Here is a 56532-nt window from a genome sequence, read left to right as displayed (position 1 = left end):
ATATCGGGGATTTGAGTCTTTTGCTCATTGCTGCCTATACCGGCTTGTCCTAATTTAGGGAAAAATACACAAAATCAGGAAAAATAAGATGCAATCCTCTGCGATCCGACCGCTTGCTGGCATGTTACCACGCCAATTATTCACTGCCGAACATGAGGCTTTTCGTGAGACGGTACGCAAATTCTATACACAGGAAGTCATTCCTTATACAGAAAAATATGAGCAGCAACAGCATGTTGACCGTGAGCTTTGGCTCAAGGCAGGTGCATTAGGCCTACTCTGCTCGACCATGCCGGAAGAATATGGAGGTTCCGGTGTAGATCGTCTCTATAGCATGATCCTAATTGAAGAACAGGCCTATGCCGGTGATTCAGCCACCGGTTTTTCCCTACATTCCGATATCGTTGCCAACTATATTTTAAATTTTGGCAATGCCACCCAGAAACAACAATGGTTACCGAAAATGGCAACGGGTGAAACCATTACAGCCATTGCCATGACCGAACCCGGTACCGGCTCCGACTTGCAAGCAGTACGCACCACTGCTGTTCAGGATGGAGATGACTATATTATCAATGGCTCCAAAATCTTCATTACCAATGGCTATCTGTGTGATCTGGCAATTGTAGTGTGCAAAACGGGCAATAGCGACAAAGGCTCCGCCAATTTATCCCTTATTCTGGTAGAAGCAGAGCGTGCAGGATTTAGCAAAGGCCAACCTTTAAATAAAATCGGGATGAAAGGCCAGGATACCTGTGAGCTGTTCTTCGACGATGTGCGTGTGCCTAAAGAAAATCTGCTGGGCATGGAAGGTATGGGCTTCATTATGCTGATGAAAGAGCTGGCTTGGGAACGCCTGATTGTGGCGATTATCTGTCAGGCTGGTGCTGAAGCGGCTTTTGCTCATACACTGCAATACACCAAGGAACGCCAGGCTTTTGGCAAACCCGTGGCGGCCTTTCAGAATACCCGCTTTAAACTGGCAGAGCTGCGTACTGAAATCGAAGTATGCCGTGCCTATCTGGATCGCTGTATGGAGTTACAGTTGAAAAATGAGTTAGCAGTTGACGCAGCAGCGGCAGCCAAATACAAAATCTCAGAAATGTACAGTAAGGTCGTAGATGAATGCCTGCAATTGCATGGTGGTTATGGTTATATGCTGGAATATCCAATTGCTAGAGCTTATCTCGATAACCGGGCCAATCGCATCTATGCAGGCACCAATGAAATCATGAAAGAGCTGATTGCCCGTTCGCTTTAATGTTTCATAATCTAAAAAGGAGTACCTCAAGTACTCCTTTTTATTTTACAGAGATTTTCAGGATACCAGTCGTGGCTTGCTCTGAACAGCAGTTACTTTGGTTTTAAATTTCAGCACACCATCTTTAAAAGAAGCCTGCTTCAGATCCTTGCGATCGGCCAGATAATTATTACTGACATGCCAAGGGGCATGTTTCCCCTGTTTTGGCATGACATCCGCCGCGCGGGCGATATAGCCTGAACTCAAGCTGCCCATGACCGTATCGTCCATCAATTCGCTAATATCCCCTTGAGCGACCACCTCATCATACCCCTTATGATCCATATGGTTCAGCAAACGGCAAATATATTCTGCCGCAATATCTACCTTTAAGGTCCAGGAAGCATTGATATAACCAATAATTAAGGCCATATTCGGCACATCACTGACCATAATACCGCGATATAACATGTGCTGAGAGGTATTGAGAGGCTTGCCATCCAAAGTGGCCTGAATACCGCCTAAGATTTGAATATTTAAACCGGTGGCTGAAACAATGATATCTGCCTCCAAATGCTTGCCGGATTTCAGCAAAATACCCGTTTCGGTCAATTTTTCAATATGATCGGTTTCCACCGATGCATGACCTTCACGTAGAATTTTAAATAGATCCCCATCAGGCACTACACATAAACGCTGATCCCATGGCTCATAGTTGGGGGTAAAGTGTTTCATGTCCACTTTGCCTTTGAGCTGGAATTTCACAGAATTCAGCAGCAGTTTTTTCAATAGTTTTGGCTGTTTCTGTGCCAGTGCATAAATTCCACGCTGCATACCGATATTTCGGGCACGGGTCAGCTTATAAGCCATCTCTTCAGGCAGATACTTACGCATTTTGGCATAGACCACATCGATAGAGGGTACCGAAGCGATATAAGTAGGTGAGCGTTGTAACATCGTTACATGCCCTGCTCCACCTTTTACCATCGCTGGAACAAGCGTAATCGCAGTTGCCCCACTTCCAATAATCACCACTTTTTTACCGCGATAGTCCAGATTTTCCGGCCAGTGCTGAGGATGAATAAACTGTCCTTTAAAGGCCTGCTGATTCGGAAAATCCGGCTGGAAGCCTTGATCATAATTATAATAACCGGTACAGCCTAAAACAAAATTTGCAATCCAAGTCTGTGTTTTTCCTTCTGCATCTTCGATTTTTACTGACCATTTATGGCTGGCTGAATCATAATTGGCACTAATGACACGATGCTGATAATGAATTTTTGGTTCTAATTGAAATTCTGTCACCACTTCATTCAAATAGCCTTTAATAGAGGGTCCATCTGCCAATACACTGGTTTTTTGCCAGGGTTTAAAATTAAAACCAAAAGTCGACATATCCGAATCTGAACGGATACCCGGATATTTAAATAAGTCCCAGGTCCCACCAATACTTTCACGTCGTTCTATAATTTCAAATGAACGTTGCGGACAATGCTTGGACAAATGGGCGGCCAGACCAATCCCAGAAATGCCTGCCCCTACAATCAGAATATCAACCTGCTTTTCCATATTATTTTTTTACCTATACGAGTATCTATTTTTATTAAATCACAAAATTGACAATACACAATGTCAAGTTTGGTTAAAAGCAATTTAATTCTTATCTTTTCAGGACAATCCTTCACAGAGTCCAAACAACCAAAATTAGAAATTTCAGGCATTAAAAAAGGCCAGTTTATACAACCGACCTTTTTTGAATAACGTACGCTACTCTACACGAAATTATTCAACTTCGCGATCTACTAGCTCAACGTAAGCCATCGGTGCAGCATCACCTGCACGGAAGCCCGCTTTAAGAACACGTAGATAACCGCCGTTACGTTCTTTGTAACGAGGGCCCAGAACGGTAAATAATTTACCCACAGTTGCAGCTGAACGAGTACGAGCAAATGCCAAACGACGGTTTGCTACTGTATCGACTTTAGCTAAAGTGATTAAAGGCTCAGCAACACGACGTAATTCTTTCGCTTTAGGCACAGTTGTTTTGATCAACTCGTGTTCAAACAAAGAGTTAGCCATGTTTTGGAACATCGCTTTACGATGACTGCTTGTACGGCCTAATTTCACACCACTATTACGATGACGCATGGTGAATAGTCCTACTTAATTAACGGCTACGATAGGCGAAACGATCGTCCATACGGAGGCTGGCTGGTGGCCAGTTCTCTAAACGCATGCCGAGTTGTAAGCCTTTAGAAGCCAGAACATCTTTGATCTCAGTAAGCGATTTTTTACCCAAGTTAGGAGTTTTAAGCAACTCAACTTCAGTACGCTGTACAAGATCACCAATGTAGTAAATGTTTTCTGCTTTCAAACAGTTAGCAGAACGAACAGTTAGCTCTAGATCATCTACTGGACGAAGCAAGATTGGATCAACTTCTTCACGAGGTTCTTGAGCCACAGGCGCTTGATCTTTCTGAAGGTCAACAAAGATTGCAATTTGTTGTTGCAAAATTGTCGCCGCTTTACGGATTGCTTCTTCAGGATCAACTGTACCGTTGGTTTCAAGATCAATGATCAGTTTGTCAAGGTCAGTACGTTGTTCTACACGAGCGTTTTCCACTGTATAAGACACACGTTTGATCGGGCTATAAGAAGCATCCAACTGTAAACGACCCACTGGGCGAGTTTCACCTTCCGGGAAGCGTGAGTCAGACGTTTCATAGCCACGGCCTTGGGCCACTTTTAGGCGCATTTTTAATGAGCCTGTAGCACTTAATGTACCAATCAAGTGTTCAGGGTTAACCACTTCAACATTATGAGGTAAACGAAGGTCAGCCGCAGTAACGTCGCCTGGACCTTGTTTCTCTAATGTTAAATAAGCTTCATTTTGATCGAACAGCTTAATAGACAATCCTTTTAGGTTCAGCAAGAGCTCGACGATGTCCTGCTGCAAGCCTTCCAAAGTACTGTACTCGTGCTCAACACCCTCAATTTCTACTTCCACCACAGCTGCGCCAGGTAAAGAAGAAAGAAGGATGCGACGTAAAGCATTACCAAGAGTATGACCAAAGCCACGCTCTAACGGTTCTAGAATAACTTTTGCCGAGGTCCCGCTTGCCGCTTCGACCTTGATCGCTTGCGGAGTTAGAAACTCATTTGCAGTACGCGTCATATTGCTACCTCAAGGATTATTTAGAATACAATTCTACAATCAAGCTTTCGTTGATTTCAGCAGGTAAATCAGAACGATCTGGAGCAGTTTTGAACGTACCTTCTAGTTTAGAATGATCTACTTCCATCCAAGAAGGAATACCACGTTGAGCAGCCAATTCAATTGCGTTTTTAATACGTAATTGTTGTTTAGCGCCTTCGTGAACTGCAATTACATCACCCGCTTTAACCTGGATAGACGCGATGTTTACGCGACGACCATTTAAAGTGATTGAGCGGTGTGATACCAGCTGACGAGCTTCTGCACGTGTAGAACCAAAACCCATGCGATAAACCACGTTATCCAGGCGGCTTTCAAGCAATTTCAACAGGTTTTCACCAGTTGCACCTTTAACACGAGCAGCTTCTTTATAGTAATTACTAAATTGACGCTCTAAAACACCGTACATGCGACGTACTTTTTGTTTTTCACGTAATTGTAGTGAGTACTCAGATTGTTTTGCACGGCTTTGACCATGTTGGCCAGGAGCTTTAGCATGTTTTTTAGTCTTAACGTCAAATGGTTTAACGCCAGATTTTAGTTGCAGGTCTGTCCCTTCGCGACGAGAGAGTTTGCATTTTGGACCAATATAACGAGCCATGAATGTTTCTCCTTACACGCGACGTTTTTTAGGTGGACGGCAACCGTTGTGAGGAATTGGAGTCACATCGGTAATGCTGTTAATTTTATAACCCACTGCACCTAATGCACGAACCGCAGACTCACGACCTGGACCTGGACCTTTTACAAGGACGTCCAAATTTTTCAAACCGTAATCTAAAGCAGCTTTACCAGCAACTTCAGCAGCTACCTGAGCAGCGAACGGAGTTGATTTACGTGATCCACGGAAGCCTTGTCCACCTGAGGTGGCCCAAGCCAGTGCATTACCTTGACGATCGGTAATAGTCACAATGGTGTTATTAAAAGAAGCGTGAATGTGTGCAACACCTTCAGAGACGGTACGGGTGACCTTCTTGCGTGCGCGAGTATCTTTAGCCATCTTTTAGCTTCCAGAAATCTTATTTCTTAATCGGTTTGCGCGGACCTTTACGGGTACGTGCGTTATTTTTGGTGTTTTGTCCACGGACAGGCAAGCTGCGACGATGACGAAGACCGCGGTAGCAGCCTAAATCCATTAAACGTTTAATGTTCATGGAAATTTCGCGACGTAAATCACCTTCGGTCGGAACCTTGGCAACTTCTGCACGAATCGCATCAAGCTGAGTGTCATCTAACTCACGGATCTTAGTAGTAGTTGGGATACCTGCAGCAGCTAAGATAGTCTTAGCAGTGTGGCGACCAATACCAAAGATATACGTTAGAGAGATAACAGCATGCTTGTTATCCGGAATGTTTACACCGGCAATACGAGCCATTCAATTTTCTCCAAAAAGGCAGTTAAGATAATCAACCGCCCCACAAAAATCTTGAGGGGCGGATAATAACCCAATTCGCCTACTGAAATCAACAGGTCTTGATCAGATTAACCTTGACGCTGCTTATGACGAGGTTCTGCGCTACAAATTACGCGGATAACCCCATTACGACGGATAACTTTACAGCTACCACAAATTTTCTTTACAGAAGCTTGTACTTTCATGATGAAACCTCTAAGTGCGCTTATCCCTTAGGATGAGCAGTCGTTTTTCTCATTAACGTTTGATTATCGTACTGGTGCGAGGTGAGATGTGCTTGCAGCTGAGCCATAAAGTCCATCACCACCACTACCACGATCAGCAACGACGTTCCACCCAAGCTAAATGGAATCCCAAAAGAGCTTTGCAGGATCATCGGCATTAAACAGATGACAGTGATGTAAATCGCGCCAATAAAGGTCAAACGACTGAGAATATGATCTAAGTAACGAGCAGTTTGCTCACCTGGACGTATACCAGGCACATAAGCTCCGCTGCGCTTCAAGTTCTCTGATACTTCTTTAGGACTAAATACCAGTGCTGTATAGAAGTAACAGAAAAAGATAATTAACGCACCAAAGAGCACCAAATACAACGGCTGACCAGGCGATAAAACCAATGCCAGATCTTGCAGACCACGCTTGATAATTCCTGCACTCGGATCCGAACTACCGACCCACTGCCCCAAGCTCGCTGGGAACAGAAGCAATGAACTGGCAAAAATTGCCGGAATCACACCTGCCATATTAATTTTTAATGGCAAATGAGTTTGCTGTGCAGTAAATACACGACGACCCTGCTGCTTTTGGGCATAGTTCACCGGAATACGACGTTGCGCCTTCTCGATAAATACAATTGCTGCAAGCACGGCAATAGATAACAATCCAAATATGGCAAGGCCAATCAGACTTGTCTGACCATTATCTACAGAAGTCAGAGACTGCATAACCAGGTTCGGCAATCCTGCAACAATACCTGCGAAGATGATCATGGAAATACCATTTCCCACCCCACGCTCAGTAATCTGTTCACCCAGCCACATCAGGAACATGGTTCCCGCGACCAGAGAAGTTACTGCAGGAACATAAAAAGCCAGACCAGAAGTCAGGGTAATTCCCTGGCTGATCAGGCCTGCACACATACCGATCGCTTGCACCAGTGCAAGGAACAGTGTGCCCTGTCGTGTATATTGATTAATCTTACGTTTGCCCTGCTCACCTTCTTTTTTCAAAGCTTCGAGCTGAGGAACCACCGAGGACATTAACTGCACGATAATAGATGCAGAAATGTAAGGCATGATTCCGAGTGCAAGAATAGACATCCGCTCTAATGCACCACCCGAAAACATGTTAAACAAACCAAGGATCGTGCCCTGGTTTGCATTAAACAGATTTTCAAGTGCAGCATTATTAATGCCTGGTACTGGAATATGCGCTCCTAGTCGAAATACCAACAACGCACCAATGAGAAACATCATTCGACGAATAATTTCACGATATTTCACATGAAATGGTTGGCCTTTCATCATGTTGACATGACCTGAAGAACTAGGAGTCATAGACACTGGGGATTACTCCTCGACTTTACCGCCAGCAGCTTCAACAGCAGCTTTAGCGCCTTTAGTCACAGCAACACCTTGTAAAGTGAATGCGCGAGTAATTTCACCAGAAAGTACGATACGAGCACGAGTCATGTCTTTACGTACAACGTTCGCAGCTTTTAAAGTTTCAAGAGACACGATGTCACCTTCAACTTTAGTCAGCTCAGATAAACGTACTTCAGCAGTTTTCAAAGCCAATTGGCTAGTGAAACCGAATTTAGGTAAACGACGATAAAGTGCAGTTTGACCACCTTCGAAACCTGGACGGACGCCGCCGCTCTTACGTGAGTTTTGACCTTTGATACCACGACCACCAGTCTTGCCAACGCCAGAACCGATACCACGGCCTATGCGACGAGCTTCACGCTTCGCACCTTCTGCAGGTGCAAGTTCATTTAAACGCAGAGTCATGGCTTATTCCTCTACACTAACCATATAGTAGACTTGGTTGATCATACCACGGTTAGAAGGTGTATCTAACACTTCTACAGTATGACCAATACGACGCAGACCTAAACCTTTCAGGCTCAGCTTGTGATTTTTCAAGCGATGCGATGCAGATTTAGTCTGGGTAACTTTAATCGTTTTCATGATTGATTACCCTTGAATTTGTTCTACTGACAGACCACGTTTCGCAGCAACCTTCTCAGGAGTAGTCATATCACGCAAACCATTGAAAGTTGCGTTTACTACGTTAGCAGCGTTAGTAGAACCACGGCATTTAGTTAATACGTCGCGTACACCAACAGCTTCTAAAACTGCACGCATAGCGCCACCAGCAATTACACCAGTACCTTCAGAGGCAGGCTGCATGAATACACGACTAGCGCCATGACGAGCATGAATCGGGTGTTGTAACGTACCATCAACAAGATCAACGGTAATCATGTTACGACGTGCAGCTTCAAGTGCTTTAGAGATAGCAGCTGGAACTTCACGTGCCTTACCACGACCAAAACCTACGCGACCATTTCCATCACCCACTACAGTCAATGCGGTGAAAGAGAAGATACGGCCACCCTTAACAACTTTGGCTACACGATCAACGGCAACCAGCTTTTCAACAAGACCTTCGTTTTGTTCAACTTTAGCCATGATTAGAACTCCAAGCCGTTTTCACGGGCAGCATCAGCCAAGGCTTTGATACGACCATGATATTTGAAACCAGAACGGTCAAATGCAACTTTAGTAACACCAGCTGCTTTAGCGCGCTCTGCGATTAAAGCACCTACTTTCTGAGCTGCTTCAACGTTACCAGTTGTACCCGCACGTAAAGTAGCATCTAAAGTAGAAGCTTGCGCTAATACTTTGCCACCATCTGCCGAGATAACTTGAGCATAGATGTGACGCGGAGTGCGGTTTACACACAAACGAGTCGCACCCAATGCACGGATGTGCAAGCGTGTGCTTTTCGCACGACGCAAACGGGATTGTTTCTTTTCGTTCATAAGAACCTCGCGCCTTATTTCTTCTTAGCTTCTTTACGAAGTACAACTTCGTCAGAATAACGAACACCTTTACCTTTATATGGCTCTGGTGGACGGTAACCACGGATATCTGCAGCAACTTGGCCTAAAGCTGCTTTATCAGCAGATTTCAGAACAATTTCAGTTGCAGTTGGAGTTTCAGCAGTTACACCTTCAGGAAGCGTATAGTCGATCGGGTGTGAGAAACCAAGGTTAAGGTTAACAATGTTACCTTTAACCGCAGCTTTATAACCAACACCGATAAGTTGTAACTTACGTTCGAAACCTTCGCTCACACCTTTTACAAGGTTGTTAAGCACAGCGCGAGCAGTACCAGCTTGCATCCAAGCGTCTTTCGACTCAGCTTTAGGAGCAATTTGAAGTTGACCTTCTTCCTGTTTAAGCTCGACCAGCGCATGCAGGTTGAAAGACAATGTACCTTTGCTGCCTTTCACTTCGACCTGCCGGCCGTTCTGAGTAACTGTTACACCGTTAGGGACAGTTACTGGGGCTTTAGCCACACGAGACATGAGGAATCACCTATTAAGAAACAAAAGCAATAACTTCACCACCAACGCCCGCAGCACGTGCAGCGCGATCAGTCATGATGCCTTTGCTTGTAGAAACAATTGCAATACCTAAACCTTGCTTAACGCTTGGAAGTGCATCTTTACCGCGATACTGACGTAGACCAGGACGGCTTACGCGTTTCACAGTTTCGATAACTGGTTTGCCTTCAAAATATTTTAAAGTCAAAGTAAGAGTTGCTTTGCCTTCAACATCCGCAACTTCTACATTTGAAATATAACCTTCTTGTTGAAGTACGTTAGCAATCGCAACTTTCAACTTAGAATTAGGCATAGAAACTGTTTGTTTCTTTGCCATTTGTGCGTTACGAACACGTGTTAGCATGTCGGCAACGGTATCTTGCATACTCATTTATAGTGCTCCTTACCAGCTTGCCTTAACAACGCCCGGTACATCACCTTGCATTACTGTGTCACGTAACTTGTTACGGCTTAAGCCGAACTTACGGAAGTAACCATGAGGACGACCAGTTAAACCACAACGGTTACGTAGACGTACTGGAGACGCATTACGTGGTAATGCTTGTAACTTCATCATCGCATCGAAACGTTCTTCATCTGATGCATTTACGTTTGCAATTACAGCTTTTAATTCAGCACGTTTTGCAGCGTATTTAGCAACAGTAGCTTCGCGTTTCAACTCGCGATTAATCATACTTTTCTTAGCCATATCGACCTCTTATTTGAACGGGAAGCCGAATGCACGCATAAGCGCACGGCCTTCGTCATCGGTGCGAGCAGTCGTAGTAATGGTAATATCCATACCACGAATACGGTCAATCTTGTCAAAATCGACTTCAGGAAACATGATCTGTTCCTTAAGACCCATTGAGTAGTTACCACGACCATCAAATGATTTCGCAGAGAAACCACGGAAGTCACGGATACGAGGGATCGCAATCGAGATTAGACGGTCTAAGAATTCGTACATACGTTCGCCGCGTAAAGTAACTTTACAACCGATCGGCCAACCATCACGGATTTTAAAACCAGCAATTGATTTACGAGCTAACGTAAGTACTGGTTTTTGACCAGAGATAGCTTGCATATCAGAAAGAGCACCATCAAGGAGTTTTTTGTCAGCAGCTGCTGCACCAACACCCATGTTGATCGTGATTTTAGTGATGCGAGGAATCTCCATCACATTCTTAAGACCCAATGTTTCTTGTAACTGAGCTTTAAGTTCGTCGTTGTAACGTGTTTTAAGTCTGGCCATTGCCTATTTCAACCTATTACTTCGCTACCGCCACTGATTCACCATTTGATTTATAAACGCGAGTTTTCACGCCATCAATCACTTGGTAACCAACACGGTCAGCCTTTTGGGTTGTAGCATTAAAAATTGCCACATTTGAAATATGAAGCGAAGCTTCCTGAGTTACGATGCCGCCTTCAGCGCCAGTAACACGGTTCGGCTTTTGATGCTTCTTAACCAAGTTAAGGCCTTCAACCTTAACACGGTCATTAGAAACAGACAGAACAGTCCCCTGTTTGCCTTTCTCTTTACCTGCGATCACAATTACTTGATCGCCTTTTTTAATCTTCGCCATGATCGCCTCTTATAGAACTTCAGGAGCCAATGAAATAATTTTCATGAACTGTTCAGTACGAAGTTCACGAGTCACTGGTCCGAAAATACGAGTTGCAATCGGCGCTTTGTTGTTGTTCAAAATAACAGCAGCGTTATCGTCAAAACGAATCACTGAACCGTCTGGACGACGGATGCCGAATTTAGTACGAACAACCACTGCATTCATCACGTCACCTTTTTTAACACGTGCGCGTGGAATTGCTTCTTTTACAGTAACTTTAATAATGTCGCCAACAGAAGCATAACGACGATGTGAACCACCAAGTACTTTAATACATTGTACGCGGCGAGCACCACTGTTGTCTGCTACGTCGAGCATAGTTTCGGTCTGAATCATTGCCCTACTCCAAAACCGAGCATCACCGGTCACAATTTCGAAAGGCTCAAAGAGTACTCGAAATTAACCGATGATGCAACAAGAACGTTAATTACTCAGCAGCTGCTTCAACAACTTCAACTAAAGTCCAAGACTTAGTTTTAGACATTGGGCGGCTTTCTTTAATGGTTACAACATCACCAAGCTTGGCAGTATTGTTCTCATCATGAGCATGTAATTTTGTTGAACGGCGGATTAATTTGCCATACAACGGGTGTTGAACGCGGCGTTCGATCAGTACAACGATAGACTTGTCCATCTTGTCGCTCACAACCTTGCCGGTTAACGTGCGGACTGTATTTTCACTCATTGTCCGTTCCCCTGTTTTTCGGTAAGTAGGGTCTTGATACGAGCAACAGTCTTGCGAGTCAATGCAACTTCGTGCGATTTACCCAATTGACCAGTTGCTTTCGCCATACGAAGACGGAATTGGTTAAGCTGTTGCTCATCAAGCAAAGCTGTCAACTCTTCTACCGACTTTTCACGTAGATCTTTAGTTTTCATTACATTACCGTCCGAGTCACGATAGTGGTTTTAAACGGAAGTTTAGCTGCAGCAAGCTTGAATGCTTCTGTTGCCAACTCTTCGTTCACACCATCAATTTCGTACAAGACTTTACCTGGTTTGATTTGACAAACCCAGTATTCCACAGAACCTTTACCTTTACCCATACGCACTTCAAGTGGTTTAGAAGTAATCGGCTTGTCCGGGAAAACACGGATAAAGATCTTACCACCACGTTTAATACGACGGCTGATTGTACGACGTGCTGCTTCAATTTGACGCGCAGTCATTTGACCACGTTCAACTGATTTAAGCGCAATAGTACCAAAAGATACTGAGCTACCGCGGTGCGCTAGACCAGTGTTACGGCCTTTTTGCACCTTACGGAATTTAGTACGTTTAGGTTGCAACATGGATTATTCTCCTTTTTCAGCAGAACGATCATTGCGACGACCACGACGCTCTTGACCTTCACCACGACCGCGACCGCGTTTAGCTTGACGCTCTTCAGCTGGAGCTGGGTTCATGACTTGTTTCATGCCGCCCAAGATCTCACCACGGAAGATCCAAACTTTAACACCAATCGTACCGTAAGTAGTCTCAGCGCGCATAGTTGCGTAGTCAATATCAGCACGAAGCGTATGTAGAGGTACACGACCTTCACGATACCATTCAGTACGAGCAATCTCAGCACCACCTAAACGGCCTGAAACTTCTACTTTGATACCTTTAGCACCAGCACGCATCGTGTTTTGAACCGCACGCTTCATAGCACGACGGAACATTACACGTTTTTCTAATTGAGAAGCGATTGCTTCAGCAACCAGACGCGCGTCTAAGTCTGGACGATCGATTTCGTTGATGCTTACTTGCGCAGGAACACCCATGATAGATGTTAATTCGCGTTGTAATTTCTCAATGTCTTCGCCTTTTTTACCGATCACGATACCAGGACGAGCAGTGCTAATTGTTACTTTAGCAGCGCCTGTAGGGCGTTCGATAAGAATATTGCTGATCATTGCATTCTTAAGTTTTTTAGTTAAAAACTCACGAACCTGCAAATCTTTAAGCAAGTATTCAGCGTATTGTTTCGGATTCGCATACCAGTTAGCGTTATGACGTTTCACAACACCTAGGCGGATACCGATTGGATGAACCTTCTGACCCATATCAAACCCCTACCTTAACGGTGATGTGACAAGTACGCTTAGTAATACGATCTGCACGACCTTTAGCACGTGGCATAATACGTTTCAGGCTCATGCCTTCATCAACGTAGATCGTAGAAACCTTAAGATCGTCTACATCTAAACTGTTATTGTGTTCAGCGTTTGCAATTGCAGATTCCAACGCTTTCTTAACCAGAACTGCAGCTTTTTTGTTGCTGAAGTTAAGAATGTTAAGAGCGTGCGCAACAGATTTGCCGCGGATAAGATCTGCAACCAAACGAGCTTTTTGTGCCGAGATAGCGGCACCGCGTAATTTAGCAGTTACTTCCATCATAGCACCTATTAACGTTTAGATTTCTTGTCAACACCGTGACCACGGTAGGTACGAGTCGGTGCAAATTCACCAAGCTTGTGACCAACCATATGCTCAGATACGATTACCGGAACATGGTTACGACCATTGTGAACAGAAATTGTTAAACCAACAAAATCCGGGAGGATCATCGAACGACGCGACCAAGTTTTGATCGGCTTACGGTTATTCGCCGCGATAGCCGCTTCAACCTTAGCGAACAAGTGCGCATCGACGAATGGGCCTTTTTTCAGAGAACGAGGCATTGTCAGATTCCTTTACTTGTTACTTAACGCGACGGTCGCGAATAATCATCTTAGTCGTACGCTTATTGGTACGTGTCTTGTACCCTTTAGCTTTTTGACCCCATGGGCTTACAGGTTGAATACCCTTGTTACGCCCTTCACCACCACCATGTGGGTGATCTACCGGGTTCATCGCCATACCACGAACGGTAGGACGAACACCACGCCAGCGTGATGCACCAGCTTTACCCAGTGAACGAAGGTTGCTTTCTGAGTTAGATACTTCACCTAACACAGCGCGGCATTCAACGTGTACTTTACGCATTTCGCCTGAACGAAGACGAATAATTGCGTAAGAACCGTCACGACCCAACAACTGAGCAGACGTACCAGCAGAACGTACTAATTGTGCGCCCTTACCGATTTTAAGCTCGATGTTGTGAAGAGTAGAACCGATCGGCATGTTGCGAAGTGGCAAACAGTTACCTGGACGAATTGGAGCATCGTTACCAGACTGAACTGCATCACCAGCACGCAGACCTTTAGGTGCGATGATGTAGCGACGTTCACCGTCAGCATACTTCAGCAACGCAAGGTGCGCAGTACGGTTTGGATCGTATTCAATACGCTCAACTACAGCAGGAATGCCGTCTTTGTTACGTTTAAAGTCTACGATACGGTAGTGTTGTTTATGACCGCCACCAACGTGACGAGTCGTAATGTGACCGTTGTTATTACGGCCGCCAGTACGCTTTTTAGCTTCAACTAATGGAGCGTACGGAGCACCTTTGTGAAGATGGTCGTGAACGACTTTCTCTACAAAGCGACGTCCTGGAGACGTTGGCTTACATTTTTGAATCGGCATAATTTTCGTCCTTATTCCGCTGTGCTTTCAGCGGTATCGCCCAAGTCAGCCATTTCAACATCTTGGCCAGCTTTCAGGGTGACGTATGCTTTTTTAACATCAGAACGACGTCCTAATGTTTTACCAAAGCGTTTAGACTTACCTTTAGTGACAGTCGTGTTAACTTTAACCACTTCTACACCAAAGAGTTGTTCAACTGCTTTTTTGATTTCAAGCTTATTTGCATCAAGTGCAACTTTGAATACTTGAACACCAGCAGTCTCACCTAAAACTTGTGCTTTTTCTGAGAAAACAGGTCCTTGCAGGACTTGATATAAACGTTCGTTGTTCATCCGAGTTCTACCTCAATTTTCTTAGCAGCAGCTACAGACATAACAACTTTATCGAACGCGATCAAGCTAACAGGATCGATTGCAGTCGCATCAACCACATCAACGTATGGAATGTTGCGAGCTGCCAGATACAAGTTCTCATCAACAGCATCAGTAACGATCAATGCACGCGTAGCATTCAAGTCGTTAAGTTTTGCAAGCAATTCTTTAGTTTTTGGAGCTGCAACTGCAAACTCATCAACCAGCACCAAGCGATCTTGACGAACAAGTTCAGCCAGGATGCATTGCATAGCACCGCGGTACATTTTACGGTTTACTTTTTGAGACCAGTCTTGTGGACGAGCAGCAAAAGTTTTACCACCGCCAACCCAGATTGGGCTACGAATAGAACCAGCACGAGCGCGGCCAGTACCTTTTTGACGGAATGGTTTTTTACCACCGCCAGCAACTTCCGAACGTGATTTCTGAGCTTTAGAACCTTGACGACCACCAGCTAGGTAAGCTGTAACAACTTGGTGTACAAGAGCTTCATTAAATTCACGACCGAACGCAACTTCTGATAATTCAACAGCAGAGCCGGAAACAGTATTTAAATTCACGTTATTTCCCCTCAGGCCTTGATCGTAGGACGAACAGTTACGTCGCCACCGGTAGCACCAGGAATCGCACCTTTAACCACCAGAACTGAACGTTCTGCGTCGATAGATACAATTTCAAGACCCTGTACAGTTACGCGTTCAGCACCTAAATGGCCAGCCATTTTTTTGCCTTTGAACACGCGACCAGGGGTCTGGTTTTGACCTGTAGAACCTAGAACACGGTGAGATACAGAGTTACCATGTGAAGCATCTTGCGTACGGAAGTTCCAACGCTTAACACCACCCTGGAAACCTTTACCTTTAGACTGACCAGTTACGTCAACAATTTGACCCACTGTGAACAGATCTACGCCAATAGTAGCGCCAACTTCACGACCTTCAAGCTCAGCTTCTGAAACGCGGAATTCTTGAACCAGACGACCAGCAGCAACACCCGCTTTCGCAAAGTGACCTTTCTGAGCGTTAGTTACGCGAGATTCGCGACGTTCACCAGTAGTGATTTGAATCGCTTGATAACCATCAGTTTCAAGCGTTTTGATTTGAGTGATTCGGTTAGGATCAACCTCAATCACTGTAACAGGCACAGAAACACCAGCGTCTGTAAAGACACGTGTCATACCGCACTTGCGACCGACTAAACCAATAGCCATGTGCATAAACCTCTAAAAAAGCGGCCTAATTAACTTAGAGTGTTAATTAACCGAAAGCCTTAACCCAATGCGATCTGAACATCAACACCAGCTGCTAGATCCAACTTCATCAACGCATCAACAGTTTTATCAGTAGGTTGAACGATGTCGATCAAACGTTTGTAAGTGCGGATCTCGTATTGGTCACGCGCATCTTTGTTAACGTGTGGGGATGTTAAAACGTTAAAACGTTCAATGCGTGTAGGCATTGGAATTGGACCACATACTTGTGCGCCAGTACGTTTTGCTGTTTCTACGATTTCTTGAGCTGATTGATCAATTAGACGGTGATCAAAAGACTTAAGACGGATACGAATTCTCTGGTTAGACATACCAGTTAACTCCAAGCCAAATATATAAAGAATCACTCTTGACGCATCTCACCCCACTATTTCAAGGTAAGTGTCAAGAGCAGTGAAATATCACCAAGGTCATGATCGATGCCATGACTGTAACGATAGTTAACTACTTTCTTCGCAGTTAACCCCTTCCTATTGAAGGGTCGCTCATTATAGTCATTGTTTAATGCATAAGCAAATGCCTTTTACAGTTTTATCCGGCTATTTAACTGCATTTTCTGAATTGGCCATTTATTTTTCTGGAAGTATCAGCATTGACCCAGTCGCTTCTTTTTTAATTGCATGCTTGAGTCGCTATTTTCCTCCATAAAGCATTTTTTATTCATTTTCCACTTTCTGCCAGACTTGAAGATACAGGCTCGAGCACTGCGTCAACTCTTTTTATCTTTCTCAAAAGTTCTTAAACTCACTGAGTTATTTCAAAAATATATTAAGAAACAAGCATACTTTTACCAAACCGCTCGAGCTGATCAAGATGGGGATTCGCTATTACTCCACTCTGTGCATAAGGGCCTCGCCAGCTTTTTTAATATGGGTCATAAGATAAATGCTTATTAGATCTAGCCTACTCTGAGTTGAGCTATTTTAATCCCGCCGTAAAAGCCGATTTTACAACACACCATCCACCCTAAAACCAGATAAAGCTTTTCAACCATCTTCATAGCCCTAGTCGCGCCCTCGAGATTCTCTTAAGCTAGGACAATAACGACTTACATTTGAGCGCATTTACGTGAAAAAAAATCCACAAACCGCCCTGATTCATGCACCGCGAAAGGCTCCTCAATATATTTCTACGGTTCAGCCTCCCCTTTATCGTGCATCCACCATCATTTTTGAAACCACGGATGCATTGTTTAATCGCCACTGGAGCGATGACTATGATTATAGTTATGGCACCCATGGCACACCTACCACATTTACATTAGCCGACAACATTGCTCAGCTTGAAGGCGGACAATACTGCTTGCTGGCTCCCAGCGGCTTGTCGGCCATTAACCTCGTCAATTCCTGTTTTCTTGCGCAGGGGGATGAAGTCTGGGTAGCAGACAATATTTATGGCCCCAACATGGAGCATCTGCGTAATCTGGAAAGCCGCTATGGTATTACGGTAAAGGTCTATAATCCGCTAGAGGCCAGTTCATTCCAGCCTACAGAAAAAGCTAAACTGATTTGGCTCGAAGCCGCAGGTTCAGTAACGCTGGAATTTCCGGATCTGACCGCTCTAGTTCAAAAGGCGCAGAAACATCATGTCTTGACTGCACTCGATAATACCTGGGGAGCAGGTCTGGCATTTAATGCCTTTGACTTTGGTGCGGAACATTTAGCGGTAGATATAACCGTGCATGCGTTGACCAAATATCCAAGCGGCGGTGGTGACATCTTGATGGGCTCTGTGGTGACACGGGATCAAAAGCTGCATCATCAGTTGTTCCGCATACATGCAATTCAAGGCATTAGCGTGTCCGGTGATGATGTGGCACAAGTGCAACGCAGCCTGGCATCCATGCAACTGCGTTATCAACATCAAGCTCAAAGCTGTTTAAAACTGCTGGCTTGGCTTCAACAGCGAAATGAATTTGTTCAGGTCTTACATCCTGCCGATGCGCATGCCGCAGGTCATAAATACTGGCAAGAAATTTGCAAAGATGGACAAAGTGCCGGTCTGGTCAGTGTGATTTTTAAACCTGAATACACTTTAGAAGATATTCGTACCTTCTGCGATGCCCTGCAACTGTTCAAGCTCGGATTTAGCTGGGGTGGGCCGGTTAGCCTGGTCATGCTTTATGACTTAAAAGAGATGCGCATGCTTCAACATTCACATTTGAAAGAGGGCTTCCTGGTTCGCTTCTGTATTGGTCTAGAACATCCTGCAGATTTAATTCAAGATATAGAAAATGCATTAAAACAGTTAGCTCAGCAGCAACATGAATAAATCAAAATAGGAAATAATATGGGTGCAGCAACCGTGATTGCCAAAAAATTGCCCATACACAGAGAGGGTCTGACAACCACAATTTGCCAACCGCCACGGCTTAATCGCCGGGGTAACGGGCAGTGTTCAAACCCTAAGCCTAAAAGCCAAGCCATTGGCGAACTGGGCACAGGCAAAGCCTGAATTAGCTATCTGAATGAACAAGGCATATCGCAAATGGTTGAAAGTTGCTGGGGGATACTACCCTATTCTTCATTTCACCCACTTGCCCCCAAAGAACGCAAAATACTGCTCAACTAGAGTATCTGCGGGCATTTACCAACAAAGCTTGGATGGTGAAAATGCGGTTGAGATGTTACAGCAAAAAGCAGCTGAACCCACTGCCAAGCAACATCAAAAACTGTTTCAAGATACATTTAGAGCTTTTATCAAAAGTGCTGCACGTAGCTGGGGATGGCAGGAGTGGAGAGAAAGTTATCTAAGGTTTATTGGGCGCCCTGTTCGTAAAAAATAATCTATTCCTTCGATCATTAACCTCTTCATTATAGAATATTCTTATATTCCATAATTTTTTTATGGGTATTTAAGTGATGGCTATTGTAAAACCATTTCTAAAAATGTATTTTAAATACATCTTATAGATAACACCCATGAGAAATCAGCTATGACTCCGCAGCAAATTGATCTTGTAAAAGCCACTGTTCCTGTTCTTCGTGAAAATGGGGTTGCACTAACAGGTTATTTCTATAACCGCATGCTGGGCAATAATCCAGACTTAAAAGAAACCTTCAATATGGGCCATCAGCGTAGCGGCGCGCAAGCACAAGCCTTGGCAGGGGCAGTGTTGGCCTATGCGGAAAACATTGAAGATCCTTCTGTGCTTTTGCCTGTGGTTGAACTGATCGCCCACAAACATGTCAGCCTGAATATTCAAGCGCCGGATTATAATATTGTGGGGGAAAACCTGCTGCATTCCATCAGTGAAGTACTCAATATTTCAATGGAAGATCCTTTAATTGATGCTTGGGCTGCGGCTTATGGTCAATTGGCGGATTTATTCATTAACACTGAAAAAGCCATTTATGATCAACATCAGCAAACCAAAGGCAGCTGGTTAGGCTGGCGCAATTTTAAAATTGCCAAAAAAGTAGTGGAAAGTGATGAAATTACTTCTTTCTACCTTACCCCTGTAGACAGTGGCGATTTGCCAAAATACGAAGCAGGACAATACATTTCTGTTCGTGTCTTTGTGCCGGAACTCAACTTAAGACAGCCTCGTCAATATACGCTGTCCACTTGCCCGCAAGCGGACTATCTGCGTATCTCGGTCAAACGCGAAGATCAAAAAGATGATTTAATTCCGGGCTGGGTCTCTAATACTTTACATAGCCTGCCAGAAGGTTCAGAAATTGAAGTGTCTGCGCCAACAGGTAATTTTTACCTGATTGATGCAAATAAACGTAATGTATTTATCAGTGGTGGTGTAGGCCTCACCCCGATGATTGCCATGCTGAATCAACTGGTTACTTTAGATATGCCACAACCCGTCACTTTCATCCATGCGTGTCGCAGCAAACAAGTGCATGCCATGAAACAGCATATTCAGGATTTAAAAGCAAAATATCCTCGCTTAAGCACAGTGACTGCCTATGAGTTTCCGCATGCCAGCGACAAATTAGGCGAAGACTTTGACATTGCAGGTCGTTTAGACCTTAGCAGCCTCGACAGTGCCTTACTACCAACAAATGCAGACTACTACCTTTGCGGCCCAATGCCATTTATGGCTGAACAGCAAAAAGTACTGCTGGCTCGCGGTATTCCGGCTGAAAACATTCACAGTGAAGCCTTTGGCACAGGTGGTGTACACCACTAAGCGGCAACACAGACACAAAATAAAAAAAGGGGGTTAGTTTGGTTATGCTAGACTAGCCCCAATTTTTTTAATCAAAAATCTCAGTATTATCATGCAACTGAATAAATTCACTGATTATGCGCTTCGTATACTGATGTATGTTGCACAACCCCGTGATCTCCCTTATACGATTGCTGAGCTGGCCGAGCGCCTGGAAGTTTCGCAAAACCATGCGATGAAAATTGTCCATTTTATGGCAAAGCAAAACTGGCTGATTACCACCCGCGGCAAAGGTGGAGGAGTACGCCTGAATCCGGATACTTTGAAACTTCAGCTCGGGCAGATTGTGCGGATTTTACAACGTGACAACCAGATTGTGGAATGCAATGATCCTCCCTGCGTACTGCGCTATGGCTGCGGTTTAAAAGGTATTCTGGATCAAGCTATGGAACAGTTCTATGCCAGTCTGGATCAGTATATTCTGGGCGATGTGATTCAGCCTGTTCAAGGGCATTTTAGCCTTCAGTCCCCCATCAACCTGATTAATCTTTAACAGCTATTTCCCCCTCTTTGCGGCTGAACAGCGCTAAAGTTCGCTTGCCTGCCCGACTTCCTTTATAATAGTTCCTTGTATATTAGTCATTGAAGTTGAGCCATGCATCACAGCAGAGGAAAGTCGAAAAACAGTAAGGCATCGAATGCCCCAAAGCAAAAGATCAGCTATGAAAAAAAAGTAGATCCTGCGATTACTGAGTACTCTGTGCGCGCACTGAACTGGTTGCGTAAAGCTGAATTCTTAATGAGCGCACCCAAGCTGAGCCTGTGTGTAGAAGATACGGGGTATGAAGTGGCTTTTGCAGGCCGTTCAAATGCAGGGAAGTCGAGCGCGATTAATGCCTTGACCAACCAGAAGCAGCTGGCACGTGCATCGAAAAAGCCGGGGCGCACCCAGATGATCAACTTCTTTAGTCTGGGTAATCCAGATCAGCGCCTGGTTGACTTACCCGGCTATGGCTATGCCGCCGTACCAGAAGCCATGAAGATCGTATGGCAAAAAGAGCTGGAAAATTACCTGATTCATCGCCAGAGCCTGCAAGGTCTGGTGTTATTGATGGACATCCGTCACCCTCTGCAGCACTTTGACATCATGATGCTGGAATGGGCCTATTCACGTAAACTGTTCGTGCATGTGTTATTGACCAAATCTGACAAACTGAATCGTGGTCCAGCCTCTAAAGTCCTGCAAGAAGTGAAAGCCAAGCTGAAAAAAATGAAGCTGGACTTTTCGATTCAGCTGTTCTCTTCCCTCAATAAGCAAGGTCTGGAAGAACTGGCCAGTGTGATGGGGGGTCGCCTGAATTTCACGCTGGATCAGACCGTTGAGTTTGACCTGGACAGCATTCCTGACGCGGTAGCCGATGAACTGGATGAACCACAAGAATCGATGTGTATAGAAGAAGATGAATCAGAGGCTCAAATTGCCGATGATGCGACGGATGAAAGCCGACAAGCCGATTAATCAGGATAATCCCCCCAAATTCATCATTAATTGATATTTCAATGTCCCGTATTGCTAATCACAATGCGGGATATTTTTTTCATACTGATTTTTACCGCATGTAGAGCATTACACGTTAAAACAATAAGGACAGTATGATGAAACTTTTCTCCCGTTTAAAAAACTCTAAACTCGGCTCATCTATCAGCTATTATATTCAGCCACGTAAAGTAAAATTTGAATGGCAAGACACGCCCGTGGACTGGATTCCACAGCAGCCTTATGTAAGCTATTTCATCAATGAAATTAATATGATTTTACCTGCTGGCGAATTCTGGTTTTGTCGCCTGTATAATAAAGTTTTGCCCCAAATTCGTGATGAAAAACTGAAACAGGATGTGCAAGCCTTTATCCGCCAAGAAGCAATGCATGCTCAAGCGCATAACTCTGCCAATTATGAATATTTAACCGTGCGCAATATTGATATCCAGCGCAACCTCAATGTCATGAATTTCCTGTTTAGCCGATTACTGGCCGACCAGCCTTTAGGCCTAAAGATTCCTTCATTACTTGAACATCAATGGGATTTATTTCGCCTCGGCATTATCGCCACGGTGGAACACATGACCTGCGTACTGGGTAAATATGCCCTGTATAATCAGGAATGGCAGAAACTGGGAGCAGACCCAGCCATGCTGGATCTGATTAAATGGCACGGTGCAGAGGAAATTGAACATCGTACTGTCGCCTTTGATTTATACCGTCATTTAGGTGGCGGTTATATTGCCCGTTATTACCTCAGCATCATTGTGATTGCGGCCGTAATTGGCCTGTGGGTTGATGGCACTGCCCATCTGATGAAACAAGACCCCCGCTTTAAAGCGATCCGCCCGGCCGTATACAAGCCGTGGATCTGGCGTGAATGGTATGCGATTGCACAACGTAACAATAATTTAATACCCAGTCCATTTTGGCTCATCTCACAGCAGCTGGGATATCTGATGCCATGGTACGATCCACTGCACGAAGCCAAAACTGAAGATGCGATTGCTTATCTGGCATCCTCCCCGGCAGCCAAACGTGCAACACAGCTGAAAGTGGCATAATCCCCCCATTCATCACTTAAGCCGCACGATACAATAATGCCTACCCAGCAGGGTCAATGCCCTGCTTTTAATTTGTTCGCAGTATATGGAAATAACAAGAAATACGGCGTGTGCACGCCTGCATTTCCGTCATTAAATTTGCAGGGCGCGACCTGGCGGCAGCCTTGGATTTTTATCGTGAAGGCTTGAGTTTAAGCAGTGAAGGCGTCATCGGTGAGGAATTTGGTTAGGACGCTGCGGCATTTATTGAACTGCAATCAGGTTTAAAACTGGCTTTATGGCCGCAAAGCAGCATTCAACAGGATAACTGGACTGACGCTGAGTGCAATATGCCCCACACACATGAGCTGGGGACAAAAAATCTATAATCCTCTGAAGGTCGGTCAAGCAATGGCTCAGGCAGAAAATACCGGCGCCAAAATTATCAGAGCTGCACAAGCCAAGCGCTTACGAGGGTTATACAGTGTATGTGCAGGATCTGGAAGCTAGCTCCTGAAAATCATGTTTAACCCCCCAGTTCGGAAGTGGACTAAGTCTGTTGTGGCTCACGGGTATAACGATCGACCACCACGCTGATCATCATGTCACCCTGTACATTGACCACGGTACGCACTGTATCCAGCAGACGGTCGATCGGTAACAGAATCGCAATCGCTTCGGCAGGCAGCCCCACGGATTGCAGCACCATAATCATGGTTACCATTCCGGCACTAGGAATACCTGGTGCACCTAAAGAGGCAATCATTGCCGTGGCACAGACAATCAGCTGCTGCCCCAAACTCAGGTCTAGCCCCATCAGGTTAGCAATAAACAATGCTGCTGCTGCCTCATATAAGGCCGTGCCATCCATATTCAACTGAGTGCCTAAAGGGATAACAAAGCCGGCTGTTTGTGGGCGTACCCCTAAATTTTCCTGTGCACATTTTAAAGAGAGCGGCATGGTGGCAGAACTGGAACTGGTGGCAAAAGCAGTGATCAGAGCGCTACGGGTGCCCTTAAAGAAAGTCAACGGGTCCATTTTCCCGAAGAACCACAACAGAAGTGGCAGCACCACTACACCATGAAAAATCGTAGTTCCAGTCACCACTGCCGCAAACTCGGCCAGACGGCTGAGCACAGAAATATCTTCGGTTGCAATCAGTTTGGCCAATAAGGCAAAAATTCCTATCGGCGCCAGTTTCATTACCCAGCCAATCATTAACATCATGATGTCAAAAAACTGATGACTGAGTTTACGCACGGTACGAAAGCGGTCACCTCCTGCCACCAGCGCCACCCCGATAAACAAGGCAAATACCACCACTGCCAGCACATTGCCATCTGCAAAGGCCTTAAAAGGATTAATCAGGGTATTTTGAATAAAATTGGTGAAAAAGGAGGACGGTGTCAAGGTATCCGGCGTTTTATGCTGTACCATGGCATCTTGAAACATCACCACATCTACACCCTTGCCCACCTCAAATAAATGTGCACAAGTGAGTCCCAGAATCAGTGCTAAAGTGGTGGTCGTGACACAGCACATCAATGTGATTTTCCAGGTCCTGCTGAGCTGCCCGCCGGCTTGCAGGTTGGAGACTCCAACCACAATTGAGGTAAAAATCAGCGGGATCAGGATCATTTTAAGCAGACCAATAAAGATGCTACTCGCAATGCTGATTGCGTACAGGCTAATATTGAAAAACGGGATTTCTGGAAATAAAGTCAGTAAAAATCCAAACCCTACCCCCAAGACGGCGGCAATTAAAATCTGCGTATTCAAGCTCATTTTACGTGCATTTTTAATATTGATCTTAAGCGGCACTATGCCACGCAAGAACTAGAGAATCGAGTAATTTTTTATAAACACCCCTCTCTAAAAAAGCATCAAGCCGGATCTGGAGTCCGGCTTGATGTAGGTTTATATACTGATTTACTGGGTTTCAATTTCACGTAAACGAATCAGGCCTTCCTGAGTGGTACTACAGACCAGCTCGCCATTTTGCCACATCCGTCCAAAGTTCAGGCCGCGTGAACTGGCACTTTGCGTTGCCTCCATGTCATAGAGCATCCATTCATCTACCCGGAAGGGCTTATGAAAATACATGGCATGGTCAATACTCGCACACTGCAAGCTTGGAGATAGATAGCTCAGGCCATGCGGACGTAGCGCCGTGGTCATCAAGGTAAAGTCAGAATAGAACGCCGCAATAGCCTGATGCAGGGAGATGTCATCGACTTCTGCTGCAATCCGGTCATGGGTACGGATATAGTGTGCATAAGAAGGTGCTTCAGGCTGGGGCTGAAACGGATTTTGCGGATTGACCGGACGAATTTCGACATGACGTTCACGGGTAAAAGAAGCACGGACATTTTCCGGAATAAACTCAATCATCTGCTGGACCAAGGTCACTTCATTTTTCAGGCTTTCCGCTGGCGGATATTCAGGCTCTGAAATCTGATAGTTCAGCCCTTCTTCCTGCTGGGCAAAAGACACCATACACATAAAAATGATCCGGCCATGCTGGATTGCACGCACCTGGCGGCTGACAAAACTCTTGCCATCACGAATACGGTCAACCTCATAGATGATCGGAGCGTTAACATCGCCACCAAACAGAAAGTAGGCATGCAGAGAATGCGCTGGACGGTCTGTGGTATAAGAGGCCGCACGCAAGGCCTGACCCAAGACCTGCCCACCGAACACACGCTTGCCGACCAGATTGCGGCTAATTCCACGAAAAATATTTTCTTCTAACTTTTCTAAGCTGAGCAGCTCGACCAGTTCCTGGGTTAAGGCATTCATAGGTAACCTATTCGATGGCGGGGAAATTCCCCAGTAAAAATACACATGTATACAAATAAACTGGAATATTCTGCCATAAATTCAGACCAAAACCCTAAAGATTGCTTGACTGTCCTGTCATATCAATTGCACAAGCTACTAGGAAATACCTTGAATTTCGCGCTAAAATTGCACGGCTTCTGCTGAATGTGTTCAAAATGACATATCGTTTCTATAAAGAATCATACACAATCATTCCTCTTCAGAAGTCTAGTAGTTTTGGTCAGTAAATTAGGAGTAACTATGTCCAAGAATGGCTTTGGTCAAATCTACCGCAAGCTTTCAAGCAAGCTGCTTGATCTGGTGGTAACCCCTCAGGTTCTCGGGGAAGTACCAAGTGAAGTGACTGCTCCAGCCACTGACCAGACCGCCCCGGCATCACAGAAAATCATCTGCTACGTGTTACAGAATCACTCTCGCAGTAATGCGCTGGTCGTGGATGCTGAGACCCGTCGTCTGAAAATACCGCCGGCTCTGGATTCACTCGAGCTCGGTGAACTCAAAGAAAAAACCTCGCTGCTGTTCCTGCAGTATCATGATGATAATAATTTACTCAGCGCCCCAGCGCATGCTTTTCCGCCACGTCTGCTACGTCTGATTGAGGCACTGGAAAAACATCCGGAACTGGATGTCGAACTAATTCCGGTCACGGTGCTGTGGGGACGTGAGCCTGAAAAAGAAGATTCTTGGTTTAAACTGTTATTTACCGATACCTGGTCGACTCCAAGCCGGGTAAAACAGCTGGTCAATATCGGCCTGCACGGTCGTCAGTCTTATTTAGAGTTTCATGAGCCGAAGTCCTTGCGTGCCATGATTGACTTTGCCAAAGAAACCCATCCGAATTTATCGCCGGCCACGTATATCGTCTGCAACCTGAACGATTATCTGGACGCGCAGCGTGAAGTGGTACTCGGGCCAGATCTGTCAGATCGACGTAATGTCATGCATGGCCTGATTAAATCGACCGATGTACAGGCAGCGATCCTGAACGAAAGTATCCGCAGCAAGATTTCAATGCTTGAAGCGGAGCGCCGTGCAATTGGCTATTTAAATGAAATTGTATCGGATTATTCGCACTCAACCGTGCGTTTTGCAGACAAGGCTCTGACCCGTTTATGGACCCAGCTTTATGACGGCGTCGAAGTGCATAACTTCAGCACCGTGCGTGAACTGGCCAAGGACTATGAAATTGTCTATACGCCATGTCACCGCAGCCATATCGACTATCTGCTTCTGTCTTATGTCATTTATAAACGTGGCCTGATGGTGCCTTATATTGCTGCGGGCGACAACCTGAATATGCCATTTGTGGGTCAGATTCTACGTGGTGGCGGTGCATTCTTCATCCGCCGGACTTTCCGTGGTAATGCCCTGTATACCACTGTGTTTAAGGAATATTTGTACAGCATCCTGTCACGTAATACCCCCCTGGAATATTTTATTGAAGGTGGCCGTTCACGCACAGGCCGTCTGCTTCCGCCAAAAACCGGTATGCTGGCCATGACGGTACACGGTCATTTACGTGGCAAGGCCAAACCGATTGTCTTCCTGCCGACCTATATTGGCTATGAACGTCTCATGGAAGGCGGCACCTATGTCGGTGAAATGAACGGGAAAGAAAAAGAAGCTGAATCTATTTTTGGTATTCTAAAAACTTTACGCAAAATTGAACGTATTTTTGGCAAGGTGCATCTAAACTTTGGTGAACCGGTGTTTCTGGATGACATGCTGAAACAGCATGGTGCGGAAAATATTCAGATTGCCAAGAATGATGATCCAATTCCAACTGCTGTATCTGAAGCCGTCAATAGTTCTGCTCAGGCAATTCTGGAAAATATCAATAGTGCCGTCGTCATTAACCCGGTTTCATTGCTGTCGTTGATCTTGCTGGCAACGCCAAAACACACGCTGGATGAAGAAGTCTGTATCAAGCAGCTGGATACCTACCGTAATCTGCTGATTGCCTTGCCATATGATGAGCGCATGCAGGTCACACCACTTTCAGGTAAAGAAATCGTGGCTTATGCCATGAAACTGAAACTGGTCAAACGCGTGAAACATGTGCTTGGCGATATTATTGCAATTGAAGATAATCAGGCTGTATTGTTAACCTATTTCCGTAACAACATCGTACATGCCTTTGTATTGCCATCCTTGATTGCAGCGCTGGTTGAACATAACGGTACGATTCGCCGTAAGGACGTAATCAATGTCAGCAGTACGCTTTATCCATTCCTGAAAGCCGAGCTGTTCCTGAAATGGGCAGAAGATAAAATTCAGGAACAGGTCAATGCCTATATTGACGCCTTAATTGCCAGCAAACTGATTGCTGAAGAAGGCGAAAATCTGGTGGCCCCTGCACCAAATACTGAAGCCTATCATCAACTGGAAGTTTTGACGGCACCGGTGACACAAAGTCTGGAACGCTATTATATGACGCTAGCCCTAATCACCCAGCGTGGTTCAGGCAATATCTCGACCCGTCAGGTAGAGGAACTGAGTCATTTGGTCGGTCAGCGTCTGTCCGTACTGTATGAATTCAATTCGCCAGAATTCTTTGATAAGGCCCTGTTCCAAAGCTTTATTAAAGTGCTGACCCAGAAAGGCTATCTCAGTACCAATGCAGACAATGCCATTGTCTATGATGAACAGCTGACCAATGTGGCGCAATATGCCAATCTGGTATTGGATGACGTGAAGCTCCAGATGCTACATCACATCACCGCCTTTACCGATGAAGAGCTGAAAGAAGTACTGGATGCGGTTGCGGCTGAACAGGCCAAAAAACGTGCCAGACGCAAGAAGAAAAAGTAAGTTTTAAATAAAAGAGAGGCCATTTGCCTCTCTTTTATTTTAGGAAGGATGCAGTTCGCTGCCAGATGTTCACTATGATTAAATCTTGGCTCCCTGACCCCTCTCCAACAAGAGTGAGTGTTTAATTCCTTTCTTAACAGAAAGAGGGAAAGCTTACTTCATCAACTCCAGATAATCCTGAAAACAGTCCGGATGGTTGAATCTAAATCCAGTTTTCTGCATTCGGGTTGCATACAGCTTTTTGCCTGTCACCTTGTGACTTTCCACCTGAAGCAAAGGAATCTGCATCTGCTGCTGGAACCATTGCAATACTTCAGCTAAAAGCTGAGGCTGGTTATTGGTCACAATATAAGAAGAATCAGGATGTTCCACGTGAATCAAGTGAGCAAGGAACCGTGCCAGATCTTCAATATGAATCCGGTTCGACCAGTGCAGATTCGGATAATGGGTCATGGATGCAGCCATGTGTTGCATCCGCCTGACCGAAGTGCCATAAATCCCGCTGGGACGGATAATCGTACATTGCTCAGGATAGGCGGCAAGATAAGCCTGCTCCATCTGCTGCAAAATTTTGCCCTGAGCATCCTGGGGATGGATTGCAGTGTCATCATCCACGCTTTCGCCGGCATTTTGTCCATACACCCGAGTCGATGAAACCACCACCATGCGTTTGACTGGATGCATGTTCAAGGCTGCCACAATGGGCTGAACCGAATCCAGATAGGTCTGCTGATAACCTTCAACCGCCCTTTGTCTTGAACTCAGTAAGACATAGACCCAGTCAATTGGTGCAACTGCTGTTAAATCCAGTGTATGTACATCCTGCATCAGATGAGTTGCAAATGAATCTGTTTTGGGACTTTGGCTAACTGTGCTAATTTGATGACCTTGTTCAAATAATTGTTTAGCTACCCGCTCGGATATTTTACCATAACCAATAAATAAAATATGCATTAAACACCGAATCACAGACCAGGTTGAGGAGACATGGCCGCAGTCCATCAGTTACAAGGCGTTGGCAATGCCGCCGCTGCTTTACTCGAAAAACTGAATATCTTGAATACTGATGATTTGCTTTTTCATCTGCCACGCGATTATGAAGACCGTAGCACGATCATTCCCATGAATCAATTAAACGTGGGACGCAGCTATTTGCTGGAAGGCACAGTCAAAGGAGTGGATTTTCCACCCGGCAAACGCAAGTCGATGGCGATTCTACTGGACGATGATTCTGGTAAAGTGACCTTGCGTTTTTATCATATCTATAAAGGAATTACCGACCGCTGCAAGCTGGGTAATCGCTTAAGAGTATTTGGCGAAGTTCGGGTCGGTGCGCGTGGTCTGGAAATGTATCATCCGGAACTGCAGGTCATTACTGAACACACCCCTCTGCCCCATACCCAGCTCACCGCCATCTATCCATCGACTGAAGGACTGACCCAGCCCAAACTGCGTGAATACATCAAGCAGGCACTGGAACTGCACAGTGATGATTTGCCCGAGCTGTTACCACAGAAATTTAGCAATGGCTATGATCTCAAGCAGGCACTGGAATATATTCATCATCCGCCACTGAATGCCAATATGGTGCAGCTCAGCCAAGGTTCACATCCGGCACAGCAGCGGCTGATTTTTGAAGAACTGGTCGCACATCAAATTAGTTTGCTGACCCGACGTTCTTTTCTCCAGCAGATTGAAGCCCCTTCATTTGCACCCAGTAAAACTTATGCCAAGCAGCTTTTGGCCAGTCTGCCCTTTGCAATGACCGGCGCACAAAAGCGGGTATCGAAAGAGATTGCCCACGACCTGAAACAAAACAAACCGATGTTGCGTCTGGTTCAGGGCGATGTTGGCGCCGGAAAAACCCTGGTTGCTGGAGTGGCGGCCTGTCATGCCCTGGAAGAAGGCTGGCAGGTGGCCTTGATGGCACCGACTGAAATTCTGGCTGAGCAGCATTATCTGAATTTTAAGCGCTGGTTTGAGCCACTGGGGCTGACTGTCTCCTGGCTCTCTGGCAAGCAAAAAGGCAAAGCCCGTGCAGCCTCCGAACAGCTGATCCGGGAGGGTAGCACGCATCTCGTGGTCGGGACTCATGCGCTGTTTCAGGAAAATGTCGAGTTTGCCAAACTCGGCCTGGTGATTATTGACGAGCAGCACCGTTTTGGAGTGGATCAACGTCTGGCGCTAAGAAACAAAGGACTGGATGGCATGTCTCCGCATCAGCTGGTGATGACTGCCACCCCGATTCCACGTACCCTTGCCATGTCGGCCTATGGTGATCTGGATACTTCAGTCATTGATGAACTGCCACCGGGCCGTACTCCGGTTCAGACCGTGACCATTCCACTTGACCGGCGTGAGGAGGTTTTACAGCGCATTGTAAGTAACTGCGCCGAAGATAAACAAGCCTATTGGGTCTGCACACTGGTGGAACAGTCGGAAACGCTGGATGCCCAAGCCGCCGAAGCGACTTTTGCCGAAATTAAGGAGCGTTTTCCGGAGCTGAATATCGGCCTGGTGCATGGCAAGATGAAAGCCGATGAAAAACAGGCCGTGATGCAGCAGTTTAAACAGAATGAACTACAGCTGTTAATTGCCACTACCGTAATTGAGGTCGGAGTCGATGTTCCGAATGCGTCAATTATGGTCATTGAAAATGCTGAACGCCTGGGTCTGTCACAACTGCATCAGCTGCGTGGCCGGGTTGGTCGCGGTGCCAAAGCCAGCTTCTGTGCCCTGCTCTATAAGCATCCCCTGTCACAAAATGGTCAGGAACGCCTGCGCATCATGCGAGAAACCAATGACGGCTTTATGATTGCTGAAAAAGATCTGGAATTACGTGGTCCGGGAGAATTACTGGGAACCAAGCAGACAGGTGATATGGGCTTTCGGGTGGCTAAACTGGAGCGTGATGATCATCTGCTGGGTCAGGCACACTATGTGGCCCAGCAAATGCTGAAAGATTATCCAAAACAGGCAGCAGCCTTGCTCAAACGCTGGCTTCCCGAGGCACCGCGCTATGCCTATGTTTAATATACTGCAACAGGGCAAGCACTGGCTGAACCGTTTACAGCCCTGCCAGTTATGCCACACGGACCATCAAGCCCTGCATTCTGTCTGCCAGGATTGCTGGCAGCAGTTACCGTGGGCTCATCAGACCATTCAACGTCAGGACATCCTGTTTCAGGTGGCCTGTGATTATGCCTATCCGATGGATCGCTTAATCCAGTTATTTAAATATGAGCAAAAGCTGCATCTGGAGCCGCTTTTGGCCGGTGCCCTGCTGAGTTTGAATTTCCCAAAAGTCAGTGCTGTGGTGCCGATGCCGATCTCTACAGAACGTCTGGTCGAACGCGGCTATAACCAGTCTTTATTACTGGCCAAGCAGGTAGCCCGACAACTCAATGTGCCGCTCTGGCAGCCTGTTCAGCGTATGAAACAGCATTCACAAAAAGGTTTAAGCCGTCTGGAACGCATGGAAGATATTGAAGCGCAGTTCCAAATCGTAACTTCTTCAACAATACGCTACCGGAAAGTCCTGATCATTGATGATGTCGTTACAACGGGCAGCTCGGTGCGTGCTTTAAGCCACAAACTCAAAGAGCTGGGGTGCCAGCATATTTATGCAGCTTGTCTGGCTGGCGCCAGAATGTAATCTCAATCACACGGATACCAACAGATATTCTTTTACCCAAGGTATGACAATTTCTGTCGTCAACGGAGCCAACTGGACATCCTTCTGCCCTACGTCTACCCATTTCATCTCAACAATTTCAGCCTTAATATGCGGCTCAGTAGCCAGCTCAACCAGATAGACATAACTGATGAGCTGATGATCAGGCTCATTGGCGGCCAGTGTTTCAAAGCGTCCTATACATTGCTGTATTTGCGCCTGACAGCCAATTTCTTCCTGAATTTCCCGTAACAGGGTTTGTTCAGGCGCTTCATCCGGCTCCAGCTTTCCACCCACCTGCATAAAACAGTCTGTTCCCTGCTTGCGAACCACCAGCAACTGCTGGCTTGAATTTAAAATGATAGCTGCTGCCACTGTAATTGTGTTCATGGATCTGGTGCGAATCAAAGAAAGAGCGCTATTTTACAAGATCGGTTTGATCAACCATACCCCATTTTGCTTCAGGCGACCGATAGCTTTCAAACTGCTCTAAAATATCCTCAAGATGATCACTGACAATTAATGCATCGGTAAAACGTGCCTTGGTAAATCCTTGCTCTGTGGTCATTCGGATAAACTTGAGCAGGTCGTCATAAAAACCATCTACATTTAAAAATGCACAGGGTTTCTGATGAATACCCAGCTGTGCCCAGGTCCACTGCTCAAAGATTTCTTCCAGTGTTCCCGCCCCACCCGGAATGGCAATAAACCCCTGGGCCAGCTCAGACATTTTGGTTTTACGCTCATGCATGTTGTCTACCACAAACAGCTGGGTAATATCCGGATGCGCCAGCTCACGGTTGACCAGTGCCCGTGGAATGACACCCGTAACTTTACCCCCAGCAGCCAAGGCACTGTCTGCAACCACACCCATCAAGCCCGACCGGCCACCGCCATAGACGAGCATTTGCTGTCGTGTGGCCAATGTCTGTCCGACCTGTTCGGCAATTTGTGCATAACGCGGTTCTGAGCCTAAGGCTGAACCACAAAAAATTGCGATAGAATTCATCATTTTCATCATTCCATTAAGCGAATAGTGTACCAGAGTGTGCTCTGACAGTTTTTTTTCAAAAATAACCCTACAATCAGTGTTTTTATTTAATTCCTTGTCTAAAATACCTCCATTCAGATTTACATACTGCGCAGGGGAGAAAAGAGAGCATGCTTGAAGCTTTTTATGCCACAGGGCGCGGTAGCTTAGAAGATGCCACCATCAATGGTGATTTCGACCTGCATTCGGAATTAGTCTGGGTCGATTTAATTGCACCTTCACAGGAAGAGCAACAATGGATCCTGGACGCCTATGGGCAAAACCTGCCGACTTTAAAATCGCTGGAAGATATTTCTTCAAGTGCCCGATTTTACCGTGATGATGACGGTATTTTGCATGTCAGTACCTATTTTTTAACGAAAAATAAAAATTATCAGCTCGAAAGTGAACATGAAGATGAAGCCAGCATTCTGGCAACAGTTCAGACTGTGGCTTTCATCCTGCACAAGGAGCGGCTATTCACCTTACGGGGTGAAAAACTGGTTGCTTTCCGGGCCTTCCGGGCGCGTGCACGCCGTAATGATTATGAAATCGACTACAACGATCCGACCTGGATTCTGCTTGGCCTGCTGGAAGCCAAGCTGGATGAGCTGGCCGATATTCTGGAAGATGTACATAAAGACCTGGAAAAATATTCCACCGAAGTCCTGAATAACCGGCATCGGGAACAGATTCTGGATCTGGATGACATGATTACCCGTCTGGCCCAGCTGGAAGATATGCTTGGAAAAGCGCAGCTCTGTTTAATTGATTTACGGCGAGTGCTGACCTTTCTGTCCCGTCCCCGAGCATTGGGCAGTCATATTTACGATGCAGATATTCGCGAGTTGAGTGAAGATGTGCGCTCGCTGGTCGAACATGATGCGTTCCTGTTCCAGAAAGTCCGCTTCCTGCTGGACACCACCTCCGGATTTATTAATACTGAACAGAATGACACCATTCGTCGCTTCTCGATTTTACCGAGTATGCTGGCACCTCCGATGCTGATTGCCAGTATCTACGGTATGAACACCGATGTACTGCCTTTCGCTCAAGGAACGATGAGCTTTGTGATGGTCAGCATCATTCTGATTGGTTTTCTGATTGGCCCATTAATTTACTTTAGATGGAAGAAGTGGATTTAAAGGACGTTGCAATCCTCTCTCCCTATGGGAGAGAGTTAGAGAGGGTTATGAATAATTTACCTCTCCCTAGCCCTCTCCTATCAGGAGAGGGAACCTCATACATTCAATTCTATAAAAATAAAAAAGCACCCATCGGTGCTTTTTTTTAATTGATGATCTGCAAATCATCCTGCAAATGACAGGCTTGAATGATCTTCATCATTTTGGCAGGCACTGCCTTAAACTGAAGTCCTTGCGCCTGTGGGGTCTGACGTAACCAACGGACTAGAACCGCCAGAGCCAAGGTACTGCCATGTTCCAGTGCGGCCAGATTCACCACCAGCGGAAACTGGCTTTGTGCCTGAATCACGCGCAGACCTTTTTGATAATAGTCCTGCGCATTTTCATAATTAATTTGACCTGACACCTGCAATTCCTGATCATTGAATTGGATCACAGCTCACCTATCTTGTTATTTCTTGTCAATTGCTGCTTCTGCATCCGGCTTGAAGTTGGCAATGGCCTTATCCAGATTACCGCCATTACGTTTTACAGTGGCCGCAAACTGGTTACGGAACTGAAGACCCAGATCAATACCAGAAACGTTGATGTTACGGATTTTCCATTGCGAACCTTTATCCACCAGCTGGAAAGCCACCGGAATTTTCTCGCCATTGTTATTAAAATCAATCGTCACTACCGGGTTTTTGCTATTGCTGGCTTTGTATGGACGGATGTTATAGGTCTGATTACTGAACTTGGAGAACGCCGTACCATAATTCACAATTAAAGTTTCACGGAAGTTTTTCTCAAACTGTGCACGCTGCGCCGCAGTACTGTACTGGTTGGTTGCATAAGTTCCCATCACAATACGGGTGAAAGACTGTGAATCAATATACGGATCAAGATTTTGACGGATAATCGTTTTTACCAACGCAGGATTATTCTGCAATTTGGCATGATCAGCTTTGAGGCGTTCAATCAAGCCATCTGCCACTTTTTTGATAAATGCAGGCGGCGTTTCAGACGGTGCAGCAAACACAGTACCGGTCATCATGGTGGAAAGAATGCTCACGGCAAGCGTTTGTTTTACTAGAGTCTTCACTCGAATCTCCTCAATTTACTATTCAACAAATGCAGGTTCTGCATCGGTTGTTCCTGAAAATGCAGCATCTTCCGGGTTATCTGACGATTTGCCGGCACCACCGGTAATAAACTTCGTCACTAGGTCTTCAATTTCCATGGTGCCTTGGGTATTGGCAATCTGATCACCACGTTTGAGATAGTTCAGACCGCCACCTGGGATGATTTTTAAATACTTTTCACCCAATAAACCATTGGTTGCTACCATAATATAAGCATCTTCATCAATATTAGTGATGGATTTCATGTTATCTAACAGTTGCTTTTCCATTGTTTTTTGTTGAGCAGGATCTGCGGCCGTATAATCGGAACTATAACGTAACTCTTCTAATGCTTCTTGCTGGACCTGTTTCAGCTGCTCAGCATTAAAGGTTGTCAGGGAGCCATCCAGTGTCATATGTACAGTGGCTAAACGGGTTACCGGATCAAGCGTAATCTCATCGACCTGGCCGACTTTGACACCACTTAACGCCACTTTGGCACGCGGCTTGATTCCATTGACATTTTCAAAGGTCGCCGTCATTTTATAGCTGTCCGCGATATTGGTTCCTACCAGTCCACTGACACGCATGGCCAGGAAAAACAGTGCAATACCAAACAGAATGACAAAAACACCAACGGCCAGCTCACTTGTACGTGATTTCATTAAATACCTCCGAACATGACCGCAGTCAACACGAAATCAAAGCCTAAAACGCACAATGAAGAATACACCACTGTACGCGTTGTAGAAGTTGCAATACCTTCCGAAGTTGGCTCACAGGCATAGCCCTGATATACCGCAATCCAGGTACAGATTAATGCGAATACAAAACTTTTAATAATAGTGCCATTCAAAATATCTTTATAGAATTGCACCGTATTTTCCATTCCACTCCAGTAGGCGCCTTCATCTGCCCCCAAAAAGTCCACTCCGACCATTTTGCCCCCCATAATTCCGACAGCAGCAAAAATCACGGCCAGCATTGGCAGGCTGAAAATCCCCGCCCATAAACGCGGTGAAATCACTCTTTTGAGTGGATCAACACCAATCATTTCCATACTGGATAACTGTTCAGTGGCTTTCATCAGGCCAATTTCTGCAGTCAGGGCAGAACCCGCTCGTCCGGCAAACAGCAAGGCTGCAACCACAGGTGCCAATTCACGCAACAAAGTCAAAGCAACTGCGGTACCCAGCATGGCCTCACTGCCAAAAGTCGCCAGAATGGTATACATCTGCAAGCCCAGTACCGCCCCAATAAACAGACCGGACACCACAATAATCAGCAGCGATAATACGCCTACCCGATACATCTGGTAAATAAACAGTTTGACACCGATCCAGGTGGGCATGGAAAACAGAATCTGCAACAGCATCAGGGCCGCAACCCCTATACCGCGGACACGCTCAATCACACGTCTCCCCAGCTGGGCGATAGCATTCATGAACGCACCTCATCATTTAAATAGGGTTTATGGCTGAACTGATAATCCACAGGCCCTGCGACGGCTCCGGTCAGGAACTGCTGAACAAAAGCAGAAGGATGGGCTTTCAGCTCTGCCGGTGTGCCCTCCCCCTGGATTTTTCCTTCTGCCACTACATAGATATAATCGGCAATCGATAAGGTTTCTGCCACATCATGCGAAACAATAATGGTCGTTAAATCCAGTGCTTCACGTAATGAGCGGATCAAGCGGGTCAGAACCCCCATCACAATTGGATCTTGGCCGGCAAATGGCTCGTCATACATGATCAGCTCCGGATCCAGCGCAATAGCTCTTGCCAGTGCCACCCGACGATTCATCCCACCAGACAACTCTGAAGGCATCATCTGCTCAGCGCCACGTAAACCCACAGACTCCAGTTTCAGCGCTACAATTTCAGCAATCAGATGTTCAGGTAATTTAGTATGAGCACGGATTGGAAAGGCTACGTTTTCATAGACACTCATGTCAGTAAACAAGGCCCCACTCTGGAAGAGCATACCCATACGCGCACGCGCCGAAAAAAGCTCGGATCGCGACATCTGAGCAATATCCCGCCCATCGAGCAGGACTTGCCCCTGATCTGGCGTCAACTGGCCACCAATCAAGCGCAATAATGTTGTTTTACCGGTCCCGGATGGACCCATAATAGCGGTAATCTGTCCGCGACGAATGCTGAGGCTCACATCTTCATAAATCACACGTTCCCCGCGCTTGAAGCTTAAATTCTTTACTTCAATCAGAGAAGGCATAGTTTGCGCTGTTTGATTTTCCATAGTTGAGTGGATTCCTGCATTTTTTCAGCATGCGTACGATAAAGAAACAAAGTTCAAAATATTAGCATTTGCAAAAGAAGGGTCAAGGTTATGAAAAGCAATACGGTCTACTGTCAGGTCTATTTCTTAGAATGAAAAATTTTATCAGGCTGGATTCTAACAGAGTCTCGTCAATTAAAAAAATAATAGAGATAAAAAATAATATTACACAAAACCAAAGCCAATGCGAGATAAGGCATTAGTAGCTCAAGCACAGTAAAACGTAACATCCGAATCTTCCTATTCTTCAATTATCACAAGTTATAATAAATTTGACTCAGTATACATTTTAATTGAAATAAGTAAAAAGATAGGCATAAAAAAACCAGCGTTTCCGCTGGTTTTTTTAGGTCAGATTCAATTAGTCATTGAATTTACGACGTGGTTGGCTCTCGCCACCAAATGAACGTTCACCACGTGGCTTGTCATCAAAGTTACGACGTACTGGGCGATCACCTGCATCACGCTTTGGACGATCATCAGCGAATGAACGCGCTGGACGGTCACCAAAATTACGCTTTGGACGATCATCGCCAAATGAACGTGCTGGACGGTCACCAAATTCACGTTTTGGACGGTCATTGAAAGCACCTTCACGACGTGGTTTGTAATCTACACGGTTACCGCGGTTATCATCGTTATTATCAGTACGAGGACGGTCACCAAATTCACGACGTGGACGGTCATTGTTGAACTCGCGGCGCGGACGGTCTTCACCATTGAATTCACGACGTGGACGGTCATTATTAAATTCGCGGCGTGGACGATCTTCATTGAAGTCACGACGTGGACGGTCAGCAAAGCCACCTTCACGACGCGGACGATCACTGTTGAAGTCACGACGTGGACGATCTTCGCCAAATGCTGGACGTTCGCCACGAGGTTTATCATCAAAGCTACGGCGTGGACGGTCATCACCACCTTCACGACGCTTGAAATTGCTTTCGCCTTCAAAACGACGACCGCCACCGAAACCACCGCGACCACGACCGCCGCCATCACGACGACCACGACCACCGTCACGGCTACCGCGTGCAGGAGGTGGAGATGGCTCCAGACCTTCAATTTCAGATACATTTAAACGTGCATCAAGGAAGTCTTCTAGAGCACGGATCTTGCCACGCTCACGGTAAGTTGCCAAAGTAATGGCCTTACCGGTACGACCCGCACGGCCTGTACGACCAATACGGTGTACATAATCTTCGTTCTTCATTGGAAGACCAAAGTTGATTACGTGAGAAATTGTTGGTACATCTAGACCACGAGCAGCAACATCAGTCGCTACTAAAATCTTGGCACGACCTTCACGGATGCTGCGTAAACGACGGTTACGAACAGTTTGCGGCATGGCACCGTGTAGTGCAACAACTGACAGACCTGCTTCAGAAAGCTCTTCAGCCAGCATGTCGGTGTCTTCTTGAGTTGATGCAAATACCACAGCCTGGTCTACATCTTCTTCGCTTAACCAATGTGTTAACAGTTTTTTCTTATGCTCGAAACCATCAGTCCAGTGTAAAGTCTGGGTGATATCTGTATTTGTTGAGTGACCAGTTTCAATCGCAATACGCTCTGGATCATTCATCATACGTTCAGCAAGCGTGATAATACGTGGAGCAAATGTTGCAGAGAACATTAAGGTCTGCTCACGATTTCCAGCCAAATCACCAATTGCTTCCAGATCTTCAGAGAAGCCCAGATCCAGCATACGGTCTGCTTCGTCTACGATCAAAGCATTTACTTTATCGAGTTTGAGCTGACGACGGTTAACAAGATCCAGTAAACGACCTGGGGTTGCAACAACCACTTGTGCGCCTTTTAACTGCTGGATTTGTTTACCAAATGGCATGCCACCCATGATTGCAGCAATACGCACACCTTTCATGTGACGTACAAGTGCAATGGCATCCTGACTCACCTGTTGAGCCAATTCACGTGTAGGACAAAGAACCAGAATTGAAGGCTGAGTGATCGCTTTCATACGTTCTTTGAATGGTACAAAGGTATCTTCGTTTGCAAGTGCGTTCAACGTTGGAAGAAGGAACGCTGCTGTCTTACCCGAACCTGTCTGGCTAGATACCAAAAGATCTTTGCCTTCAAGTGCAGCGGGAATAGATTGTTCTTGTACAGAAGTCGGAGCAGTAAAGCCTAAACCTTGTAGAGCTTGTTGTAACGATTCGTGTAAAGAAAATTCAGCAAAAGTTTTGCTCATAGAGTATTTCACCCGAAAATAGGGTGCTCCATTAAAAATAAAGTCAAATGGACATCGACAAAAAGCGGCACAGCAATAAACACTGAAAAAGAGATGATTCAGCGGCGATCCGAGTAACGACGATGTGATATAACGCACGCATGATTAAGCATAACCTGAAGGAATCGCTTTAGCGATTGGGGCGCGAGATATCGTCCTCTCTTTGGACCGCACGCGCATACACAATGATAAGAAGAGAAATGTTCAGGTAACGAACAGAAATTAAGTGCGTGCCAAGATTATAGCAGGATAATTTATAAAGTCATCCGCTTTTCGTATTATTTTGTTTAACCGTCAATTTTTTCATCATTTTCCGAAACTTAGCTTAGGTGAAAAAAGCAGCTTATTCTCCATTTGGCCAATTTCCCCTAAACTCTTATGACTAAACAGATGAATCAAAAGTATTTTAGAAGCAATCTCAAATGAATAATTTGCAAGAAAAAAGGCATCCCGAAAGATACCTTTTTTCATATTCGATTAAAGCCGATTATTTGGCTGCTTCACCCCAAGCAGGAACAACTGCTTGCATTAACGGTTTAAGCATCTTCATTGAGCAAGCCAAAACCTGACCATTTTCCATAGAGTCGCTACCGCCACGTGCATCCACCACAGTACCGCCCGCTTCTTTCACAATCAGCTCACCTGCTGCAATATCCCAAGGTTTCAAGCCAAGCTCGAAATACCCATCAAGACGGCCAGCCGCCACATAAGCCAGATCCAGTGCCGCAGAACCTGCACGGCGGTATTGAGCACCCGCTTCGGTCACATTTAACAATGATTCAAAATGGTTCTTGGCATAAGACACAACTTCACCATTACGTTTGGCACGGTAAGCATGACCTACGGCCAAGAAAGTATTATTCAGACTGTCTTTTATATTGACACGGATACGGCGCTGATTCAGCATCGCACCGCGACCACGGCTTGCAGAGAACAACTCATCTTTTACCGGATCATAAATTACGCCGTGCTGAGTCACGCCTTTGTGCTGAACTGCAATAGAAATACAGAAATGCGGAAAACCGTTGATAAAGTTAAGTGTGCCATCCAGCGGATCAATCACCCAACACCAGTCAGCGTCATGACCTTTACCTTCCTGATAGCCAAATTCTTCACCAAGGAAACTGTGATTTTTATAGCTTTTACGTAGAGTATCGATAGTCAACTGTTCCAGATAACGGTCTACACGCGTTACCGGACCATCAATGCCTTTTTCTTCGACTTGCAGATCGAGTTTATGACGATTCTGATGCGCTTTTAAAAGCTCTTGACCAACTAATTGAGCCGCACGCGCAGCCATCACCACCATAGGTTCCATTGAACACCCACTACAAATTTGAAGATATTGATAAAGAATAATGCATAAAAGCCCGCATATTTTAGCAAATATTCGGGCTTTTTGGGAAAAAATGTGTCTAAAGTTTTTAAATACTTAGGATAGAACGCTTTGTGCCAGTTTAGACCAGGCCTGAGCAATGGATTTTTCAATACCTTGTGCATCAAGTCCAGCTTGTTGCAACATCTGGCTATGTGTTGCCTGTGCCATAAAGGTATCGTCCAGCCCCAGATTTAACATTGGCTTCACGATCTGTGCTTCAGCCAGATATTCATTGACTGCACTACCAGCACCGCCCATGATCGCATGCTCTTCGACAGTAACAAATAAACTGGTGGAGTGTGCAAGCTGATCCAGCATACTGGTATCTAAGGGCTTAATGAAACGCATATTGATGACACGTACGCCAACGTCATAGCGACTGGCAAAAGCCTGAGCTGCTTCTAGGGCTGCCTGGACCCGACTACCGAAAGCCAGAATTGAAATATGCTCATCAGATTGTTCGTTCAGGCTGAGCAGAGCCTCTGCCTGACCAATCGGCATCTCGACCATAGTTTGCTGGATTTCAACCCCCAGCCCATTACCACGTGGATAACGTACCGCAGCCGGACCATTATAAAGGTAAGCCGTATGCAACATCTGACGGCATTCATTTTCATCTTTAGGCGCCATAATCACCAGATTTGGAATTGTGCGCATATATGCATAATCATAGGCACCGGCATGTGTCGGCCCATCTTCACCGACCAGCCCCGCCCGGTCGATGCCAAAGGTCACATCCAGATTCTGTAAGGCCACGTCATGCACCAACTGGTCATAACCGCGCTGCAAGAACGTCGAGTAAATGGCGACGACCGGTTTTAAACCTTCACAGGCCATACCGGCCGCCAGTGTCACCGCATGCTGCTCGGCAATGGCAACATCAAAGAAACGTTCCGGATAGTCTTTGGCAAACTGGACCATGCCTGAACCTTCGCACATGGCGGGAGTAATAGCCAGTAGGCGTTTATCTTGTGCGGCCTCATCACAGAGCCATTGCCCGAATACGTCTGAATATTTGGGCGCCATCTTGACTGCTGCGACCGCATTCAGTTTGCTAATGGCATGATATTTAATCTGATCCGATTCAGCAGGCGCAAAACCTTTACCTTTTTTGGTGTAGACATGAATCAGACGTGGTCCGGTCCGCTTTTTCAGGGCATTAAATACATGAACCAGTTGCTGGACATCATGACCATCATAAGGACCAAAGTAATCAAAACCAATGGCTTTAAACAGGTTATCAGCGGCATCAGTTGCCGCGCTGTGCAAACGTGAGTTATACAGCCATTCTGGATGTGGCTGTACATAGGCCTCACCCTCTTCAGTTACATTGACAAATTCACCACGCTCCCAGATTGCTGCAAGATGCTTGGCAAAACCGCCCGTACTGCATGAAATTGACATATCATTGTCATTTAATACAACCATCAGGTTGGCATGATGTGCCACCGCATCATTCATGGCTTCAAAGGCCATACCTGCGGTCATGGCACCATCGCCAATAATTGAAACCACTTCACAGGGATCATTCTGATAACGACGTGCCAGTGCCATGCCCAAGCCAGCAGAAATTGCGGTGGAAGAGTGGCCTACCCCGAAGGTATCAAACTCGGATTCGTCACGGGCTGGAAACGCAGCCAGACCGTCCTTGGCACGAATCGTGATCAACTGTTCCCGGCGTCCGGTCAAAGCTTTATGCGGATAGGCCTGATGACCCACATCCCAGATCAGGCGATCATGCGGCGTCTGAAAGCAATAGTGCAAAGCCACAGTCAGCTCAATTACACCGAGGTTGGCACCAAAATGCCCTCCACTTTGCCCAGCAGCATACAAAATGAATTGACGTAACTCATCCGCCACTTGCTCTAGCTGGCTTTGCTCAAGTGCACGCAGTTGCTGAGGATGATCAATTCCATCTAGCAATGGTGTTACAGGACGTTGAGTTGGAATTTCTGTATACAACATATATGGCAAAGCCTTCTAAAGCCTGGCAAATGCTAAGCGAGGTCAATGGGGAGTACCCGATCATATAGTTGAATTGTAGCAGCTTCAATTCAGCTACGCTTCTAGCGACGCATTATTACACAATGATTTCATCGGGGTAAAAAATTTGCAGGCTACGATTATCCTGAATAACCTCACTATTTATCAACTATTATCGTTCGCTTTCTTAAAAAAAGAAAATGTTCTCCACAAAATCCCCTGTGCAATTCTACTAATGTTTAATCATTAGGCTATACTTTAGTTACTTTTTAGGATTTTACGGGTTCAGCTGTGCCAATCGAATTTGTCGCAACGTCAAGATTACCGACCGCTCATGGTGAATTTAAAATTACTGTTTTTCAAGACCCTAAGACAGGAGAGGAACATATTGCGCTCTCTAAGGGTTTAGATGAACCCACTGATGAGCCAGTCCTGGTTCGTGTACATTCAGAATGTCTGACCGGTGATGCCTTTGCTTCCCTGAAATGTGACTGTGGCCCGCAACTGCAGGCCACCCTCAAGCTGATTAATGAAGTTGGCTGCGGTGTAATTTTATATCTGCGCCAGGAAGGACGTGGAATAGGCCTGACCAACAAGATTCGCGCCTATGCCTTGCAGGATCAGGGACATGATACGGTCGATGCCAACCTGATGCTCAATCTGCCGGCAGATGCACGCCAATATGATATGTGCAGCATTATGTTGGATCATTTGGGAGTGAAAGCAGTACGCCTGATCACCAACAATCCGCTTAAAATTGATGCGCTGACAGCACAAGGAATTCAAGTAATTGACCGTGTTCCCTTGACAGTAGGCTTGAATCCATTCAATGAGCAGTATCTCAAAACCAAGCATGAACGTATGGCACATATGTATCAGAAGGATGATTTTTAACGTCTGTTAAGAATCCCCTCTTCCTCCCTTTTCCCAAGGGAGGAAGTTTATTTCATTGAAGAAAGTTTTCCTCATCTCTCCTCCCGCGAAATCAGGATGCGATTAAATCGTCATCGAGAAAATCCGGTTTTCCGGCATGCGGCGCTTTAAATGCAAATCAAAGGCCATACAGATATTGCGGACAAAAGGTTTGCCTTTTTCCAAAATCGTGACTGATGCGTCTGCTATTTTAATCAATTCATCCTGCTGCATTTCTTCAAGCTGCTCCAGCACTTCCTCAATTTCAGCAAATTGCAGTTCAGGATTTTCCCATGAAGTACTAAAGCTGCACATCAGGTTGAGAATATGCTGGCGAATGATCAGATCTTCCCGAGACAGAATATGTCCTTTAAAGACCGGAATCTGATGCTGTTCCAGACATTCATAATATTCTTCGATCGTTTTCACGTTTTGCGCAAAGCTATACCAGCTGTCACTGATTGAGGAAATCCCCAGTCCAATCATGAGCTGGGTTTTGGAAGCGGTATAGCCCATAAAGTTGCGGTGTAAGGTCCCTGTTTGAAAAGACTGGTACATGCTGTCGCTGCTTAAAGCAAAGTGATCCATGCCAATTTCATGATAGCCTTGTGCCAGAAGCTTGTTCTTGCCTTCTTCATAGCATTGGCGCTTGAGTTCATCTTTGGGCACATCAGTATCTTTAAAGCCGCGCTGGCCATTGCCTTTAATCCATGGCACATGGGCATAGCTATACAAGGCCAGGCGATCCGGTAGCAATGAGTTGGTCTGGCCGATGGTATTTAAAACATCGTCCAGACTCTGAAAAGGCAAGCCAAAGACCAGATCATGCGAGATGGAGCTATAGCCAATCTCACGTGCCCACTCAGTGACCTGCTTGACATTTTCATAGGGCTGAATCCGATGGATGGCTTTTTGTACGGTTGCATTATAGTCCTGCACACCATAACTGACCCGGCGAAAACCCAGATCATACAACCCTTGCAAATGCTCACGCGTGGTATTGTTGGGATGGCCTTCAAAACTGAACTCATGCCCTACGGCAATGTCCGCCTTGAGTAAAATTCCCTGAATCAGCTGGGTTAAATGCTCAACTGAGAAGAAAGTCGGCGTACCGCCCCCCAGATGAATTTCTTTAATAAGAGGTTTATCTTGCAGCAATTCACAATACAGAGCCCACTCTTTCAATACGGCTTGAATATAAGGCTGCTCTACTTCGTGGCGCTTGGTGACACGCTTATGGCAGCCACAGAAGGTACACAGGCTTTCACAAAAAGGGAGATGAATATACAGGCTAATGCCCTCTGACTGATTCGACTCGTCAAAAGACCGCTTTAAGCTCTGCTTCCAGCGGGCCAGGGAAAAATCCTGTTCCTGCCAATATGGTACGGTGGGATAGCTGGTGTAACGTGGACCAGGAACATTATATTTCTGAATAAGAGATTTCATCTGAACCGACATGCTGTCCACCTGTGAGCAGATAAAGCCCGAAAAAATGAGTGTGCTCAGCTATTGTGAGATGCATCAAAAAAGAATTCAACCAAGCTCTCCGGTCGGGTTTGAGCCTGGCCCCGCCTGACCTCTTGCTGAGGTTGAGTCGGCCGCAGAGAAGGAGTATTGAGAAAAACACCTTAATTTTTAGGTCATTTTATGGTTTGATGTAAACAGCTTTTTAATCTCCTCATGAGGGTTCTGATGCAGCATCCAACATCTATGGATATTCAACGCGTTCGCGAATTTCTCCTCGACCTGCAAGCTCGGATCTGTGCAGCACTTGAACAGCAAGAACGGGCTGGCGGCGGTAGTGCCGAATTTGTGATTGATGACTGGGAACGTCCTGAAGGTGGCGGTGGCCGTTCCCGGGTTTTACAAGATGGCACGGTGATTGAAAAAGGTGGGGTAATGTTTTCCCACATTCATATATCCAACCTGCCGGCTTCAGCGACTGAACGCCATCCGAATATTGCCGGCGCCAAGGCTCAGGCCATGGGGGTATCGCTGGTCATTCATCCTCAAAACCCGAATGTACCAACCTCACATGCCAATGTACGTTTATTTGTGGCAGAAAAAGAAGGCCAGGATCCCATCTGGTGGTTTGGAGGCGGTTTTGATTTAACCCCCTTTTATCCCAATGATGACGATATTTTATCTTGGCATCAGACGGCACATGACCTGTGTGCACCCTTTGGGGCCAACGTGTATGCCGAACACAAAAAATGGTGTGATGATTATTTCTATCTGAAGCATCGTGACGAGCAGCGCGGGGTGGGCGGCCTATTCTTTGATGATCTTAATCAGTGGGATTTTGAGACCTGTTTCCAGTATATACAAGCTGTAGGCAATGGCTACTTAGAGGCTATTCTGCCTATTTTCAAGCGCAACCAGAACAAGGCATACACGCAGGCACAGCGCGATTTTCAGCTGTATCGTCGTGGCCGCTATGTAGAATACAATCTGGTCTATGACCGCGGTACGCTGTTTGGCCTTCAAACCGGCGGGCGGATCGAATCGATTCTGGTCAGTCTGCCACCTCTTACTGGCTGGTCATATCGTCCTGAATGGGCTGAAGGTTCAGCTGAGAAGCGCCTCACCGATTACTATCTTAAAGCGCACGACTGGTTAACAGAACTGAAAACCAAATAAGAATCCCCTACATAATTACATACAAAGTGTCCTCAAATAGAGGACATTTTCAATAGATAAATCATCTATACTCAAAAGCAATCCCTGAACCCGGGAATACCTTGCATATTGTCTGGTTCAATAATTTAATGACTGAGTAAAATAAAAATGTATGATGCCGATTTAAACCCTGCCCTTCTGGCCTTTTGGCTGTTTCTGATTACCTGTATTGCTGCGATTAGCACCGCTATAGTTAGCCATAATTTCGTTCTGGACAGTGTAGCTATCAGTGTCAGTGTCCTGACCGTTGCTGGCGTGGTGATCAGCATGGCGCTATTTCTGGCAGAACAGATTATTGAAACTTGTAGTTCTTGAAATTCGAACAGCTTAAATAAGCAGGCGCTTTAGTCCCCGGTCATTTTCACGTATATTGATGCGCATTTCAGCACATGGACACTGTGAAATGAGCAAGCAATTTGCTGTGGTCGGTAATCCCATTGAACAATCACGCTCTCCGGAACTTCATCAGGCTTTTGCAGCCAAAACCGGTATAGCATTAAACTATAAGAAACGTCTGGCGCCACTCGATGGTTTTAGCGCCAATATTCAGGAATTTTTCGCTCAGGGGGGCAGCGGCATGAATGTCACTGTGCCCTTTAAAGAGCAGGCTTTTGCTCAATGTCAGGTCCTGACCGAGCGCGCCAAAATTGCTAAAGCCGTCAATACACTCTGGATGCAAGAAGGTGTATTGCATGGAGATAATACCGATGGTCAGGGACTGGTCGAAGCCATTCGTGCCTTAGACTGGAATCTGGAAAATACCGATATCCTGATGATTGGCGCAGGCGGTGCTACACGTGGAGTGATTTATCCGCTGGTACAAGCAGGCGCCAAAAAAATCGTGATTGCCAACCGGACTCTGGCGCGTGCCGAACAGCTGGTGACAGACCTGCGTGATGCCGTGCCGCAGGCGGAATTACATGCCATCGCCCTAGATGCTCTAACGGGTGATTTTGATCTGGTCATCAATGCCACTTCTGCAAGCTTAACGGGTGATGCACTGATACTGCCAGACAGTTTGCGTTTTAAGCAGGCCTATGAAATGGCCTATGGCAAGCCTTCTTCTTTCCTCGATCAGGCCAAAGCCCGCGGTGTACCGACTTCTGAAGGTTTTGGTATGCTGGTCGGCCAGGCCATTGAATCCTTTTATATCTGGAATGGGGTAAAACCGGAGCTGAAGGATTTTCTTTAATTTCTTTCACTCCTCTGCTAAAGGACTGTCGAATCAGTCCTTTTTCAACTTTTTATGCTTATCTGATTGGATTTAGTGACATCTTTTTATTAGAAAAACCCGATAACATTTGGGTACAACTTATACAAAACTAGTACTGGACACAGCCGCTTTTTATTCATTAAAGTCTAATCAGATAAGCAGTTTTTATCTAACCCTGCTCCAGACCCAAGCCAGGCGAGCAAAAGAATAGCCAGCAACAGCTTGAATATGTAATTCGCTTTTCTGACAATTTTATTTGCGTGCCTTATCAATGTTTTTTTATTCCAAGTATGAATAATCATAGAATCGATACAGATAATCCAAAACTATTTTAATCAGGATTAAACGCATGCCAGCTTATAAAGCCCCTTTACACGACATTCGCTTTTTAATGAATGAAGTGCTTGACTACCCTGCGCACTACCAGAACCTGTCGAATGGTGAATATGCCGATGCTGACACGGTAGACATGATTTTGGAAGGCGCGGCAGATTTTTGTGAAAATGTCCTTTCTCCTTTAAACCAGAGCGGTGATCTGGAAGGCTGTCATTTTGAAAATGGCGAAGTCAAAACACCAAAAGGCTTCAAAGAAGCCTATGACCAGTTTGTACAAGGCGGCTGGCAAGGTTTGTCCTATCCTGAAGAATTTGGTGGCCAGAACCTGCCAATGTCTCTTAACCTGATCAAATCAGAAATGATGGGAACAGCTAACTGGTCTTTCCAGATGTATCCAGGTCTGAGCATAGGCTGTATCAACACCATCATGCAATATGGCACCGAGGCGCAAAAGAATACTTATCTGCCTCATCTGGTTGCAGGCACCTGGGCAGGCACCATGTGCCTGACTGAACCACAATGTGGCACGGATCTTGGTCAGGTGAAAACCAAGGCTGAGCCAAAAGAAGATGGCAGCTATGCCATTTCAGGAACCAAGATTTTCATCTCTGCCGGTGAACATGATCTGACTGAAAACATCGTGCATATTGTCTTGGCCCGTCTTCCGGATGCACCGCAAGGCACCAAAGGGATTTCCCTGTTTATCGTGCCGAAATTTGTTCCAGCAGCAGATAGTGGGATCGGTGAACGTAACCCGGTGACCTGTGGTTCGATTGAACACAAAATGGGAATCCGTGCGTCTGCGACTGCCGTTCTGAACTTTGACAATGCAGTGGGCTATCTGATTGGTGAGCCAAATAAAGGCTTACATGCCATGTTCACATTTATGAACACCGCACGTATCGGTACGGCCATTCAAGGCATCTGTCATGCAGAACTGTCCTTCCAGGGTGCTTTACCGTATGCAAAAGAACGTCTGTCTATGCGCGCCCTGTCGGGTAAAAAAGATCCGGAAAAAGTAGCCGATGCAATCATTCACCATGCGGATGTGCGCCGTATGCTGCTAACCCAAAAAGCGATTGCTGAAGGTGGCCGCGCCATGATTTATCATGCTGCCCAAATTGCAGACAATATGAATGATGCGCTGGTACGAGGTGACCAAGCCGCTTTTGAAGAACAGGATGATCATTTAGGTTTCTATACCCCGATTCTGAAAGGCTTCCTGACCGAAATGGGCTTTGAAGCAGCCAACCACGGTGTACAGGTCTTTGGTGGACACGGTTATATCCAAGAATGGGGCATGGAGCAGATCGTACGTGATGCCCGTATCTCTACATTGTATGAAGGCACCACTGGCGTACAGGCACTTGACCTGATTGGCCGTAAAGTCCTGTTGACCTCTAAGGGTAAAGTCATCCGCGATTATACGGCTGAAATCCTGAAATTCTGTGGTCAGCATGCACGTAATAAATATATGCGCCGCTTTGCTTGGGATTTGACCAAGCTGTGTGCACAGTGGAATGCCTTGACCGTACGTATTATGCTGGCAGCGCGCAAAGACCGTGACATCGTCTCAAGCGCTTCGGTGGACTTCTTGATGTTCTCTGGTTATGTGATGATGGCTTATTTCTGGGCACAACAAGCGGCGGTCGCTTCTGCGAAATTGACCTCTGGTGATGGTGCAGAAACACCAGAATTCTATAAAGCCAAAATCAAAACAGCAGATTTCTATTTTGAGCGCCTGTTACCACGTGCCCAAGGACATGCTGAAGCCATGGTTAACCCATCAAAAACGTTAACGACTCTGGCAGCAGAACATTTTAGCTTCGATTACTAATAAGCAAAGTAATTAAAAAAGAGCGCAATAGCGCTCTTTTTTTATATATACAAGCGTATTTAAAACTGTTTATATGAAAGACGTACACAAAACACACAAATTTATTTGTATATTTTTCAAAACCCTAAACGATATTCAGTATAATTTTCTTGAAAATCTATAAATAAAAGGTATCATGACGATAACTAGAAAAATTCTTGTTTTGGTTAGTCTTCTTTCAAGTATCGCAGTTTTAGTCATAAACCTTCGTTTTACAGATCAAAAAGCTCCATCCTTTTCATTTTTCAAAGTTACGGTTAGTCATCTGAAATTTTGACTAAAAACACACAAGATTCAATAGGTTATATTATGTCTAATACAGTTAATGGTACAGTAAAGTGGTTTAACGAAACTAAAGGTTTCGGTTTCATTCAACAAGAATCTGGTCCAGACGTTTTCGCTCATTTCAGCGAAATCCAGGGTTCTGGCTTCAAAACTCTAATTGAAGGCCAAAAAGTTTCTTTCATCGTTGCTCAAGGTCAAAAAGGCCCTACAGCGACTCAAATCACTGCTCTATAATTAGAGACTGATTTGAAAAAGCACCCGGAAGGGTGCTTTTTTTATGGGCTTAAAGAAATTCTTCCAGGACTGAATTTAAAAATATATGTCCCTGTTCCGTACAGGCAATGCGACTTATATCCTCTACCATCAAGTGTTGCTGACGTAATGAATCCAAGAGTCCATTTAAATGCTCAACTGAAAGACCGGTCCGCTCACTATAAAGTTTGGTATCTACGCCGTTGTTCAAGCGCAGGGCATTCATCATAAATTCAAATGGCAGCTCGCTCTCTTCAATCCGTTTAAGCTGTAAATGCTCGGCAGGCACTTTAGCCAGATAATCTTTGGGTAAACGGGTTTTCTGGAAACGGTATACGCCATCCGGTCGAGTTACTTTCCCATGCGCCCCTGCTCCAATGGCCAGATAATCGCCAAATTGCCAATAATTCAGATTGTGTGCCGAAGGCAATTCTTTACGCCAGGCAGAGACTTCGTAATTAACAAAGCCTTGGGCTTTCAGATAGCGCTCGCCCTGCTCCTGAATATCTTCCAGAACTTCATCTAGCGGTAAAACTGGCTGGGTGCGGAAAAAGACCGTATTCGGTTCTATAGTGAGCTGATACCAGGAAATATGTGTTGCTCCATGTTCAACAGCGAGCTTCAGATCATTCAGAGCCTGCTCTACAGTCTGTTCAGGTAGTCCATGCATCAGGTCTACATTAATGCGCTGAAAGCCAGCTTCATGTGCCAGCCCAATGGCAAAAAGAGCATCTTCATTGCTATGAATCCGCCCTAAGCGTTTCAGATGTTCAGTATTAAAACTCTGCACGCCAAGCGAGAGACGGTTAATGCCTGCTGCGAGATAGCCCGCAAAAGGATCATGCTCGATGGTGCCTGGATTGGCTTCCAGGGTAATTTCACAATCTGGTTCAAAAGGAATAATCGCCTGCAATTGTGTAAATAACCATTGATAGCCTGGTGCAGAAATGAGCGAAGGGGTTCCACCACCGATAAAAACACTGTGAATGGCGCGTCCCTGGGCAAAATCTACCTGAGTTTTAAAGTCCTCGACCAAGGCGTGTAAATATTCCTGTTCCAGCTCCAGAGACAATTTCCCCTCAGGAACCGCATGTGAGTTAAAGTCACAATAAGGACATTTGCGCACACACCACGGCATATGGATATAAAGCGATACAGGAATCAGGGCGGGATTTAATTCAGCCAAAGAAGTACTCAAAATTATGACAAGATCTATCCAAATTTTAACATGATTGTTCCAGCACACTGTTAAAATTAAAATCACTGCAAGATCAACCTAAAAATTTAAATAAAATTAGCTCATTAAATTATGAAAATATCTTCCCAACTGATCATATTATTGCCTCTGGTATTTACCATTGGAGTCTTGCTGACCTTGCAGACTGCCATTAACACCCAGTTAAAAGAATATTTATATTCTCCGATTCAAGCTGCATTTTTTTCCTTTTTGATTGGTACAATAGTGCTTGCCCTGCTGGTGCTGTTGCAACCGCAATCCAAGCCGACTCTACAGGAGCTGATGAATGTGCCCCTGTACTTATGGATCGGAGGCGTACTGGGGGTATATGCCATTAGTATGAGCATCTATGCAGCGCCCAAGCTTGGTTTTTTGACTTTGACGGGTGCCATTATTTTTGGACAGCTGGTCATGTCGATGGTGGTAGATCAATTTGGTCTGCTGGGCAATGCAAAACTGCCGCTAAACTGGCAACGTCTATTGGGTGGCGTAGTGATTTTTATTGGTGTGCTTCTCACTTTACAACGCTAAACCTTTTCTCTAAGCACATAATTACCTATGAGTCATTTTTGTGTCTAATGTTTCGTCCGCCACAACCTTTTCCTTTGAGTTAAAGCGCCTGTTTCAGCTCATGCTGCCCATTCTGGTCACCCAATTTTCCCAGGCAGGGTTGGGGCTCATTGATACGATTATGGCCGGACACCTTTCCCCTACTGATCTTGCCGCAATTGCGGTAGGGGTCGGTTTATGGATTCCGGTCATGCTGCTGTTTAGTGGGATCATGATTGCCACCACACCTTTAGTGGCTGAAGCCAATGGTGCACGTACGCCGGAAAAAATTGCCACTATTGCCCGGCAGTCTCTGTGGGTGGCATTGGTCCTCGGGATCATTGCAGGCCTGATTTTACAGATTTTGCCTTGGGCTCTGCCCCTGCTAGGTGTACCGGAAAGTTTACAGCCTAAGGCCAGCCTGTTCTTGCATGCCATTGGTTTCGGGATGCCTGCGGTCACCATGTATGCAGCTCTTCGCGGCTATTCTGAAGCCATAGGTTATCCGCGTCCGGTGACTGCCATCAGCCTGCTGGCCCTGATCCTGCTGGTTCCACTGAACTATCTCTTTATGTATGGACTGGGTCCTCTTCCGGCTCTGGGAAGTGCAGGCTGTGGATTTGCTACCGCCATTCTGCAATGGCTGATGTTTATCACACTGGCTCTGTATATTTTTAAGAATAAGGCCTATTACAAGACCCAGCCTTTTAGCCATTGGGAAACAGCTGATCCTTATTGGCTGAAGCGTATTTTAAAACTCGGCTTTCCGATTGGTCTGGCGATTTTCTTTGAAGTCAGCATTTTTAGTACTGCAGCCATTGTCTTGAGTCCTTTGGGTGAAACCATTGTGGCAGCGCACCAGATTGCCATTTCTATCACGTCCCAGCTCTTTATGATTCCAATGTCTCTCGCCATTGCTTTGACCATCCGAGTCGGGACCTATTATGGAGAACAGAACTGGCAGGCGATGCGTAAAGTACAAAGTCTGGGGCTGATTAGTGCCACCGTTCTGGCCCTGCTGTCCATGCTGCTGCTCTGGCTGTTCCGTAAGGAAATTGTGGCTCTCTATACTTCAGATGCGCTAGTCACTCAAATTGCCATGTATCTAATACTCTTTGCTATTGCCTATCAGTTGATGGATGGCTGGCAGATCAGTGCTGCCGGCTGCTTGCGCGGCATGCAGGATACCAAAGGCCCCATGTGGATCACCATGATTTCCTATTGGATTATTGCTTTCCCGGTCGGCGTCTATCTGTCACGTTTTAGTGATATGGGTGCCGCCGGGGTCTGGGTTGGCCTGATTGTGGGGCTGACTGTGGCCTGTGTGTTATTGTTGGCACGGCTTTATAGTAATAACAAACGTCTTATCCTGAATTCCTAAAGGTTGTTCAGTGAGGATGCACTAGCAGTCCTGCAGTGCATCCTTTAAACCCTGTGGAATCTCGGAGTCGTCCTTGACCTCTTTGATCACGACCTGCCCGACAATTACCTCCTTACCATTAAAGGTCATAGTCGGCGCACCATACAGCTCATAGCCTTCATTTAAAGCGCGGGTCACTCGCGCACAGAAATGCACATCATCTGTACCGGTAAAATAGCGATAAACTTTCATGGAGTCTTCTTGGCTGTGATAAAGGCTATAGTTTAATTTTTTTGCTTTAAAATAATATTCAGAAATAACACCAAGGCTTATTTAAAATAGTGATACCGGACAGTTTTGTAAAAACAGGCTAATCACCGAAGCTTTTTCAAGCAAATCAATACTGCCAAAGCCGACAAAAAAAATGGAGAATTTGAGAAGCTTTGCAACATATCATCTACAATTAAATGTAGGCAATTGCCCGGTTGTCACCTATGATCAAATACATCCGTTCAATGATGGGCTCGAGGAATCTCACATGGCAAAAACGGCGCGTACCCCTGGTCGACGTTTTATGAAACTTGCCGGAATGACTGCAAGTATTGCAACTAAAACCCTATCCAATTCCATTAAAAATATCACTGCAGATGAAGAGCAGAAAAATGCTGCACGCAGTCAACTGTTTCAGGATATTGGGGTTCAGATTGCCGATACTTTGGGTGAGATGAAAGGCGCTGTCATGAAAGTGGGGCAAATTGCCTCACAATATAAAGATATTTTTCCACCAGAAGTCGCCAAGGCGATTGCCAAATTACAGCGTCAGGCGCCACCAATGCCCTTCCGGGAAATTCAATTCCAGGTCGAAAAAGAACTTAAAAAACCACTCTCTCAGCTTTTTAAAAGCTTTGATGAACAGCCTTTTGCCGCCGCCTCTATTGGGCAGGTTCATAAAGCAGTTTTAACTGACGGACAGCAGGTGGTGGTCAAAGTTCAATATCCAGGTGTCGATGAAGCCTGTGAAAGTGACCTGAAACAGGTCCGTCTGGCCTTGCGTCTAATGGGTGTACTGAAAATTGACCGCAAACTGCAGGATCAGCTGTTTAAGGAAATCCAGCACAGCCTGGACAACGAACTCAATTATGAAATTGAGGCTCAAAATCTGGAAGTTGCCCGGGTCTTCCATGAATCACTAGACACTAAAGTGATTATTCCACGTGTTTTCCAGGATTATTCTTCCCGGCATATCTTAACCCTGAGTCTGGAACACGGCGAGAGCATGGAAACCGCCAGCACTTGGCCACTGGAAACCCGTAATGCGCTGGGGCGACGTCTGCTTCGAGCCATTGGACAGGAAATTTTCTATCTAAAACGTTTTCACTGTGACCCGCATCCAGGAAACTTTGCCTTCCGTGAAGATGGCTCCGTCATTATCTATGACTACGGTGCTGTAAAAACCTTGTCTACAGAAATCGTAGGCCATTTCAGAACCTTGATTCATGCAGCACGTGAAAAAGATATTGGCGTGATTGAGCAGCAACTGGATGCGCTGCATAGCCTGACGGAAACCGGAAAATTCCCACCTGAACTGTACGAACAATGGTTAGAAGTTTTGTTACGTCCCTTGACCACTCATTACGATTTTGCAGAGAATTCGGCACATCATGATGGTATGGAGCTGCTGAAACCTTCCCTGAAATATTGGGATGTATTTAAGCCTTCACCGGATACCCTGATGGTTAACCGAACCATTTCGGGACAGTACTGGAACCTGATTCACTTAAAAGTCGATGATGACTTAAGTGATGTGTTTGAAGAACTGGTGCCAAGCCGTACTTGAAGGGCTTAAAGCGCTGTAACGCTGCTAGACTCTAGCTTACACGCTGTAACCCTACTTCACTTGAAACATCAAGTGTTACTTTATAACATTTTATGTGATCAAGAAAAAGTTTAGCTTATGCGTTCAGATCTTCCTCCGAGTATCGAGAAGTTCTCTTGCATCATCTCTATGCAGATGGGCATTTTTTGATCAGCAGCACCATGAATTCACGCCCGCCCCGTAAAGAGGAAAGTCGTGTGGCCAGCGTTAATAAACGTTTTTCCCGTTTTAAATGCAGTTAAAACCAGTTGCTCAATAACGTTTTTCTGGCGTTTTCAGATTGTAGTTTTGTCAGGAAATGACCTCCAATTTCCTGACTTTTTTATGTCTGGTTCAACATCCAGTCACTCAGATAAAAACCTACAGTCAGAGCGGTTAGGCCCAGCAACAGGCTCGAAAACATATACAGTAGCGCCATTGAGATGGCTCCCTGCTTCAAGAGCTGAAAACTTTCCAAGCCGAAACTGGAAAA

General features: G+C 45.6%; 67 protein-coding genes (1 of these 67 running past the window's edge). 21 read left to right on the top strand and 46 right to left on the bottom strand.

The annotated features are described in order from the left end of the window. Positions 1 to 88 precede the first annotated feature (88 nt). Positions 89 to 1261: an acyl-CoA dehydrogenase family protein gene (locus NI467_RS01160; RefSeq protein WP_253150451.1), complete on the top strand. Its 1173-nt coding sequence runs from the start codon at positions 89 to 91 to the stop codon at positions 1259 to 1261. A gap of 57 nt (positions 1262 to 1318) precedes the next feature. Here NI467_RS01160 and NI467_RS01155 read toward each other — a convergent pair whose 3' ends face one another. From NI467_RS01155 to rpsJ, 29 genes are all read right to left on the bottom strand, one after another. After that, positions 1319 to 2809, bottom strand: a complete 1491-nt coding sequence (locus NI467_RS01155; protein ID WP_253150449.1) for an NAD(P)/FAD-dependent oxidoreductase — start codon at positions 2807 to 2809, stop codon at positions 1319 to 1321. 213 nt (positions 2810 to 3022) lie between these two features. Then, positions 3023 to 3388 (bottom strand): 50S ribosomal protein L17, encoded by a 366-nt coding sequence (rplQ, locus tag NI467_RS01150; RefSeq protein ID WP_151203973.1) that lies wholly within the window; start codon positions 3386 to 3388, stop codon positions 3023 to 3025. A 19-nt stretch (positions 3389 to 3407) separates the two neighbouring features. Beyond that, on the bottom strand, positions 3408 to 4415 hold the full coding sequence (locus tag NI467_RS01145) for a DNA-directed RNA polymerase subunit alpha (protein WP_151203974.1): 1008 nt from the start codon (positions 4413 to 4415) through the stop codon (positions 3408 to 3410). Between the two features lie 16 nt (positions 4416 to 4431). Further along, complete coding sequence (gene rpsD / locus NI467_RS01140; protein WP_151203975.1) at positions 4432 to 5055, bottom strand: 30S ribosomal protein S4; 624 nt, start codon at positions 5053 to 5055, stop codon at positions 4432 to 4434. Positions 5056 to 5067: 12 nt separating this feature from the next. After that, entirely contained in the window at positions 5068 to 5454 is a 387-nt protein-coding gene (gene rpsK / locus NI467_RS01135) for a 30S ribosomal protein S11 (RefSeq protein ID WP_004281491.1), read from the bottom strand. 19 nt (positions 5455 to 5473) lie between these two features. Beyond that, positions 5474 to 5830 carry a 30S ribosomal protein S13 gene (gene rpsM / locus NI467_RS01130; RefSeq protein ID WP_151203976.1) on the bottom strand — a complete coding sequence of 119 codons (357 nt, stop codon included), beginning with the start codon at positions 5828 to 5830 and terminating at the stop codon, positions 5474 to 5476. A 107-nt stretch (positions 5831 to 5937) separates the two neighbouring features. Further along, positions 5938 to 6054 carry a 50S ribosomal protein L36 gene (rpmJ, locus tag NI467_RS01125; RefSeq protein WP_000867907.1) on the bottom strand — a complete coding sequence of 39 codons (117 nt, stop codon included), beginning with the start codon at positions 6052 to 6054 and terminating at the stop codon, positions 5938 to 5940. A gap of 20 nt (positions 6055 to 6074) precedes the next feature. Further along, on the bottom strand, positions 6075 to 7394 hold the full coding sequence (gene secY / locus NI467_RS01120; protein WP_171478806.1) for a preprotein translocase subunit SecY: 1320 nt from the start codon (positions 7392 to 7394) through the stop codon (positions 6075 to 6077). 45 nt (positions 7395 to 7439) lie between these two features. Continuing rightward, positions 7440 to 7880, bottom strand: a complete 441-nt coding sequence (rplO, locus tag NI467_RS01115) for a 50S ribosomal protein L15 (protein ID WP_151203977.1) — start codon at positions 7878 to 7880, stop codon at positions 7440 to 7442. A 3-nt stretch (positions 7881 to 7883) separates the two neighbouring features. Beyond that, a complete protein-coding gene (rpmD, locus tag NI467_RS01110; protein ID WP_004809788.1) occupies positions 7884 to 8060 on the bottom strand; it encodes a 50S ribosomal protein L30 in 177 nt (58 codons plus the stop codon). Between the two features lie 6 nt (positions 8061 to 8066). Beyond that, positions 8067 to 8564 (bottom strand): 30S ribosomal protein S5, encoded by a 498-nt coding sequence (rpsE, locus tag NI467_RS01105; protein ID WP_151203978.1) that lies wholly within the window; start codon positions 8562 to 8564, stop codon positions 8067 to 8069. Between the two features lie 2 nt (positions 8565 to 8566). After that, on the bottom strand, positions 8567 to 8917 hold the full coding sequence (gene rplR, locus NI467_RS01100; protein ID WP_004281497.1) for a 50S ribosomal protein L18: 351 nt from the start codon (positions 8915 to 8917) through the stop codon (positions 8567 to 8569). A 14-nt stretch (positions 8918 to 8931) separates the two neighbouring features. Then, complete coding sequence (gene rplF / locus NI467_RS01095) at positions 8932 to 9465, bottom strand: 50S ribosomal protein L6 (RefSeq protein WP_151203979.1); 534 nt, start codon at positions 9463 to 9465, stop codon at positions 8932 to 8934. A gap of 13 nt (positions 9466 to 9478) precedes the next feature. Continuing rightward, positions 9479 to 9874 (bottom strand): 30S ribosomal protein S8, encoded by a 396-nt coding sequence (gene rpsH / locus NI467_RS01090; RefSeq protein ID WP_151203980.1) that lies wholly within the window; start codon positions 9872 to 9874, stop codon positions 9479 to 9481. Between the two features lie 12 nt (positions 9875 to 9886). Beyond that, on the bottom strand, positions 9887 to 10192 hold the full coding sequence (gene rpsN, locus NI467_RS01085; RefSeq protein WP_151203981.1) for a 30S ribosomal protein S14: 306 nt from the start codon (positions 10190 to 10192) through the stop codon (positions 9887 to 9889). 9 nt (positions 10193 to 10201) lie between these two features. Further along, positions 10202 to 10738: a 50S ribosomal protein L5 gene (gene rplE / locus NI467_RS01080; RefSeq protein ID WP_151203982.1), complete on the bottom strand. Its 537-nt coding sequence runs from the start codon at positions 10736 to 10738 to the stop codon at positions 10202 to 10204. Between the two features lie 16 nt (positions 10739 to 10754). Beyond that, positions 10755 to 11072: a 50S ribosomal protein L24 gene (rplX, locus tag NI467_RS01075; RefSeq protein ID WP_151203983.1), complete on the bottom strand. Its 318-nt coding sequence runs from the start codon at positions 11070 to 11072 to the stop codon at positions 10755 to 10757. Positions 11073 to 11081: 9 nt separating this feature from the next. Next, the gene (gene rplN, locus NI467_RS01070; RefSeq protein WP_001982634.1) at positions 11082 to 11450 is read right to left on the bottom strand and encodes a 50S ribosomal protein L14; all 369 of its coding nucleotides are present in this window, start codon (positions 11448 to 11450) and stop codon (positions 11082 to 11084) included. A gap of 91 nt (positions 11451 to 11541) precedes the next feature. Beyond that, positions 11542 to 11799: a 30S ribosomal protein S17 gene (gene rpsQ / locus NI467_RS01065; RefSeq protein WP_151203984.1), complete on the bottom strand. Its 258-nt coding sequence runs from the start codon at positions 11797 to 11799 to the stop codon at positions 11542 to 11544. Beyond that, positions 11796 to 11993 carry a 50S ribosomal protein L29 gene (gene rpmC, locus NI467_RS01060; RefSeq protein ID WP_151203985.1) on the bottom strand — a complete coding sequence of 66 codons (198 nt, stop codon included), beginning with the start codon at positions 11991 to 11993 and terminating at the stop codon, positions 11796 to 11798. The genes rpsQ and rpmC overlap by 4 nt, the downstream gene beginning before the upstream one ends. Continuing rightward, positions 11993 to 12406, bottom strand: a complete 414-nt coding sequence (gene rplP, locus NI467_RS01055; protein WP_151203986.1) for a 50S ribosomal protein L16 — start codon at positions 12404 to 12406, stop codon at positions 11993 to 11995. Before rplP ends, rpmC begins: the two co-directional genes overlap by 1 nt. 3 nt (positions 12407 to 12409) lie before the next feature. Further along, positions 12410 to 13162: a 30S ribosomal protein S3 gene (gene rpsC / locus NI467_RS01050; protein WP_151203987.1), complete on the bottom strand. Its 753-nt coding sequence runs from the start codon at positions 13160 to 13162 to the stop codon at positions 12410 to 12412. Position 13163: 1 nt separating this feature from the next. Beyond that, positions 13164 to 13493: a 50S ribosomal protein L22 gene (gene rplV / locus NI467_RS01045; protein ID WP_001982638.1), complete on the bottom strand. Its 330-nt coding sequence runs from the start codon at positions 13491 to 13493 to the stop codon at positions 13164 to 13166. Between the two features lie 11 nt (positions 13494 to 13504). Then, complete coding sequence (rpsS, locus tag NI467_RS01040) at positions 13505 to 13780, bottom strand: 30S ribosomal protein S19 (RefSeq protein ID WP_004281508.1); 276 nt, start codon at positions 13778 to 13780, stop codon at positions 13505 to 13507. A gap of 19 nt (positions 13781 to 13799) precedes the next feature. Then, the gene (rplB, locus tag NI467_RS01035) at positions 13800 to 14624 is read right to left on the bottom strand and encodes a 50S ribosomal protein L2 (RefSeq protein WP_151203988.1); all 825 of its coding nucleotides are present in this window, start codon (positions 14622 to 14624) and stop codon (positions 13800 to 13802) included. Positions 14625 to 14635: 11 nt separating this feature from the next. Continuing rightward, a complete protein-coding gene (rplW, locus tag NI467_RS01030; RefSeq protein WP_151203989.1) occupies positions 14636 to 14956 on the bottom strand; it encodes a 50S ribosomal protein L23 in 321 nt (106 codons plus the stop codon). Beyond that, positions 14953 to 15555: a 50S ribosomal protein L4 gene (gene rplD / locus NI467_RS01025; RefSeq protein WP_151203990.1), complete on the bottom strand. Its 603-nt coding sequence runs from the start codon at positions 15553 to 15555 to the stop codon at positions 14953 to 14955. Before rplD ends, rplW begins: the two co-directional genes overlap by 4 nt. An 11-nt stretch (positions 15556 to 15566) precedes the next feature. Next, positions 15567 to 16205, bottom strand: coding sequence for a 50S ribosomal protein L3 (gene rplC / locus NI467_RS01020; protein WP_151203991.1), 639 nt, complete (start codon positions 16203 to 16205; stop codon positions 15567 to 15569). 59 nt (positions 16206 to 16264) lie between these two features. Continuing rightward, positions 16265 to 16576, bottom strand: coding sequence for a 30S ribosomal protein S10 (gene rpsJ, locus NI467_RS01015; RefSeq protein ID WP_000070912.1), 312 nt, complete (start codon positions 16574 to 16576; stop codon positions 16265 to 16267). 757 nt (positions 16577 to 17333) lie between these two features. Between rpsJ and NI467_RS01010 the strand changes: the two genes are divergently transcribed. The 7 genes from NI467_RS01010 (at position 17334) to NI467_RS00980 (ending at position 22992) form a co-directional block, all read left to right on the top strand. Next, entirely contained in the window at positions 17334 to 18536 is a 1203-nt protein-coding gene (locus NI467_RS01010) for a PLP-dependent transferase (protein ID WP_253150447.1), read from the top strand. Between the two features lie 18 nt (positions 18537 to 18554). Continuing rightward, on the top strand, positions 18555 to 18719 hold the full coding sequence (locus NI467_RS01005; protein ID WP_253150445.1) for a hypothetical protein: 165 nt from the start codon (positions 18555 to 18557) through the stop codon (positions 18717 to 18719). A 13-nt stretch (positions 18720 to 18732) separates the two neighbouring features. Beyond that, positions 18733 to 19050: a hypothetical protein gene (locus NI467_RS01000; protein WP_253150443.1), complete on the top strand. Its 318-nt coding sequence runs from the start codon at positions 18733 to 18735 to the stop codon at positions 19048 to 19050. Positions 19051 to 19200: 150 nt separating this feature from the next. Continuing rightward, positions 19201 to 20409 (top strand): NO-inducible flavohemoprotein, encoded by a 1209-nt coding sequence (hmpA, locus tag NI467_RS00995; RefSeq protein ID WP_174660279.1) that lies wholly within the window; start codon positions 19201 to 19203, stop codon positions 20407 to 20409. 91 nt (positions 20410 to 20500) lie between these two features. Continuing rightward, on the top strand, positions 20501 to 20941 hold the full coding sequence (locus NI467_RS00990; protein ID WP_174660280.1) for an Rrf2 family transcriptional regulator: 441 nt from the start codon (positions 20501 to 20503) through the stop codon (positions 20939 to 20941). A gap of 102 nt (positions 20942 to 21043) precedes the next feature. Continuing rightward, on the top strand, positions 21044 to 21907 hold the full coding sequence (yihA, locus tag NI467_RS00985) for a ribosome biogenesis GTP-binding protein YihA/YsxC (RefSeq protein ID WP_151203995.1): 864 nt from the start codon (positions 21044 to 21046) through the stop codon (positions 21905 to 21907). A gap of 137 nt (positions 21908 to 22044) precedes the next feature. Next, positions 22045 to 22992 carry a metal-dependent hydrolase gene (locus NI467_RS00980; RefSeq protein ID WP_253150441.1) on the top strand — a complete coding sequence of 316 codons (948 nt, stop codon included), beginning with the start codon at positions 22045 to 22047 and terminating at the stop codon, positions 22990 to 22992. A gap of 529 nt (positions 22993 to 23521) precedes the next feature. Here the strand turns inward: NI467_RS00980 and NI467_RS00975 are convergent. Continuing rightward, complete coding sequence (locus NI467_RS00975; protein ID WP_253150439.1) at positions 23522 to 24757, bottom strand: dicarboxylate/amino acid:cation symporter; 1236 nt, start codon at positions 24755 to 24757, stop codon at positions 23522 to 23524. Between the two features lie 144 nt (positions 24758 to 24901). After that, positions 24902 to 25774 (bottom strand): acyl-CoA thioesterase II, encoded by an 873-nt coding sequence (locus tag NI467_RS00970; RefSeq protein WP_253150437.1) that lies wholly within the window; start codon positions 25772 to 25774, stop codon positions 24902 to 24904. Between the two features lie 282 nt (positions 25775 to 26056). On the opposite strand from NI467_RS00970, the gene plsB reads away from it, so the two are divergent. Further along, complete coding sequence (gene plsB / locus NI467_RS00965) at positions 26057 to 28627, top strand: glycerol-3-phosphate 1-O-acyltransferase PlsB (RefSeq protein WP_253150435.1); 2571 nt, start codon at positions 26057 to 26059, stop codon at positions 28625 to 28627. 153 nt (positions 28628 to 28780) lie between these two features. Here the strand turns inward: plsB and NI467_RS00960 are convergent, their stop codons facing one another. Continuing rightward, positions 28781 to 29581 carry an NAD(P)H-binding protein gene (locus NI467_RS00960; protein WP_253150433.1) on the bottom strand — a complete coding sequence of 267 codons (801 nt, stop codon included), beginning with the start codon at positions 29579 to 29581 and terminating at the stop codon, positions 28781 to 28783. A 33-nt stretch (positions 29582 to 29614) separates the two neighbouring features. On the opposite strand from NI467_RS00960, the gene recG reads away from it, so the two are divergent. Both recG and NI467_RS00950 read left to right on the top strand, forming a co-directional pair. Continuing rightward, complete coding sequence (gene recG / locus NI467_RS00955) at positions 29615 to 31660, top strand: ATP-dependent DNA helicase RecG (RefSeq protein ID WP_174660286.1); 2046 nt, start codon at positions 29615 to 29617, stop codon at positions 31658 to 31660. Next, positions 31647 to 32282 carry a ComF family protein gene (locus NI467_RS00950; RefSeq protein ID WP_253150432.1) on the top strand — a complete coding sequence of 212 codons (636 nt, stop codon included), beginning with the start codon at positions 31647 to 31649 and terminating at the stop codon, positions 32280 to 32282. The genes recG and NI467_RS00950 overlap by 14 nt, the downstream gene beginning before the upstream one ends. Before the next feature lie 6 nt (positions 32283 to 32288). Here the strand turns inward: NI467_RS00950 and NI467_RS00945 are convergent, their stop codons facing one another. Both NI467_RS00945 and NI467_RS00940 read right to left on the bottom strand, forming a co-directional pair. Further along, complete coding sequence (locus tag NI467_RS00945; protein ID WP_253150430.1) at positions 32289 to 32690, bottom strand: NUDIX domain-containing protein; 402 nt, start codon at positions 32688 to 32690, stop codon at positions 32289 to 32291. Positions 32691 to 32718: 28 nt separating this feature from the next. Then, on the bottom strand, positions 32719 to 33309 hold the full coding sequence (locus NI467_RS00940; protein WP_253150506.1) for a TIGR00730 family Rossman fold protein: 591 nt from the start codon (positions 33307 to 33309) through the stop codon (positions 32719 to 32721). A gap of 152 nt (positions 33310 to 33461) precedes the next feature. Between NI467_RS00940 and NI467_RS00935 the strand changes: the two genes are divergently transcribed. Beyond that, positions 33462 to 34475, top strand: a complete 1014-nt coding sequence (locus NI467_RS00935) for a CorA family divalent cation transporter (RefSeq protein ID WP_253150428.1) — start codon at positions 33462 to 33464, stop codon at positions 34473 to 34475. A 145-nt stretch (positions 34476 to 34620) separates the two neighbouring features. Here NI467_RS00935 and NI467_RS00930 read toward each other — a convergent pair whose 3' ends face one another. From NI467_RS00930 to dxs, 8 genes are all read right to left on the bottom strand, one after another. Continuing rightward, complete coding sequence (locus NI467_RS00930; protein ID WP_151205492.1) at positions 34621 to 34911, bottom strand: lipid asymmetry maintenance protein MlaB; 291 nt, start codon at positions 34909 to 34911, stop codon at positions 34621 to 34623. A 15-nt stretch (positions 34912 to 34926) separates the two neighbouring features. Continuing rightward, complete coding sequence (locus NI467_RS00925; RefSeq protein WP_151205493.1) at positions 34927 to 35559, bottom strand: phospholipid-binding protein MlaC; 633 nt, start codon at positions 35557 to 35559, stop codon at positions 34927 to 34929. A gap of 18 nt (positions 35560 to 35577) precedes the next feature. After that, complete coding sequence (locus tag NI467_RS00920; RefSeq protein WP_253150426.1) at positions 35578 to 36243, bottom strand: outer membrane lipid asymmetry maintenance protein MlaD; 666 nt, start codon at positions 36241 to 36243, stop codon at positions 35578 to 35580. Further along, positions 36243 to 37022: a lipid asymmetry maintenance ABC transporter permease subunit MlaE gene (gene mlaE, locus NI467_RS00915; RefSeq protein WP_174660291.1), complete on the bottom strand. Its 780-nt coding sequence runs from the start codon at positions 37020 to 37022 to the stop codon at positions 36243 to 36245. Before mlaE ends, NI467_RS00920 begins: the two co-directional genes overlap by 1 nt. After that, entirely contained in the window at positions 37019 to 37837 is an 819-nt protein-coding gene (locus NI467_RS00910; RefSeq protein WP_151205496.1) for an ABC transporter ATP-binding protein, read from the bottom strand. The genes mlaE and NI467_RS00910 overlap by 4 nt, the downstream gene beginning before the upstream one ends. Positions 37838 to 38237: 400 nt before the next feature. Next, entirely contained in the window at positions 38238 to 40085 is a 1848-nt protein-coding gene (locus tag NI467_RS00905) for a DEAD/DEAH box helicase (protein ID WP_151206719.1), read from the bottom strand. Between the two features lie 526 nt (positions 40086 to 40611). Beyond that, positions 40612 to 41442, bottom strand: coding sequence for an inositol monophosphatase family protein (locus tag NI467_RS00900; protein WP_151205620.1), 831 nt, complete (start codon positions 41440 to 41442; stop codon positions 40612 to 40614). A 114-nt stretch (positions 41443 to 41556) separates the two neighbouring features. Continuing rightward, on the bottom strand, positions 41557 to 43467 hold the full coding sequence (gene dxs / locus NI467_RS00895; protein ID WP_253150424.1) for a 1-deoxy-D-xylulose-5-phosphate synthase: 1911 nt from the start codon (positions 43465 to 43467) through the stop codon (positions 41557 to 41559). A 309-nt stretch (positions 43468 to 43776) separates the two neighbouring features. Here dxs and ribA point away from each other — a divergent pair, with 309 nt between their 5' ends. Then, on the top strand, positions 43777 to 44379 hold the full coding sequence (gene ribA, locus NI467_RS00890) for a GTP cyclohydrolase II (RefSeq protein ID WP_151205278.1): 603 nt from the start codon (positions 43777 to 43779) through the stop codon (positions 44377 to 44379). Between the two features lie 102 nt (positions 44380 to 44481). On the opposite strand, the gene hemN is transcribed toward ribA, so the two are convergent. After that, the gene (gene hemN / locus NI467_RS00885) at positions 44482 to 45855 is read right to left on the bottom strand and encodes an oxygen-independent coproporphyrinogen III oxidase (protein WP_253150403.1); all 1374 of its coding nucleotides are present in this window, start codon (positions 45853 to 45855) and stop codon (positions 44482 to 44484) included. A gap of 234 nt (positions 45856 to 46089) precedes the next feature. Between hemN and hemF the strand changes: the two genes are divergently transcribed. From hemF to NI467_RS00860, 5 genes are all read left to right on the top strand, one after another. Continuing rightward, positions 46090 to 47037, top strand: coding sequence for an oxygen-dependent coproporphyrinogen oxidase (gene hemF / locus NI467_RS00880; RefSeq protein WP_253150401.1), 948 nt, complete (start codon positions 46090 to 46092; stop codon positions 47035 to 47037). A 147-nt stretch (positions 47038 to 47184) separates the two neighbouring features. Continuing rightward, the gene (locus NI467_RS00875) at positions 47185 to 47391 is read left to right on the top strand and encodes a hypothetical protein (protein WP_253150399.1); all 207 of its coding nucleotides are present in this window, start codon (positions 47185 to 47187) and stop codon (positions 47389 to 47391) included. Between the two features lie 88 nt (positions 47392 to 47479). Continuing rightward, a complete protein-coding gene (aroE, locus tag NI467_RS00870; RefSeq protein ID WP_151205282.1) occupies positions 47480 to 48268 on the top strand; it encodes a shikimate dehydrogenase in 789 nt (262 codons plus the stop codon). Between the two features lie 370 nt (positions 48269 to 48638). Further along, complete coding sequence (locus NI467_RS00865) at positions 48639 to 50462, top strand: acyl-CoA dehydrogenase C-terminal domain-containing protein (protein ID WP_253150397.1); 1824 nt, start codon at positions 48639 to 48641, stop codon at positions 50460 to 50462. Positions 50463 to 50810: 348 nt separating this feature from the next. Then, positions 50811 to 51020: a cold-shock protein gene (locus tag NI467_RS00860; RefSeq protein ID WP_151205284.1), complete on the top strand. Its 210-nt coding sequence runs from the start codon at positions 50811 to 50813 to the stop codon at positions 51018 to 51020. Between the two features lie 49 nt (positions 51021 to 51069). Here the strand turns inward: NI467_RS00860 and hemW are convergent, their stop codons facing one another. Further along, positions 51070 to 52224 (bottom strand): radical SAM family heme chaperone HemW, encoded by a 1155-nt coding sequence (gene hemW, locus NI467_RS00855; RefSeq protein WP_253150395.1) that lies wholly within the window; start codon positions 52222 to 52224, stop codon positions 51070 to 51072. A 123-nt stretch (positions 52225 to 52347) separates the two neighbouring features. Between hemW and NI467_RS00850 the strand changes: the two genes are divergently transcribed. Continuing rightward, entirely contained in the window at positions 52348 to 52806 is a 459-nt protein-coding gene (locus NI467_RS00850) for a DMT family transporter (protein WP_151205286.1), read from the top strand. Positions 52807 to 52846: 40 nt separating this feature from the next. Next, a complete protein-coding gene (locus tag NI467_RS00845) occupies positions 52847 to 54205 on the top strand; it encodes an MATE family efflux transporter (protein ID WP_308729477.1) in 1359 nt (452 codons plus the stop codon). A gap of 21 nt (positions 54206 to 54226) precedes the next feature. On the opposite strand, the gene NI467_RS00840 is transcribed toward NI467_RS00845, so the two are convergent. Next, complete coding sequence (locus NI467_RS00840; protein ID WP_253150393.1) at positions 54227 to 54436, bottom strand: DUF1737 domain-containing protein; 210 nt, start codon at positions 54434 to 54436, stop codon at positions 54227 to 54229. A gap of 286 nt (positions 54437 to 54722) precedes the next feature. On the opposite strand from NI467_RS00840, the gene NI467_RS00835 reads away from it, so the two are divergent. Then, the gene (locus NI467_RS00835; protein ID WP_253150391.1) at positions 54723 to 56021 is read left to right on the top strand and encodes an AarF/ABC1/UbiB kinase family protein; all 1299 of its coding nucleotides are present in this window, start codon (positions 54723 to 54725) and stop codon (positions 56019 to 56021) included. Positions 56022 to 56382: 361 nt separating this feature from the next. Here NI467_RS00835 and crcB read toward each other — a convergent pair whose 3' ends face one another. Further along, positions 56383 to 56532: the end of a fluoride efflux transporter CrcB gene (crcB, locus tag NI467_RS00830; RefSeq protein WP_253150389.1), read on the bottom strand. It continues 231 nt past the right edge of the window; 150 of the gene's 381 nt are visible here — the last part of the coding sequence; its start codon lies beyond the right edge, outside the window; the stop codon is at positions 56383 to 56385.

This window comes from Acinetobacter sp. S4397-1 (genome assembly GCF_024129285.1).
In the GTDB taxonomy this organism is placed as follows: domain Bacteria; phylum Pseudomonadota; class Gammaproteobacteria; order Pseudomonadales; family Moraxellaceae; genus Acinetobacter; species Acinetobacter lwoffii_C.
The sequence above is the reverse complement of the archived record's forward strand: the minus strand, read 5'-3'. Positions and strand labels throughout refer to the sequence as shown.

Coding starts and splice junctions, on each gene's coding strand:
- NI467_RS01160 (WP_253150451.1), top strand. CDS start 89: ATGCAATCCTCTGCGATCCGACCGCTTGCTGGCATGTTACCACGCCAA.
- NI467_RS01155 (WP_253150449.1), bottom strand. CDS start 2,809: ATGGAAAAGCAGGTTGATATTCTGATTGTAGGGGCAGGCATTTCTGGG.
- rplQ (WP_151203973.1), bottom strand. CDS start 3,388: ATGCGTCATCGTAATAGTGGTGTGAAATTAGGCCGTACAAGCAGTCAT.
- NI467_RS01145 (WP_151203974.1), bottom strand. CDS start 4,415: ATGACGCGTACTGCAAATGAGTTTCTAACTCCGCAAGCGATCAAGGTC.
- rpsD (WP_151203975.1), bottom strand. CDS start 5,055: ATGGCTCGTTATATTGGTCCAAAATGCAAACTCTCTCGTCGCGAAGGG.
- rpsK (WP_004281491.1), bottom strand. CDS start 5,454: ATGGCTAAAGATACTCGCGCACGCAAGAAGGTCACCCGTACCGTCTCT.
- rpsM (WP_151203976.1), bottom strand. CDS start 5,830: ATGGCTCGTATTGCCGGTGTAAACATTCCGGATAACAAGCATGCTGTT.
- rpmJ (WP_000867907.1), bottom strand. CDS start 6,054: ATGAAAGTACAAGCTTCTGTAAAGAAAATTTGTGGTAGCTGTAAAGTT.
- secY (WP_171478806.1), bottom strand. CDS start 7,394: ATGAAAGGCCAACCATTTCATGTGAAATATCGTGAAATTATTCGTCGA.
- rplO (WP_151203977.1), bottom strand. CDS start 7,880: ATGACTCTGCGTTTAAATGAACTTGCACCTGCAGAAGGTGCGAAGCGT.
- rpmD (WP_004809788.1), bottom strand. CDS start 8,060: ATGAAAACGATTAAAGTTACCCAGACTAAATCTGCATCGCATCGCTTG.
- rpsE (WP_151203978.1), bottom strand. CDS start 8,564: ATGGCTAAAGTTGAACAAAACGAAGGTCTTGTTGAAAAGCTGGTTGCC.
- rplR (WP_004281497.1), bottom strand. CDS start 8,917: ATGAACGAAAAGAAACAATCCCGTTTGCGTCGTGCGAAAAGCACACGC.
- rplF (WP_151203979.1), bottom strand. CDS start 9,465: ATGTCTCGTGTGGCTAAAGCCCCAGTAACTGTCCCTAACGGTGTAACA.
- rpsH (WP_151203980.1), bottom strand. CDS start 9,874: ATGAGTATGCAAGATACCGTTGCCGACATGCTAACACGTGTTCGTAAC.
- rpsN (WP_151203981.1), bottom strand. CDS start 10,192: ATGGCTAAGAAAAGTATGATTAATCGCGAGTTGAAACGCGAAGCTACT.
- rplE (WP_151203982.1), bottom strand. CDS start 10,738: ATGGCCAGACTTAAAACACGTTACAACGACGAACTTAAAGCTCAGTTA.
- rplX (WP_151203983.1), bottom strand. CDS start 11,072: ATGGCGAAGATTAAAAAAGGCGATCAAGTAATTGTGATCGCAGGTAAA.
- rplN (WP_001982634.1), bottom strand. CDS start 11,450: ATGATTCAGACCGAAACTATGCTCGACGTAGCAGACAACAGTGGTGCT.
- rpsQ (WP_151203984.1), bottom strand. CDS start 11,799: ATGAGTGAAAATACAGTCCGCACGTTAACCGGCAAGGTTGTGAGCGAC.
- rpmC (WP_151203985.1), bottom strand. CDS start 11,993: ATGAAAACTAAAGATCTACGTGAAAAGTCGGTAGAAGAGTTGACAGCT.
- rplP (WP_151203986.1), bottom strand. CDS start 12,406: ATGTTGCAACCTAAACGTACTAAATTCCGTAAGGTGCAAAAAGGCCGT.
- rpsC (WP_151203987.1), bottom strand. CDS start 13,162: ATGGGTCAGAAGGTTCATCCAATCGGTATCCGCCTAGGTGTTGTGAAA.
- rplV (WP_001982638.1), bottom strand. CDS start 13,493: ATGGAAGTAACTGCTAAATTACGCGGTGCCGCTATCTCGGCACAAAAA.
- rpsS (WP_004281508.1), bottom strand. CDS start 13,780: ATGCCTCGTTCTCTGAAAAAAGGCCCATTCGTCGATGCGCACTTGTTC.
- rplB (WP_151203988.1), bottom strand. CDS start 14,624: ATGCCGATTCAAAAATGTAAGCCAACGTCTCCAGGACGTCGCTTTGTA.
- rplW (WP_151203989.1), bottom strand. CDS start 14,956: ATGAACAACGAACGTTTATATCAAGTCCTGCAAGGACCTGTTTTCTCA.
- rplC (WP_151203991.1), bottom strand. CDS start 16,205: ATGGCTATTGGTTTAGTCGGTCGCAAGTGCGGTATGACACGTGTCTTT.
- rpsJ (WP_000070912.1), bottom strand. CDS start 16,576: ATGTCTAACCAGAGAATTCGTATCCGTCTTAAGTCTTTTGATCACCGT.
- NI467_RS01005 (WP_253150445.1), top strand. CDS start 18,555: ATGGGTGCAGCAACCGTGATTGCCAAAAAATTGCCCATACACAGAGAG.
- NI467_RS01000 (WP_253150443.1), top strand. CDS start 18,733: ATGAACAAGGCATATCGCAAATGGTTGAAAGTTGCTGGGGGATACTAC.
- hmpA (WP_174660279.1), top strand. CDS start 19,201: ATGACTCCGCAGCAAATTGATCTTGTAAAAGCCACTGTTCCTGTTCTT.
- NI467_RS00990 (WP_174660280.1), top strand. CDS start 20,501: ATGCAACTGAATAAATTCACTGATTATGCGCTTCGTATACTGATGTAT.
- yihA (WP_151203995.1), top strand. CDS start 21,044: ATGCATCACAGCAGAGGAAAGTCGAAAAACAGTAAGGCATCGAATGCC.
- NI467_RS00980 (WP_253150441.1), top strand. CDS start 22,045: ATGAAACTTTTCTCCCGTTTAAAAAACTCTAAACTCGGCTCATCTATC.
- NI467_RS00975 (WP_253150439.1), bottom strand. CDS start 24,757: ATGAGCTTGAATACGCAGATTTTAATTGCCGCCGTCTTGGGGGTAGGG.
- NI467_RS00970 (WP_253150437.1), bottom strand. CDS start 25,774: ATGAATGCCTTAACCCAGGAACTGGTCGAGCTGCTCAGCTTAGAAAAG.
- plsB (WP_253150435.1), top strand. CDS start 26,057: ATGTCCAAGAATGGCTTTGGTCAAATCTACCGCAAGCTTTCAAGCAAG.
- NI467_RS00960 (WP_253150433.1), bottom strand. CDS start 29,581: ATGCATATTTTATTTATTGGTTATGGTAAAATATCCGAGCGGGTAGCT.
- recG (WP_174660286.1), top strand. CDS start 29,615: ATGGCCGCAGTCCATCAGTTACAAGGCGTTGGCAATGCCGCCGCTGCT.
- NI467_RS00950 (WP_253150432.1), top strand. CDS start 31,647: ATGCCTATGTTTAATATACTGCAACAGGGCAAGCACTGGCTGAACCGT.
- NI467_RS00945 (WP_253150430.1), bottom strand. CDS start 32,690: ATGAACACAATTACAGTGGCAGCAGCTATCATTTTAAATTCAAGCCAG.
- NI467_RS00940 (WP_253150506.1), bottom strand. CDS start 33,309: ATGAATTCTATCGCAATTTTTTGTGGTTCAGCCTTAGGCTCAGAACCG.
- NI467_RS00935 (WP_253150428.1), top strand. CDS start 33,462: ATGCTTGAAGCTTTTTATGCCACAGGGCGCGGTAGCTTAGAAGATGCC.
- NI467_RS00920 (WP_253150426.1), bottom strand. CDS start 36,243: ATGAAATCACGTACAAGTGAGCTGGCCGTTGGTGTTTTTGTCATTCTG.
- mlaE (WP_174660291.1), bottom strand. CDS start 37,022: ATGAATGCTATCGCCCAGCTGGGGAGACGTGTGATTGAGCGTGTCCGC.
- NI467_RS00910 (WP_151205496.1), bottom strand. CDS start 37,837: ATGGAAAATCAAACAGCGCAAACTATGCCTTCTCTGATTGAAGTAAAG.
- NI467_RS00905 (WP_151206719.1), bottom strand. CDS start 40,085: ATGAGCAAAACTTTTGCTGAATTTTCTTTACACGAATCGTTACAACAA.
- NI467_RS00900 (WP_151205620.1), bottom strand. CDS start 41,442: ATGGAACCTATGGTGGTGATGGCTGCGCGTGCGGCTCAATTAGTTGGT.
- dxs (WP_253150424.1), bottom strand. CDS start 43,467: ATGTTGTATACAGAAATTCCAACTCAACGTCCTGTAACACCATTGCTA.
- hemN (WP_253150403.1), bottom strand. CDS start 45,855: ATGTCGGTTCAGATGAAATCTCTTATTCAGAAATATAATGTTCCTGGT.
- hemF (WP_253150401.1), top strand. CDS start 46,090: ATGCAGCATCCAACATCTATGGATATTCAACGCGTTCGCGAATTTCTC.
- NI467_RS00875 (WP_253150399.1), top strand. CDS start 47,185: ATGTATGATGCCGATTTAAACCCTGCCCTTCTGGCCTTTTGGCTGTTT.
- aroE (WP_151205282.1), top strand. CDS start 47,480: ATGAGCAAGCAATTTGCTGTGGTCGGTAATCCCATTGAACAATCACGC.
- NI467_RS00865 (WP_253150397.1), top strand. CDS start 48,639: ATGCCAGCTTATAAAGCCCCTTTACACGACATTCGCTTTTTAATGAAT.
- NI467_RS00860 (WP_151205284.1), top strand. CDS start 50,811: ATGTCTAATACAGTTAATGGTACAGTAAAGTGGTTTAACGAAACTAAA.
- NI467_RS00850 (WP_151205286.1), top strand. CDS start 52,348: ATGAAAATATCTTCCCAACTGATCATATTATTGCCTCTGGTATTTACC.
- NI467_RS00840 (WP_253150393.1), bottom strand. CDS start 54,436: ATGAAAGTTTATCGCTATTTTACCGGTACAGATGATGTGCATTTCTGT.
- NI467_RS00835 (WP_253150391.1), top strand. CDS start 54,723: ATGGCAAAAACGGCGCGTACCCCTGGTCGACGTTTTATGAAACTTGCC.